The 56,080-nt window shown below is 71.4% G+C and carries 51 protein-coding genes and 1 pseudogene (1 of these 52 running past the window's edge); 16 read left to right on the plus strand and 36 right to left on the minus strand.

The features are described 5' to 3' along the window. Window positions 1-420 precede the first annotated feature (420 nt). From M503_RS0114990 to M503_RS17855, 4 genes and pseudogenes are all read left to right on the plus strand, one after another. Window positions 421-1,119 (plus strand): dienelactone hydrolase family protein, encoded by a 699-nt coding sequence (locus M503_RS0114990; RefSeq protein WP_028919598.1) that lies wholly within the window; start codon window positions 421-423, stop codon window positions 1,117-1,119. After that, entirely contained in the window at window positions 1,116-1,523 is a 408-nt protein-coding gene (locus M503_RS0114995; RefSeq protein ID WP_024869620.1) for an HIT family protein, read from the plus strand. The genes M503_RS0114990 and M503_RS0114995 overlap by 4 nt, the downstream gene beginning before the upstream one ends. Window positions 1,524-1,555: 32 nt before the next feature. After that, the gene (locus tag M503_RS17670) at window positions 1,556-1,720 is read left to right on the plus strand and encodes a LiaI-LiaF-like domain-containing protein (protein ID WP_024869619.1); all 165 of its coding nucleotides are present in this window, start codon (window positions 1,556-1,558) and stop codon (window positions 1,718-1,720) included. Between the two features lie 255 nt (window positions 1,721-1,975). Then, window positions 1,976-2,128 (plus strand): annotated as a pseudogene (locus M503_RS17855) (LiaI-LiaF-like domain-containing protein); the annotation flags it as partial. Between the two features lie 78 nt (window positions 2,129-2,206). Here M503_RS17855 and dcd read toward each other — a convergent pair. After that, window positions 2,207-2,782, minus strand: coding sequence for a dCTP deaminase (gene dcd, locus M503_RS0115005; protein ID WP_024869618.1), 576 nt, complete (start codon window positions 2,780-2,782; stop codon window positions 2,207-2,209). A gap of 437 nt (window positions 2,783-3,219) precedes the next feature. After that, on the minus strand, window positions 3,220-4,290 hold the full coding sequence (gene apbC, locus M503_RS0115010; RefSeq protein WP_428992217.1) for an iron-sulfur cluster carrier protein ApbC: 1,071 nt from the start codon (window positions 4,288-4,290) through the stop codon (window positions 3,220-3,222). Between the two features lie 162 nt (window positions 4,291-4,452). Here apbC and M503_RS16680 point away from each other — a divergent pair, with 162 nt between their 5' ends. The 8 genes from M503_RS16680 to rnfB all read left to right on the plus strand — a co-directional run bounded on the left by M503_RS16680 (window position 4,453) and on the right by rnfB (window position 16,052). Beyond that, complete coding sequence (locus M503_RS16680) at window positions 4,453-7,356, plus strand: TonB-dependent receptor domain-containing protein (RefSeq protein ID WP_081721082.1); 2,904 nt, start codon at window positions 4,453-4,455, stop codon at window positions 7,354-7,356. Between the two features lie 83 nt (window positions 7,357-7,439). Beyond that, the gene (locus M503_RS0115020) at window positions 7,440-9,431 is read left to right on the plus strand and encodes a S9 family peptidase (protein ID WP_028919596.1); all 1,992 of its coding nucleotides are present in this window, start codon (window positions 7,440-7,442) and stop codon (window positions 9,429-9,431) included. 141 nt (window positions 9,432-9,572) lie between these two features. Further along, window positions 9,573-10,355, plus strand: a complete 783-nt coding sequence (locus M503_RS16685; protein ID WP_051414672.1) for a sel1 repeat family protein — start codon at window positions 9,573-9,575, stop codon at window positions 10,353-10,355. A 120-nt stretch (window positions 10,356-10,475) separates the two neighbouring features. Then, window positions 10,476-10,928, plus strand: a complete 453-nt coding sequence (locus tag M503_RS0115030) for a DUF2147 domain-containing protein (RefSeq protein ID WP_028919595.1) — start codon at window positions 10,476-10,478, stop codon at window positions 10,926-10,928. Between the two features lie 137 nt (window positions 10,929-11,065). After that, window positions 11,066-13,171 (plus strand): methionine--tRNA ligase, encoded by a 2,106-nt coding sequence (gene metG / locus M503_RS0115035; protein WP_028919594.1) that lies wholly within the window; start codon window positions 11,066-11,068, stop codon window positions 13,169-13,171. 57 nt (window positions 13,172-13,228) lie between these two features. Next, on the plus strand, window positions 13,229-14,857 hold the full coding sequence (locus tag M503_RS16690) for a tetratricopeptide repeat-containing sulfotransferase family protein (protein WP_051414673.1): 1,629 nt from the start codon (window positions 13,229-13,231) through the stop codon (window positions 14,855-14,857). Window positions 14,858-14,907: 50 nt separating this feature from the next. Then, window positions 14,908-15,501, plus strand: coding sequence for an HAD family hydrolase (locus tag M503_RS0115045; RefSeq protein ID WP_028919593.1), 594 nt, complete (start codon window positions 14,908-14,910; stop codon window positions 15,499-15,501). A gap of 71 nt (window positions 15,502-15,572) precedes the next feature. Further along, window positions 15,573-16,052 carry an Rnf electron transport complex subunit RnfB gene (gene rnfB, locus M503_RS16695; protein ID WP_081721083.1) on the plus strand — a complete coding sequence of 160 codons (480 nt, stop codon included), beginning with the start codon at window positions 15,573-15,575 and terminating at the stop codon, window positions 16,050-16,052. On the opposite strand, the gene M503_RS0115055 is transcribed toward rnfB, so the two are convergent. The 6 genes from M503_RS0115055 to M503_RS0115080 form a co-directional block, all read right to left on the minus strand. Further along, window positions 16,013-16,915 carry a TraB/GumN family protein gene (locus M503_RS0115055; protein WP_051414674.1) on the minus strand — a complete coding sequence of 301 codons (903 nt, stop codon included), beginning with the start codon at window positions 16,913-16,915 and terminating at the stop codon, window positions 16,013-16,015. The genes rnfB and M503_RS0115055 overlap by 40 nt on opposite strands. A 41-nt stretch (window positions 16,916-16,956) precedes the next feature. Then, window positions 16,957-17,901, minus strand: coding sequence for a DUF1684 domain-containing protein (locus M503_RS0115060; RefSeq protein WP_037061587.1), 945 nt, complete (start codon window positions 17,899-17,901; stop codon window positions 16,957-16,959). After that, window positions 17,898-19,736 (minus strand): DNA mismatch repair endonuclease MutL, encoded by a 1,839-nt coding sequence (mutL, locus tag M503_RS0115065; RefSeq protein ID WP_028919591.1) that lies wholly within the window; start codon window positions 19,734-19,736, stop codon window positions 17,898-17,900. Before mutL ends, M503_RS0115060 begins: the two co-directional genes overlap by 4 nt. Before the next feature lie 94 nt (window positions 19,737-19,830). Further along, complete coding sequence (locus M503_RS0115070) at window positions 19,831-21,411, minus strand: N-acetylmuramoyl-L-alanine amidase (protein WP_231472393.1); 1,581 nt, start codon at window positions 21,409-21,411, stop codon at window positions 19,831-19,833. Window positions 21,412-21,537: 126 nt separating this feature from the next. Beyond that, entirely contained in the window at window positions 21,538-22,014 is a 477-nt protein-coding gene (gene tsaE / locus M503_RS0115075) for a tRNA (adenosine(37)-N6)-threonylcarbamoyltransferase complex ATPase subunit type 1 TsaE (protein WP_028919589.1), read from the minus strand. Continuing rightward, window positions 22,014-23,495 (minus strand): bifunctional ADP-dependent NAD(P)H-hydrate dehydratase/NAD(P)H-hydrate epimerase, encoded by a 1,482-nt coding sequence (locus M503_RS0115080; RefSeq protein ID WP_028919588.1) that lies wholly within the window; start codon window positions 23,493-23,495, stop codon window positions 22,014-22,016. The genes tsaE and M503_RS0115080 overlap by 1 nt, the downstream gene beginning before the upstream one ends. A gap of 69 nt (window positions 23,496-23,564) precedes the next feature. Between M503_RS0115080 and queG the strand changes: the two genes are divergently transcribed. Beyond that, window positions 23,565-24,644 (plus strand): tRNA epoxyqueuosine(34) reductase QueG, encoded by a 1,080-nt coding sequence (gene queG, locus M503_RS0115085; protein WP_028919587.1) that lies wholly within the window; start codon window positions 23,565-23,567, stop codon window positions 24,642-24,644. Window positions 24,645-25,649: 1,005 nt separating this feature from the next. Continuing rightward, window positions 25,650-27,011: an exodeoxyribonuclease VII large subunit gene (gene xseA / locus M503_RS0115090; protein WP_028920378.1), complete on the plus strand. Its 1,362-nt coding sequence runs from the start codon at window positions 25,650-25,652 to the stop codon at window positions 27,009-27,011. A 225-nt stretch (window positions 27,012-27,236) separates the two neighbouring features. On the opposite strand, the gene M503_RS0115095 is transcribed toward xseA, so the two are convergent. From M503_RS0115095 to rpoE, 11 genes are all read right to left on the minus strand, one after another. Beyond that, the gene (locus M503_RS0115095; protein WP_028920377.1) at window positions 27,237-28,139 is read right to left on the minus strand and encodes a carbon-nitrogen hydrolase family protein; all 903 of its coding nucleotides are present in this window, start codon (window positions 28,137-28,139) and stop codon (window positions 27,237-27,239) included. Next, window positions 28,136-28,744 carry a GNAT family N-acetyltransferase gene (locus M503_RS0115100; RefSeq protein WP_028920376.1) on the minus strand — a complete coding sequence of 203 codons (609 nt, stop codon included), beginning with the start codon at window positions 28,742-28,744 and terminating at the stop codon, window positions 28,136-28,138. Before M503_RS0115100 ends, M503_RS0115095 begins: the two co-directional genes overlap by 4 nt. A gap of 53 nt (window positions 28,745-28,797) precedes the next feature. Next, a complete protein-coding gene (recO, locus tag M503_RS0115105; RefSeq protein ID WP_024869599.1) occupies window positions 28,798-29,529 on the minus strand; it encodes a DNA repair protein RecO in 732 nt (243 codons plus the stop codon). A 73-nt stretch (window positions 29,530-29,602) separates the two neighbouring features. Beyond that, entirely contained in the window at window positions 29,603-30,523 is a 921-nt protein-coding gene (era, locus tag M503_RS0115110) for a GTPase Era (RefSeq protein ID WP_028920375.1), read from the minus strand. A gap of 12 nt (window positions 30,524-30,535) precedes the next feature. Continuing rightward, entirely contained in the window at window positions 30,536-31,204 is a 669-nt protein-coding gene (rnc, locus tag M503_RS0115115; RefSeq protein WP_037061608.1) for a ribonuclease III, read from the minus strand. A gap of 10 nt (window positions 31,205-31,214) precedes the next feature. Then, window positions 31,215-31,601, minus strand: a complete 387-nt coding sequence (locus M503_RS0115120) for a DUF4845 domain-containing protein (protein ID WP_024869596.1) — start codon at window positions 31,599-31,601, stop codon at window positions 31,215-31,217. Between the two features lie 55 nt (window positions 31,602-31,656). After that, window positions 31,657-32,457 (minus strand): signal peptidase I, encoded by an 801-nt coding sequence (lepB, locus tag M503_RS0115125; protein WP_028920373.1) that lies wholly within the window; start codon window positions 32,455-32,457, stop codon window positions 31,657-31,659. A gap of 85 nt (window positions 32,458-32,542) precedes the next feature. After that, entirely contained in the window at window positions 32,543-34,336 is a 1,794-nt protein-coding gene (gene lepA, locus M503_RS0115130) for a translation elongation factor 4 (protein ID WP_028920372.1), read from the minus strand. Window positions 34,337-34,469: 133 nt separating this feature from the next. Then, on the minus strand, window positions 34,470-35,990 hold the full coding sequence (locus M503_RS0115135) for a DegQ family serine endoprotease (RefSeq protein ID WP_028920371.1): 1,521 nt from the start codon (window positions 35,988-35,990) through the stop codon (window positions 34,470-34,472). Window positions 35,991-36,105: 115 nt separating this feature from the next. Continuing rightward, window positions 36,106-37,002: a sigma-E factor negative regulatory protein gene (locus M503_RS0115140; protein ID WP_028920370.1), complete on the minus strand. Its 897-nt coding sequence runs from the start codon at window positions 37,000-37,002 to the stop codon at window positions 36,106-36,108. After that, on the minus strand, window positions 36,999-37,628 hold the full coding sequence (gene rpoE / locus M503_RS0115145) for an RNA polymerase sigma factor RpoE (protein WP_028920369.1): 630 nt from the start codon (window positions 37,626-37,628) through the stop codon (window positions 36,999-37,001). The genes M503_RS0115140 and rpoE overlap by 4 nt, the downstream gene beginning before the upstream one ends. Before the next feature lie 274 nt (window positions 37,629-37,902). Between rpoE and M503_RS0115150 the strand changes: the two genes are divergently transcribed. Then, window positions 37,903-39,966 carry a 3-hydroxyacyl-CoA dehydrogenase NAD-binding domain-containing protein gene (locus M503_RS0115150; RefSeq protein WP_028920368.1) on the plus strand — a complete coding sequence of 688 codons (2,064 nt, stop codon included), beginning with the start codon at window positions 37,903-37,905 and terminating at the stop codon, window positions 39,964-39,966. 232 nt (window positions 39,967-40,198) lie between these two features. On the opposite strand, the gene M503_RS0115155 is transcribed toward M503_RS0115150, so the two are convergent. The 14 genes from M503_RS0115155 to M503_RS0115220 form a co-directional block, all read right to left on the minus strand. Beyond that, the gene (locus M503_RS0115155; protein WP_028920367.1) at window positions 40,199-40,558 is read right to left on the minus strand and encodes a hypothetical protein; all 360 of its coding nucleotides are present in this window, start codon (window positions 40,556-40,558) and stop codon (window positions 40,199-40,201) included. Continuing rightward, window positions 40,555-41,670, minus strand: coding sequence for a DUF4380 domain-containing protein (locus M503_RS0115160; RefSeq protein ID WP_081721084.1), 1,116 nt, complete (start codon window positions 41,668-41,670; stop codon window positions 40,555-40,557). Before M503_RS0115160 ends, M503_RS0115155 begins: the two co-directional genes overlap by 4 nt. 29 nt (window positions 41,671-41,699) lie before the next feature. Further along, window positions 41,700-42,053, minus strand: a complete 354-nt coding sequence (locus tag M503_RS0115165; RefSeq protein ID WP_024869587.1) for a PilZ domain-containing protein — start codon at window positions 42,051-42,053, stop codon at window positions 41,700-41,702. Next, on the minus strand, window positions 42,050-43,012 hold the full coding sequence (locus tag M503_RS0115170; protein WP_028920365.1) for a DNA polymerase III subunit delta': 963 nt from the start codon (window positions 43,010-43,012) through the stop codon (window positions 42,050-42,052). Before M503_RS0115170 ends, M503_RS0115165 begins: the two co-directional genes overlap by 4 nt. Further along, entirely contained in the window at window positions 43,009-43,680 is a 672-nt protein-coding gene (tmk, locus tag M503_RS0115175; RefSeq protein WP_028920364.1) for a dTMP kinase, read from the minus strand. Before tmk ends, M503_RS0115170 begins: the two co-directional genes overlap by 4 nt. Next, window positions 43,677-44,768 carry an endolytic transglycosylase MltG gene (mltG, locus tag M503_RS16700; RefSeq protein ID WP_081721085.1) on the minus strand — a complete coding sequence of 364 codons (1,092 nt, stop codon included), beginning with the start codon at window positions 44,766-44,768 and terminating at the stop codon, window positions 43,677-43,679. Before mltG ends, tmk begins: the two co-directional genes overlap by 4 nt. A 105-nt stretch (window positions 44,769-44,873) precedes the next feature. Continuing rightward, window positions 44,874-46,232, minus strand: a complete 1,359-nt coding sequence (locus M503_RS0115185) for an aminodeoxychorismate synthase component I (protein ID WP_028920363.1) — start codon at window positions 46,230-46,232, stop codon at window positions 44,874-44,876. A 117-nt stretch (window positions 46,233-46,349) separates the two neighbouring features. Continuing rightward, entirely contained in the window at window positions 46,350-47,588 is a 1,239-nt protein-coding gene (fabF, locus tag M503_RS0115190; RefSeq protein WP_081721086.1) for a beta-ketoacyl-ACP synthase II, read from the minus strand. A 140-nt stretch (window positions 47,589-47,728) separates the two neighbouring features. Then, a complete protein-coding gene (gene acpP / locus M503_RS0115195) occupies window positions 47,729-47,968 on the minus strand; it encodes an acyl carrier protein (protein ID WP_013535667.1) in 240 nt (79 codons plus the stop codon). 185 nt (window positions 47,969-48,153) lie between these two features. Continuing rightward, on the minus strand, window positions 48,154-48,906 hold the full coding sequence (fabG, locus tag M503_RS0115200) for a 3-oxoacyl-ACP reductase FabG (RefSeq protein ID WP_028920361.1): 753 nt from the start codon (window positions 48,904-48,906) through the stop codon (window positions 48,154-48,156). A 67-nt stretch (window positions 48,907-48,973) separates the two neighbouring features. Beyond that, on the minus strand, window positions 48,974-49,915 hold the full coding sequence (gene fabD, locus M503_RS0115205) for an ACP S-malonyltransferase (RefSeq protein WP_028920360.1): 942 nt from the start codon (window positions 49,913-49,915) through the stop codon (window positions 48,974-48,976). Between the two features lie 197 nt (window positions 49,916-50,112). Further along, entirely contained in the window at window positions 50,113-51,093 is a 981-nt protein-coding gene (locus tag M503_RS0115210) for a beta-ketoacyl-ACP synthase III (RefSeq protein WP_024869579.1), read from the minus strand. 84 nt (window positions 51,094-51,177) lie between these two features. After that, complete coding sequence (gene rpmF, locus M503_RS0115215; RefSeq protein ID WP_024869578.1) at window positions 51,178-51,372, minus strand: 50S ribosomal protein L32; 195 nt, start codon at window positions 51,370-51,372, stop codon at window positions 51,178-51,180. Window positions 51,373-51,480: 108 nt separating this feature from the next. Continuing rightward, window positions 51,481-52,002, minus strand: a complete 522-nt coding sequence (locus M503_RS0115220) for a YceD family protein (protein ID WP_028920359.1) — start codon at window positions 52,000-52,002, stop codon at window positions 51,481-51,483. A 121-nt stretch (window positions 52,003-52,123) separates the two neighbouring features. On the opposite strand from M503_RS0115220, the gene M503_RS0115225 reads away from it, so the two are divergent. Beyond that, a complete protein-coding gene (locus M503_RS0115225) occupies window positions 52,124-52,690 on the plus strand; it encodes a Maf family protein (protein ID WP_028920358.1) in 567 nt (188 codons plus the stop codon). A 20-nt stretch (window positions 52,691-52,710) separates the two neighbouring features. On the opposite strand, the gene M503_RS17925 is transcribed toward M503_RS0115225, so the two are convergent. The 3 genes in view from M503_RS17925 to M503_RS0115240 are tightly spaced (at most 29 nt apart) and all read right to left on the minus strand, a layout consistent with a single transcriptional unit that may run on beyond the window. After that, window positions 52,711-54,597: a glycosyltransferase 87 family protein gene (locus M503_RS17925; protein WP_028920357.1), complete on the minus strand. Its 1,887-nt coding sequence runs from the start codon at window positions 54,595-54,597 to the stop codon at window positions 52,711-52,713. After that, entirely contained in the window at window positions 54,594-55,688 is a 1,095-nt protein-coding gene (locus tag M503_RS16705; protein ID WP_081721087.1) for a glycosyltransferase family 2 protein, read from the minus strand. Before M503_RS16705 ends, M503_RS17925 begins: the two co-directional genes overlap by 4 nt. A 29-nt stretch (window positions 55,689-55,717) precedes the next feature. Next, a protein-coding gene (locus M503_RS0115240; protein WP_028920356.1) for a glycosyltransferase family 39 protein crosses the window boundary here: on the minus strand, window positions 55,718-56,080 show its 3' portion. The gene runs 1,500 nt beyond the window's last position; the window shows 363 of its 1,863 coding nt (coding positions 1,501-1,863); its start codon lies beyond the right edge, outside the window; the stop codon is at window positions 55,718-55,720.

Consider the following 56,080-nt stretch of genomic DNA (forward strand, 5'->3'; position numbering starts at 1 on the left):
GGCTTCGGACGGAGCCGCGGCAGCGCGGGGGGCGCCGGGAATGAACGCGGGCGCTGGCGACGTCCGGCGCGTCGCCACGCACCAGCGTCCTTGCCGCATCAGCCAGCGACCTGCTGGTGACACCCCGCGCTGCCGCGCCTTTCGGCGCTCCAGCGTCGTGGCTTCGTTCTCCCCTCTCCCCCCGGGAGAGGGACAGGGGTGAGGGTCGGGATGCCTCGCCACATTGGCACACCTGCCTTCTCCCTGACCCCGCTTCACGTCCCGGCCCGCGTCCATGGGGACGCGAGCGTCCGGCTGCCCGCGCACCAGTGGCGCGCAGGCATGCCGCTCGCTCCGGTCGGAGCGGGACCAGGCAGTCTGCGGGCTGTGAACGCGCAGCAGCCATAATGGAAGCCCCCCTTCTATCCACGGGAGCCAGCCATGGGCCAATGGACCACCCTCGACACGCCGGCCGGCACGATCGCGGCCTGGCAGGCCGACCCCCCTGGCCCGCCGAAAGCTGGCCTGGTCGTGATCCAGGAGATCTTCGGGGTGAACCCGCACATGCGTGCGGTGGCCGACGGCTATGCCGCGGAGGGCTACGCGGTGCTGGCGCCGGCGTTCTTCGACCCGGTCGAGCGCGACGTCGAACTGGGCTACGACGAAGCCGGCTTCGCCCGCGGCCGCGAACTGGTCACGCAGCTGGGCATCGAAGCGGCGATGCAGATCGTCGACGCCGCCGCGGCACGCCTGCGCAGGCACCTGGCCGCGTCGCAGCCGCCGCAGGCGGTGGGCACGGTCGGCTACTGCTGGGGCGGCACGGTGGCGATGCTCTCGGCGCTGCGCCTGGGCCTGCCTTCGGTGTCCTACTACGGCGCGCGCGACGTGCCGTTCCTCGAGGACCCCGCACTGGTCGCCAGCCCCAAGGCGCCGGTGATGTTCCACTTCGGCGAGCAGGATCCGTCGATCACCGCCGACGCCGTGCAGAAGCACCGCGAGGCCCTGCCCTCCATGCCCGTGCTCACCTATCCGGCTGGCCACGCCTTCAACCGCGACGTCGACCCGGAGGCCTACCACGCCCCCAGCGCGGAGCTGGCCCGCGAACGCAGCCTCGCCTTCCTCGCGGAGCACCTGCGATGAGCGGATTTGAACTCGATCCGCGTCTGGCCGCCGACAGCGTGTTCATCGCCGACGGCCCGCTGTCGCAGGTGCGGCTGATGGACGACACGCGCTTCCCGTGGCTGCTGCTGGTGCCGCGCGTGCCCGGCGCCGCGGAATGGATCGACCTGGATGGCAGCCAGCAGCGCCTGCTGCTGGCCGAACTCAACCAGGTTTCGCAGCTGCTGCGCGCCGAAGCGGGCGTGGAGAAGCTCAACATCGGCGCGCTCGGCAACATCGTCCGCCAGCTGCACGTGCACCTGGTCGGCCGCCATGCCGGCGATGCGGCATGGCCCGGCCCGGTGTGGGGCAGCGGCCAGATGCAGCGCTTCGAGCCGGACGCGCTGCAGGCGCGTGCGGCGGCGTGGCGTTCGCGGCTAGGATAAGCGCCCCCTTTCCCGACCGCCGACTCGCCACCATGGGCTCCAACGTCTTCGCCGCGCTCGTCCTGATCGTCCTGGGCCTCTTCTTCCTGGCCCGCAACCTGGGATGGATCGACAGCGGCCTGGGCGCCCTGCTCGCCACCTGGTGGCCCGCCATCCTCGTCGCCGTCGGCGTCGGCATGCTGCTCAAGCGCAGGTAGAGCGGGCTTGCCCCGCTACCCACGCGTGGCGGACCCACACCGGTGCAGAACAGCGCCCCCCGCTACCCACACGTGGCGGACCCACATCGGCGCAGAGCAGCGCCCCCCGCTACCCACGTGGCGGACCCACACCGGTGCAGAACAGCGGGCCTTCCCGCTACCCACGCGTGGCGGACCCACATCGGCGCAGAGCAGCGCCCCCCGCTACCCACGTGGCGGACCCACACCGGTGCAGAACAGCGGGCCCTCCCCGCTCTGGTCCTGATCGCCCTCGGCACGCTGTTCCTGCTCGACAACCTGGGCCTGGGCGTGGACGCCTTCCGCTGGCTGGCCACCTGGTGGCCGGCGCTGCCGATCGCCGCGGGCGTTGCCAGGCTGATGCCTCCGCGCAAGGCCTCCCGGACCTGCCGATCCGGCGGGCCCTCACCGGACGCAAAAGGAAAGGGCGCGGAAATCCGCGCCCTTTCTTCGACCAGCCGGCGACCGTCAGGTCCGCGGCAGGGTCACCCCGGTCTGGCCCTGGTACTTGCCACCGCGGTCCTTGTACGAGGTCTCGCAGACGTCGTCGGCGTCGGACTGGAAGAACAGCATCTGCGCCACGCCCTCGTTGGCGTAGATGCGCGCCGGCAGCGGCGTGGTGTTGGAGAACTCCAGGGTGACGTGCCCTTCCCACTCCGGCTCCAGCGGCGTCACGTTGACGATGATGCCGCAGCGCGCATAGGTGCTCTTGCCCAGGCACACCACCAGCACGTCGCGCGGGATGCGGAAGTACTCGACCGTGCGCGCCAGGGCGAAGGAATTCGGCGGGATGATGCACTCGTCGGCCTCGATGTCGACGAAGCTCTTCGGGTCGAAGTTCTTCGGGTCGACGATCGTCGAGTTGATGTTGGTGAACACCTTGAACTCGCGCGAGCAGCGCACGTCGTAGCCGTAACTGGACGTGCCGTAGCTGACGATGCGATGGCCATCGGCCGCGTGCTTGACCTGGCCCGGCTCGAACGGCTCGATCATCCCGTGCTGTTCGGCCATGCGGCGGATCCAGCGGTCGCTCTTGATGCTCATGCGGTATTCCCTGCGGGCCTGGCCCGTGAACGGCCGATTGTAGAGGGGGGCCGGGGGCGGTGCACAGGCGCGGGAGAGAACGGGCCGTCTGTCCAGGCCCCTCCCCCACCGGGGAAGGCGGCATGCATGCGCGCCGCTGGCGCGCATGCCGTCGAACGCCCGTCCCATGGACGCGGGCCGGGGCGCGGTGCGGGGCTCGGGGGTGAGGGCAGGAATTCCGCGCCGCCGCGGCTCCCTCCGAAGCCCGCCAGCGCAAGGCCACCAGAAGCGGGGAAGTCAGCAACCCATCGCCCCTGCGGACTGGACGCTCGCCGGGTGCCGCCCCTCTCCCCTGGCCCCTCTCCCGTGGGGAGAGGGGAACGAAGGGACGCGGTGAAGCAGCTGGCGCGTGGCGACGTGCCGGATGTCGCCAGCGCCCGGTTTCATTCCCGGCGCGATCAGGCCAGGGTCGACGCGATCGGGATCGAGGCGCGCGGGCGGCCGGCCAGCTGGGCGGCCATTGCCTGCGCGGCGCGCAGGTAGGCCTGGGCCGGCGCCGAATCCGGCGCCGCGGCGACCACCGGCGTGCCGACGTCGCCCTGCTCGCGGATCTGCAGGTCCAGCGGCAGCGAACCCAGCAGCGGCACGCCGTAGCGCTCGGCCATCGCCTGCGCCCCGCCCTGCCCGAACAGGTGCTCCACGTGCCCGCAGTTGCTGCACACATGCACCGCCATGTTCTCGACGATGCCCAGCACCGGCACGTTGACCTTCTCGAACATCTTCAGCGCCTTGCGCGCGTCGAGCGTGGCGATCTCCTGCGGCGTGGTCACGATCACCGCGCCGGCCACCGGGATCTTCTGCGCCAGGGTCAGCTGGATGTCGCCGGTGCCCGGCGGCAGGTCGATCAGCAGGTAGTCCAGGTCGCCCCAGCGCGTATCGGTGAACAGCTGGGTCAGCGCCGAGGTCGCCATCGGACCGCGCCAGATCATCGGCGTGTCGGTGTCGACCAGCAGGCCGATCGACATCGCCTCGACACCGAAGGCCCGCATCGGCTCGATCGACTTGTCGTCCGGGCTTTCCGGCCGGCCCGACAGGCCCAGCATCGCCGGCACGCTCGGCCCGTAGACGTCCGCGTCCAGCACGCCGACCCGCGCGCCCAGCCGCGCCAGCGCCAGGGCCAGGTTCACCGCGGTCGTGGACTTGCCCACCCCGCCCTTGCCCGAGCCCACCGCGATCACGTTGCGCACCCGCGGCAGCGGCGACAGGCCGGCCTGCACCGCATGCGCGGCAACCCGGTTGTGCACCTCGAACCTGGCCAGGGCGAGGCCATGGGCGGCGGCGGCGGCCTCGACCTCCGCCACCAGGGCCTGCGGCACCGGGCCCAGCGGCCAGCCGGCGGTCAGTTCGACCTGGCAGGCGCTGCCGGAAGGCCTGGCCTCCCAGCGCGCGCGGGGCGGCGCCAGGGCCAGTCCCGAGGCGGGATCCTGGAGCTTCTGGAGGGACTGGATGAAATCGGTAACGGGGGTCATGGCTCTGGCGGGGAGGTAGTCACAAGGTCATTGTGACAAACGGATACAAATGGAATTAAAACCGTGTTAATGTCCGTTCAGGCCCGTTGTTGGGGCCTCATTCAGGTTCGGCCTCGGGAGTGGTGGCCGATGTTAGATCAATGACTTAGGGGAACCTAAATAATGAAACACGCGCCTGCACCCGCACGGCACCGTCTCTCGGCCGCTCTCCTGACCGCGATCATGCTGCCGCTGGCCGGAGCCGCGTTCGCCCAGGACAGCCAGACCGAGGAGTCCGACACCTCCAACCAGCAGACCACCCAGGCCGCCACCAACCTAGACCGCGTCTCGGTTGTCGGTTCGCGCATCAAGCGCTCCGAGATCGAAGGTCCGGCTCCGGTCATGGTCATCACCCGTGCGGAGATCGACCGTGAAGGCTTCCAGACCGTCGGCGACATGCTGCAGACGCTGAGCCAGAACACCACCAGCTCGTTCACCGGCGACCTGGGCGTGACCGGCTTCACCCCGAATGCCCAGGTGGTCAACCTGCGCAACCTGGGCCCGGGCTACACCCTGACCCTGATCAACGGCCGTCGTCCGGCCCAGTACCCGCAGCCGTACAACCGCGACAACAACATCGTCAACGTCGCTGCGATCCCGAGCTCGATCGTCGAGCGCATCGAAGTCCTGACCGGCGGCGCCTCGGCGATCTACGGTTCGGACGCCGTCGCCGGCGTGGTGAACATCGTCCTGCGCGAGAACTACGACGGCAACTTCGTCCGCCTGACCACCGGCACCACTGCCGAGGGCGGTGGCGACTCGGTCAACCTCGAGTTCACCGGCGGCAAGACCGGCGACCGCTGGAGCGCCGTGTGGGCCTTCCAGTACTCCGACCGCGAGCCGGTGTTCGCCGACCAGCGCCACTTCATGTCCGACACCCGCCACGGCCCGCTGGGCAACCTGGCGGCCCCGTCGCTGTCGCACGTCGCCATCCGTGGCGCCAACAGGGGCGACGGCGCGGTCGGCACCAACGCGTTCTTCCCGGGCGCTGCCGCCTGTGAAGCGATGAACATGGTGGCCTACACCAGCGCGACCCGCGGCGACATCTGCGGCTCGTTCACCACCAGCGCCTCGCGCTCGATCTCGAACAAGCGCCAGTTCTACTCCACCTACGGCTACGGCACGTTCGACATCACCGACACCACCCGCCTGTTCGCCAGCGCGAACTACTACTCGACCAAGGCCAAGTCGAGCGGCGGCACCGAGTTCTGGGGCACCAGCGGCGACCGCTTCAACACCACCGCCTCGGGTGGCACCTCGGTGTACTACTACGACACCCAGGCGCAGAACTTCCTGCAGCTGCAGCGCATCTTCACCCCGGAAGAGCTGGGTGGCCCGGAAGCCGCCTCGACCCTGTACGACGAGTACAGCTACGACGTCGGCGCCGGCATCCAGGGCGTGTTCGCCGACCGCTTCGACTGGGAACTGAGCGCCAGCTACGGCCTGTACAACTACGAAGCCGACCGCCCGCGCCTGCTCGCCAAGGCCGTGCATGACTACTTCCTCGGCCCGCGCCTGGGTTACGTGAGCGGCTACGCTGCCCACACCCTGAACCTGGACCGCTGGAACAGCCCGATCACCCCGGAGATCTACCGCTCGTTCGCGACGCGCGTGGTCAACCGCGGCGAGAGCACCGTCTCCAACGTCAACTTCAACGTCAGCGGCGACCTCTTCGAGCTGCCCGCCGGCTCGGTCGGCTTCGCCGGCGTGCTGGAGTGGAACCGCCAGACCACCGACCTGATGAGCGACCCGCGCACCAACCAGCTGCGCCCGCTCGACGACCAGACGATCTACAACCTGACCAGCTCGGGCGAGACCCACGGCGAGCGTGACCGCTACGCCATCGGCGCCGAGGTCCGCGTGCCGATCCTGAACTCGCTCAGCGCGCAGATCGCGGCCCGCTGGGACAAGTACGACGACATCTCCGACGTCGACGCGGCCACCACCTACAACTTCGGCCTCGAGTGGCGTCCGGCCGACCGCCTGCTGGTCCGTGGTTCGTACGCCACCAGCTTCCGCGCCCCGGACATGCAGCTGATCTACGCGCAGGGCGCCGCCTCGTACTCGAGCATCCTCGACGAGTACGCCTGCCGCGCCGGCGTCGGCGTCGCCCAGGCCCAGGGCCCGCGTACCCGCACCCAGTGCAACGTCACCGGCGACCCGACCATCTACCAGTCGCAGACCCTCATCGCCGGCAACCCGGGCCTGAAGGAAGAGGAAGGCGAGTCCTGGACCGCCGGCTTCGTGTGGGACATCGTCGACGACATGTCGCTGTCGGTTGACTGGTACCGCATCCGCCTGAAGGACGCTGCCTCGCAGTTCGACGCCACCACCCTGCTGCAGCGCGAAGCCGCCTGCCGTCTGGGTTCGTACGCCGACGGTTCGCCGGCTCCGGACAGCGCGTTCTGCCAGAGCCTGTACGGCCTGATCACCCGTATCGACGCCCCCGGCACCCCGGACCACCTGCGCATCCAGCGGATCAACAACTCGTACATCAACACCGCGCTGCAGGACACCACCGGTATCGACGCCAGCTACAAGTACCGTCTGAATACCGACCGCCTGGGTTCGTTCAACTTCGACCTGTCGTACTCGCTGCAGCTGAGCAACAAGTTCAAGCAGGAAGCGGAAGACGACCTGGTCGACTACCGCGACCTGCCGCCGAGCCAGAACTACTGGTATCCGGAGCGTAGCCGCGCCCGCGGCAGCGTGAGCTGGATGTACGGCGACTGGACCACCACCGTGTTCGGCACCCGCTACGGCTCGGCCTGGTCCAACGCCGAAGTGGCGGGCCGCAACTCGGCCGGTGGCTACTACGGTCCGCGCCTGCAGCCGTACATGCTGTACAACCTGACCGTGGCCAAGAAGTTCGGCCCGAACGTCCAGGCCCAGCTGCAGGTCGTCAACGTGCTGGACAACCAGTACCGCGAGGACAACAGCTACACCGGCTATCCGTTCTTCAACGGCTGGCTGGGCGCCGACCCGCTGGGTCGCCGCTACTACGTGAGCATCGCGTACCGGTTCTAAGCCCCGGCGAAGGACCTGCAACAAGGGAAAAGCCCGGTGCAAGCCGGGCTTTTCTCTGTCACCCACCATCGAAAGGACTCCCGATGAAGAAGATGCATGCAGCCCTGCTGGCGCTGGCCCTCCTGCCCGGCGTGGCCGCCGCGGCCCAGCCGCTGCCGGTCGAGGAATTCGTCAAGCATCCGCTCTACAGCAACGCGAAGATCTCGCCCAACGGCGACTACCTGGCCATCACCGTCGACTACGGCGACCAGGACGTGCTGACCGTGATGCGCACCTCCGACCTGAAGATCCTCAAGGTCAACCAGCTCCCGGACAAGAAGAGCGTCGGTTCCTTCTACTGGGTCAGTCCGGAACGGCTGATGTTCAACGCCGTGCGCAAGATGGGCGGCTACGCCCAGCCGTTCTCCACCGGCGAATGGTTCGCCGTCAACGCCGACGGCAGCCTGCCCCGGCCGCTGATCTTCTACGGCACCCGCGACGCCACCCAGCGCAGCAAGGCCGTGGGCAGCGCCCGCTTCAGCCTGGTCGACACCCTCAAGAACGACGACGTGAACGTCGTCATGCGCGCGTCCACCCCGCGCTCCTCCGAAGGCGCCGGCACCGAGCTGGTCCTGCTGGACACCATCAGCGGCCGCCGCACCCCGCTGGCGCGCGCGCCCAAGGAAAACTGCGACATCGTCCTCGACGCGCAGAAGCAGCCGCGCTTCTCGGTGTGCTCGTCCAGCCGCGACGAGGACGGCGAGTACGACGAACGCACCGAGCTGTACCGCCGCGACGGCCGCGAGTGGACCCTGGTGAGCGCCTCCAAGACCGACGGCAAGCACCTGTGGGTCGAGCAGGTCACCGAGGACGGCACCGTCTATGCCATCCAGAGCGACAACAAGGCGCCGGCCGCGATCGGCACCCTCGACGTGCAGACCGGCGAGTTCCGCCAGCTGTTCCAGGACAAGGTCGCCGACATCTCCGGCTACCTGTGGTCGACCGACGACAAGACCCTGCTGGGCGTGGTGACCGAGGCCGGCGCGCCGCAGGTCCACCTGATCGACGAGACCCACCCGGACGCCGAGCTGTACGTCTCGCTGGCCAGCGCGTTCCCGGGCGAAATGGTCGACTTCTCCAGCCACACCCAGGACGGCCGCAGGATCATCGTCTCGGTCTACAGCGACAGCAATCCGGGCGAGCTGTACCTGTACGACCGCGACACCGGGCAGGCCCGTTTCCTGATGCAGCAGCGCCCGAAGCTGGACAAGGCCCACATGGCCACGGTCAAGCCGTTCAGCTTCAAGGCCCGCGACGGCATGCTCGTGCACGGCTACCTGACCATCCCCAACGGCTCGGACGGGAAGAACCTGCCGCTGATCGTCAACCCGCACGGCGGCCCGATCGGCCCGCGTGACAACTGGCGCTTCAACGCGGAGTCCCAGCTGCTCGCCTCGCGCGGCTACGCGGTGCTGAAGGTGAACTTCCGCGGCTCCAGCGGCTACGGCAAGGCCTTCCAGGACGCCGGCCACCGCCAGTGGGGCCAGGGCATCCAGAACGACATCCTCGACGCCACCCACTGGGCCATCGACAACGGCTATGCCGACAGGGAGCGCATCTGCATCTACGGCGGCAGCTTCGGCGGCTACTCCGCGCTGATGGCGCCGATCCGCGAACCGGGCCTGTTCCAGTGCGCTTTCGGCTACGTCGGCGTGTATGACGTCGACCTGCTGTTCAAGAAGGGCGACATCCCGCAGCGCGAGTCCGGCCTGCGCTACCTGCGCCGCACCCACGGCACCGACACGAAGGAGTGGGCGGACAACTCGCCGGCCCGCCGTGCCGCGGAAGTGAAGATCCCGGTCTACCTGGCCGCCGGTGCGCGCGACGAGCGCGCCGTCCCGGAGCAGACCGAGGTGATGAACAAGGCCCTGGTCGCCGCGGGCAACCCGCCGGAGGGCATGATCATCCAGTCCGGCGAAATGCACGGCTTCTACGACGTGACGAACCGCGTGAACCTGTACACGAAGATGCTCGAGTTCTTCGGCCGCCACATCGGCGGCAAGGCCACCGTCGGCACCCCGTCCCGCGCCGACTGACGCAAGGTACGGATGGCCCGGCCACGCCGGGCCATCCGTGACCCTCGTCGTAATGACCAACGGCCGTTCCGCCGCCCTTCGCGCGCCCGGACAATGCCGCCATCGGCGCCCCGCGGGCGCCCACTCCAGGAGAACACACCGATGGACCGTTCCTACGTCCGGAACGCCGGCTGGCTGCTGCTGGCCGCGCTCTGCGCCCCTGTCGCGATCGCGGCGCCCCAGCAGGCCAAGGATCCGGCCATGGCCGACGAGGTCATGTCGACCGATGCCTTCCTGTCCGGCCATCCCGACCTGCGCTTCCGCAACCTCGCCCAGGAAGCGCTGAAGCAGGACAAGCCCGAGGAAGCCTTCGCCTACTTCAAGCGCGCCGCCTGGTACGCCGACAAGCCCTCGCAGGCGATGGTCGCCGAGATGCTGTGGGACGGCCGCGGCGTCGAACAGGACCGGCCGCTGGCCTATGCCTGGATGGACCTGGCCGCCGAACGCGGCTACGAGGGCTTCCTGGTGCTGCGCGAGCGCTACTGGCATGCGCTGGACGAAGCCACCCAGAAGCGCGCCATCGAGGTCGGCCAGGACGTGTATGCCCGCTACGGCGACGCGGCGGCCGAACCGCGCCTGGCCACCGCGCTGCGCCGCGAGCGCCGCCGCGGCACCGGCAGCCTGACCGGCTTCGCCGGCAACGTGAAGGTCTACGTCACCGGCCCCGGCGACGTGCCGATGCAGATCGACGGCACCCACTTCTACAACGACCGCTACTGGGATCCGGTGCAGTACCGGCAGTGGCAGGACGAGGTGTGGATGAAGCCGCGCACTGGCAAGGTCGAGGTCGGCGGAGTGGAGACGGTCGAGGCCAGCCGCGTGCCGCCGACCGCGCCGCAAACCGACGCGCCGGAGCCGGAAGTGCCGGCCCGCGAGACCCCGTAAACCCCGGGTTCATGCCACGCCCGCGTGAACCGTACGCGGGCGTAGGCAGGGCGCCTCCCCTGCGCTAGAGTGGGGCCACGGTCGGCCGCGATGGCCGGGTTTCCACGTCCTGGAGGGGATATGCGCAGTACCGGTTCCAAGAAGCTTTCCGTCATTGCCCTGCTGCTGCCGGCGCTGTTCGCGGCCGGTTCGGCCCTGGCCGCCGATCCGGTGGTCGGCCGCTGGAAGACCATCGACGGCGACACCGGCAAGCCGAAGTCGATCGTCGAGATCACCCAGGCGCCCAACGGCGTCGTCACCGGCCGCATCGTCGAGCTGCTCAACCCGAGCAAGCCCAACCCGGTGTGCGACAAGTGCAAGGACGACCGCAAGGACAAGCCGATCACCGGCATGGAGATCATCCGCGGCATGAAGGCCGAGGGTGGCGGCAAGTACGCCGGCGGCACCATCCTCAAGCCCGACGAGGGCAAGGTCTACAAGTCGAAGATGGAGCTGATCGAAGGCGGCCAGAAGCTCGAGGTCTCCGGCTGCATCGCCTTCATCTGCAAGTCGCAGACCTGGCTGCGGCAGTAAGACAGCCGCGCCATCCCGCGTGACCCGGCGACCCGGCCCCGGCCGGGTCGCTGTTTTTCCGGCCCTGCGAAGCCACCGGAGCCGGCCGGGGCCCGCTCGCGTGCGATAATCGCCGGTCCCCCAGCACCCGGCCTCCCATGTCCCGTTCCGCGCTCGTCACCAACGCCCTGCCCTATGCCAACGGCCCGCTGCACCTGGGCCACCTGGTCGGCTACATCCAGGCCGACATCTGGGTGCGGGCCAGGCGCATGCGCGGCGACACGGTGCACTACGTCTGCGCCGACGACACCCACGGCACGCCGATCATGCTTGCCGCGGAGAAGGCCGGGGTCACCCCGGAAGCCTTCATCGCCGCGATCAAGGCCAGCCACGAGCGCGACTTCCGCGAGTTCGGCGTCCACTTCGACTGGTACCACTCGACCCACTCGGACGAGAACCGCGCCCTGACCGAGCGCTTCTACGCGGCGCTGGACGCGCGCGGCAGCATCGAGCGCCGCTCGATCGAGCAGCTCTACGACCCGGTCAAGCAGATGTTCCTGCCGGACCGCTACGTCAAGGGCACCTGCCCGAACTGCAAGTCGCCGGACCAGTACGGCGACAACTGCGAGGTCTGCGGCGCCACCTACGGCCCGACCGACCTGATCGACCCGCATTCGGCGGTGTCCGGGGCCACGCCGGAACTGCGCGCGTCCGAACACTTCTTCTTCAAGCTCGGCCAGTACACCGAGGGCCTGCGCGAGTGGCTCAAGGGCGACGTCGCCCTGCCCGGCGTCAAGGCCAAGCTGGCCGAATGGATCGAGGGCGAAGGCGGCCTGCGCGACTGGGACATCTCCCGCGACGCCCCCTACTTCGGCTTCGAGATCCCCGGCCACCCGGGCAAGTACTTCTACGTCTGGCTGGACGCGCCGATCGGCTATTTCTCCAGCCTGCTGGCGCTGGCCCGCAGCGGCGGCAAGGCCGGCTTCGACGAAGCGGCGATGGAACAGCTGCTCCAGCCCGGCGACCACGCCGAGCTGCACCACTTCATCGGCAAGGACATCGTCAACTTCCACGGCCTGTTCTGGCCGGCGGTGCTGGAAGGCAACGGCCTGCGCCGGCCCGACCGCCTGCACGTCAACGGCTACCTGACCGTCGACGGCGCCAAGATGTCCAAGTCGCGCGGCACCTTCATCATGGCCCGCACCTACCTGGACGTGGGCCTGGACCCGGACGCGCTGCGCTACTACTTCGCCTGCAAGACCTCCGGCGGCGTGGACGACCTGGACCTCAACCTGTCCGACTTCGTCGCCCGCGTGAACAGCGACCTGGTCGGCAAGTTCGTCAATATCGCCAGCCGCTGCGCGAAGCTGCTGGACGTGCATTTCGGCAACGCGCTGCGCGCGGCCGGCGACGACGCCGGGCTGAGCGAAGGCTGGGCGCAGGACGCGGCCCGGCTGCTGGACCAGGTGCACGCCCTGCTCGCCACCGCGCCGGAGCTGTACGCGCAGGACAACTACGCGGCGGTTACCCGCAACGCCATGGCCGCCGCCGACCTGGCCAACGAATACATCGCCCGCACCGCGCCGTGGGCGCTGGCCAAGGACCCGGCGCGCCGCGCCGACCTGCACCTGGTGCTGGGCACCGCGCTGCAGGCCTTCGCCGACATCGCCGGCGTGCTCAAGCCGATCGTGCCGGCCACCATCGCCCGCGCGGAAAACTGGCTGGGCACGGAGCTGGCGGTGGACCGCCGCATCGACCTGGCCGGGCGCACGCTGTCCGCCTACGCCCCGCTGTTCACCCGTATCGACCCCAAGCTCATCGACGCCATGACCGAAGCCTCCAGGGACACCCTCGCCCCCACTCCCGCCGCCGCCCAGCGCGAGAAGAAGCCCGAGGCGAAGAAGGAGGCCGCGCCGGCCGCGGATGCCCCGCAGTACATCGGCATCGAGGATTTCGCGAAGCTGGACCTGCGCATCGGCAAGGTGCTGGAGTGCGGCTTCGTCGAAGGCTCGGACAAGCTGCTGCGCTTCCTGCTGGACGCCGGCGAGCTGGGCCAGCGCCAGATCTTCTCCGGCATCCGCGCCAGCTACGGCGAGCCGGAGAAGCTGGTCGGCCGCAACGTGGTGTTCATCGCCAACCTCGCCCCGCGCAAGATGCGCTTCGGCGTCAGCGAAGGGATGATCCTGTCGGCCGGTTTCGACGGCGGCGCCCTGGCGCTGCTGGATGCCGACGCCGGCGCGCAGCCGGGCATGCCGGTGCGCTGACCCCGCGACGAACGGAAGTGGGTGCCGCAAACGCAGGCGGCCACATACACTAGGTCGATGCCGACCGCACCCGCCGCCGTCCCCAACGCCCCCAGTCCCCTCCAGCGCCAGCTCGCCCACGGCTTCGGGCTGCTCAGGCAGCACCGTTACGCCGAGGCCGTCCAGCTGGCCCGGCAGCTGCTGCAGCTGCACCCGGACGACGTCAACGTCCTGCTGCTGGGGACGGACGCGATGCTGGCCACGGGCAATCCCAGGCAGTCGCTGGCGCTGGCAGACCGCGCCCTGGCGCGCAGCGGCGGCGACCCGTCGGTCAGGCTGAGGAAGGCCCGGGTGCTGGCCGCGATGCGGCGCCGGCGCGAACTGCGCGACATCGTCGCGGAGGTGCGCGCGATGGCCGGCGGCAACGGCGAACTGCTGTGGCACGCCGGCTCGCTCTGCTTCCGCAACGACCTGGTGGCCGAGGCGATCGCCTGCCTGGCCGAAGCGGCCAGGCTCCTCGACCATCCGCCCGCACTGCTCTACGAACTGGCGTTCTCCCGCTTCTACGGCGGCGATTTCGCCGCCGCCGAAGCCGACCTGGACCGCCTGCTGGCACGCGATCCGGGCTGCGGATCGGCGCTCTACCTCCGCGCCTGCGTGCGCCAGCAGACGCCGGAGCGCAACAACGTCGCCGACCTCCGCCAGCGGCTCCAGGGCAGCACTTCGGCCCGGCCCAACGACCGCGCCGCCGCGCTGTACGCGCTGGCCAAGGAACTGGAGGACCTGGGCCAGGACGCGGCGTCGTTTCAGGCGCTGGAGGAAGGTGCGCGCCTGATGCGCGGCACCTTCGAGTTCGACGTCGCCGCCGAGTGCGCCGGCATGGCCGAGATGGCCGAGGCTTACGACGCGGCCTTCATGGCCGCGCCCACGCCCGGCCACCAGGAGGCCGGCCCGGTCTTCGTGGTCGGCATGCCGCGCAGCGGCACGACCCTGGTCGAACGGCTGCTGGTGCAGTCCGGGCAGGTGGTTTCGGCGGGCGAACCGCAGGACTTCGGCCACCTGCTGCTGTACAACAGCGCCCGCATGCGCGGCGCCGACACCACCCGGACCCTGGCCCAGGCCAGCACAGGCCTGGACCTGGCCGCGATCGGCCGCGAGTACATGCGCGGCCTGCGCGAGATCGTTCCCGGCAGCACGCTGTTCATCGACAAGATGCCGGCGAACTTCATGTTCTGCGGCGCGATCCTCAAGGCCCTGCCGGAGGCCAGGATCATCCACCTGGTGCGCGACCCGCTGGACAGCTGCTACGCGATGTACAAGACGCTGTTCTTCAACATGTACCCGTTCTCCTACGACCAGGCCGAACTGGCCGGGTACTTCGTCGGCTATCGCCGGCTGATGGCCCACTGGCACCAGGTCGCGCCGGGGCGGATCCTGGACGTGCACTACGAGGAACTCGTCACCGATACCGAGGCCCAGGCGCTCCGGCTGTACGAATGGTGCGGCCTGCCCTGGACCGAACGTGCGCTGGAAACACCTGGCGCGGACAAGGTGTTCGTCACCGCCTCCGCCGCGCAGGTGCGCGAGCCGGTGCACCGGCGTTCGGTCGGCCGCGCGCTGCGCCACCGCGAAGGCCTGGCGGTGCTGGCCGAGCGCCTGGCCGCCGCGCCGGAGCTCGGCTGGTCGCTGCCGGCCATGGCGGACTGAACAGCCTTGCGCCTGCGCGCACGACGACTGCGCTGAAGGACGACCGCGGCATGGACCTGGCCCTGGTCGACTTCGACCACACCGTCACCACCTGCGACACCTACGGGCGGTTCCTGCGCAGCATCGCCACGCCGCAGCAGCGCGCCTCGGCGCGCTGGAGCATCGGGCCCTGGGTAGCCGGCTACCGCATCGGCCTGGTGTCCGCCGCCGCGCTGCGCGGGCGCGTCACCCGCCTGGCCTTCGGCGGCCGCGACGCGGCGGAGATCGAAGCCATCGCCCGCCGCTATGCCGAAGATGAACTGCCCGCGCTGGTGCGGCCGGAAATGCTCGCCCGCCTGGCCTGGCACCGCGACCGTGGCGACACCGTGGTGCTGGTGTCCGGTTCGCTCGATGCCTACCTGCTCCCCTGGTGCGAACGCCATGGCGTGACCGACCTGGTGTGCAACCGGTTGGAAGCCGTCGGCGGCCGCCTCACCGGCCGCTACCTCGGCGGCGACCGCGGCGCGCACAAGGCCGCCGACATCCGCGCGCGCTACGACCTGTCCCGCTACACGCGCATCCACGCCTACGGCGACAGCCGCGAGGACCTGCCGATGCTGGCCCTCGCCCACGAGCGCTGGTACCGCGGCAGGCGCGTCGCCTGAGCCCCGCGGAACGCGCAGGCAGGCGATAATGCCTGCCTGCGGCCACGCCGCGGCACGTCGCACTTCCACGCATGATCCCGTCCCCCGCCCCCGCCGACCTGGTCGAACGCCTCGACCGCCTGCTGCCGCAGACCCAGTGCGGCCAGTGCGGCTACGCCGGCTGCCGGCCCTACGCCGAGGCGATGGCGCGCGGCGAAGCCGGGCCGGGCCACTGCCCGCCCGGCGGCGACGAGGGCGCGCGCGCGCTGGCCCTGCTGCTGGGCGTGCCGCCCGTGCCCTACGACCGCAGCCGCGGCGAGTGCAAGCCGCCGCAGGTGGCGGTGATCGTCGAGCCGGACTGCATCGGCTGCACCAAGTGCATCCAGGCCTGCCCGGTCGACGCGATCGTCGGCGCGGCCAAGCTCATGCACGTGGTGGTCGATCCGCTGTGCACCGGCTGCGAGCTGTGCGTGCCGGCCTGCCCGGTCGACTGCATCGTGATGGAACAGGCGCCGCCGGCCGCAGTCGCCGCTCAGTCGGCGCAGGCCGTGCAGATCCGCTCGACCCGGTAACCCTTCGCGCGCAGCTTTTCGACCACGCCGTCCTCGCCGAGCAGGTGCAGCGCGCCGACCACGGCCAGGGTGTCCTCGCCTTCGCCCAGCGCCAGCCGCGCCTCCAGCTGCGGCACCCAGGCGTCGTTGCGCTCGATGTTGATGCGCCGGTACAGCGCCGGGTACTGCCGCCTCATCTCCACGGCCATTTCCTGCCACAGGCGCTGCGCATCGCCGGCGCGCCAGGCCTTGTACAGCTCGCGCGACTGCGACGGCTTCCCGGCCTCGTCCAGCGCCTCGGCGAGCAGCTGCTTCTGTTCCTCCAGCGCCATGCCGGCCAGCACCGCCAGCTGCTGTTCGGCCCGTTCCAGGCCCGCTGCCGGCTTGCCGGCGCGCGCGGCCGCCCCCATCAGGTGGCGGTCCAGGCCCAGCTCCGGATCCAGTCCGCTGCGCCCCATCTCGACCATGCCGATGCTCAGGCCGATGAACCAGGGCTCGAAACGCGCCAGCCCTTCCAGCGACATCTGGTTGGCGCGCGCGTAGCGTTCCAGCCGCGCCCACAGCTCCGGACCGAGGTCCTCGCGCAGCGAGCCGGGCCCGCTGCGCGTGCCGGCCTGCGCCAGCCGCGCGGCCAGCTCCGGCGAACCGGCCTCGCCCGGCGCCAGTTCGAACAGCAGCGATTCGGCGTCGGCGAAGGCCGCGTCCACCTCCGGCGACAGCGGATAGTCCTCCGCCGACAGCAGGTGGAAGGAGCCGAGCAGGTACACCGCGTTGTCGGCGTCGGAGACCTTCCACAGCAGCGGCACCGGCGGTCCGGCATGCGCCGGGGCCGCTCCGGCCAGGAGCAGCAGCAGGGCCACGCACCAGCCGGCGGCACGGTTCATCGCATCAGCACTCCAGTGTGGCCGGCGCCGACGCGGAACGGTCAGTGCACCGGCGAGACATAGTTCTTCTCGCCCGCGGTCACCAGCAGGTCCAGCCGGTTCTCCGGTGGCGGCAGCGGGCAGGTCGCGAACAGGGTGAAGGCACACGGCGGGTTGTAGGCGCGGTTGAAGTCCAGCACCACCTTGCCGTCGGGACCGGGCCAGGCCGCCTCGAGGAAGCGCCCGGCCGGATAGCTGCCGTGGCCGCTGGTGCGGTCGGCGAGCACGAAGAACAGCTCGCTGCCCGGCTCGCCCAGCGCCTCAAGGCGGAAGCTGCGGCCGTCGCGCTCGAACTCCACCACGCCGGGATTGGGCGAATCGCTGAGCGTGCCGACGATGTCGCCGATCGGCAGGGTCTTGCCCGGCGGATGCGGGATGAACCGGCCCTCGATGCGCCACGACGGATCGGCCGGCCAGTACTCCAGGCCGGCGAACTGCAGCCGGGTCGGCGCGTCGGCGTGCCTGACCCGCAGCGCGTCGCGGTCGCCACGGCGCAGCAGGGTCACCAGGCCCCTGCCCTCGTCGAAACCGATGACGCTGGGCTGCGGATCCTGGTCGTTGCGCAGCACCACCTTGCCCTTCAGCGGCTCGCCGTCGAGGGTCAGTTCCACGCCCTTCTCAGGGGTGAAGGTCCAGGTGCCGCTGCGGTCGCGCTGCAGCAGGCCCATCTTTTCCGGGCCGAAGGCCATGCGCACGCCGTTGCCGATGCGCTCGCCGCTGCCGATGTAGTGCGCCTTCAGTTCCAGCCAGTGCAGGCCGACCAGGCTGGTCCAGCCGTCCGGCCGCAGCAGGTCGTCGAGGCGCTGGTTGCGCCAGGCCTGCTCCTCGGCCAGGAAGGCCGGGTCGACGATCGTCTTCGTCCTGTCGTCACCGCCGCTGCCACTGCAGGCGCCCAGCAGCACGCCCGCCAGCAGCGCCGTCCCCACGGCGCGGCCGAACCGCCTCATCTTCCCCTCAGGAACCATCGATCGATCTCCCCCAGCGTGAAGCGCGCCCAGGTCGGGCGCCCGTGGTTGCATTGCCCCGAGCGCTCGGTCGCTTCCATGTCGCGCAGCAGGGCGTTCATCTCCGGAACCGTCAGGCGCCGGTTGGCGCGCACCGCGCCATGGCAGGCCATGGTCGAGAGCAGTTCGTCGCGCGCGGCGGCGACGCGGCGGGTGGCGCCGTGCTCGCGCAGGTCGGCCAGCACGTCGCGCAGCAGCGCTTCCGGATCGGCGTGCGCCAGCAGCGCCGGCACGCTGCGCACGGCCAGCGTCTGCGGGCCGCTGCGGGTCACATCGAAGCCCAGCTCGGCCAGGGTCTGCGCCTCGCGTTCGGCGACGTCGGCATCGCGCTCGCCCACCGCCAGCGCCAGCGGCACCAGCAGCGGCTGCGCACGCAGGCCGATGCCGTCGTGGGCCTGCTTCAGGCGCTCGTAGCCGATCCGCTCGTGCGCGGCGTGCATGTCGACCACGACCAGGCCTTCTGCGTTCTCGGCGAGGATGTAGATGCCGTGCAGCTGGGCGATGGCGTAGCCCAGCGGCGGCACTTCGCCGTCGGTCTCCGGCAGGCCACGCTCGAAGGCCGGCGTGGGCGTGCCCGGCATCGCCATGGATGCAGGTTCCGGCGACGACGCCGGTTGCGCGTACAGCGCGGCGTAGGCGGCGGGCGCCTCGTCCAGGCGCAGGCCCAGTGGCTGCGGGCGCGGCGTCCACGGCTGGAACGGCCGCGATTCGCTGCCGTCCATGCCCGCCGTCTGGCCTGCCACCTGCATCGCCGGTACGGCCGCGGCACCGGCCACTTCGGCGCCGGCGCGGGTCTGCGCCAGCGCTTCCTGCAGGGTGCGGAACACGAAATCGTGGACCAGGCGCGCGTCGCGGAAGCGCACCTCGTGCTTGGCCGGGTGCACGTTGACGTCGACCCGGATCGGATCCAGCTCCAGGAACAGCACGTAGGCCGGCTGGCGGCCGTGGTAGAGCACGTCCTGGTAGGCCAGCTTCACCGCATGGGCGACGCTGCGGTCGCGCACCGAGCGGCCGTTGACGTAGAGGTACTGCTGGTCGGCGCTGGCGCGCGAATAGTGCGGCTGGCCGATCCAGCCGTGCAGGCGCATGCCGGCGCCGCTGTGGTCGATGCGCAGTGCGCTGCGCGCGAAGTCGTCGCCGAGGGTCTCGCCCAGGCGCGCGGCCGCGTCCAGGTCGCCGGCGCGGTAGCGGCGCGAAGGCTTGCCGTTGTGGCTGACGCGCAGCTCCACGTCCGGGCGCGCCAGCGCCAGCGAACGCAGCCATTCCTCGATGTGGCCCAGCTCGGTGCGCTCGGCGCGCAGGAACTTGCGCCGCGCGGGCACGTTGTAGAACAGGTCGCGCACTTCCACCGTGGTGCCCGGCGCGTGCGCCTTGGGCTCCACCTCGCCGACGCGGCCACCGTCGACGTGCAGCGCCGCGCCGTGTTCGTCGTCGCGCCGGCGCGAGGCCAGCATGAAGCGGCTGACCGAGGCGATCGACGGCAGCGCTTCGCCGCGGAAGCCGAGCGTGGCCACCGCCTCGAGGTCGTCGAGCGAGGCGATCTTGCTGGTGGCGTGGCGACTGACCGCCAGCGGCAGTTCCTCCGGCGCGATGCCGCCGCCGTCGTCGCGGATGCGGATCAGGCGGATGCCGCCCTCTTCCAGGTCGATGTCGACGCGGCGCGCGCCGGCGTCGAGCGCGTTCTCGACCAGTTCCTTGACCACCGAAGCCGGCCGTTCGACGACTTCGCCGGCGGCGATCTGGTTGATGAGGGTGTCCGGAAGCTGTCGGATCGGCACTGGATCGCGGCGTCATGCGCCGGCTGGAGGGAGTGCGTCGATGATAGCCGCCGTGGCGGCAAATGGGGCCGCGAGCTGCGTCGCGGCCGGGGCCTCAGGGCGTGCCGCCCCCGGCCATCGCCACCGTCGCCGCTTCGGCGCGCGCGGCGAACAGCGTGCCCGGCGGCGGCTGGCGGCTGAAGTAGGTGTTGAGCCCGTCGACCACCGCGCTGGCGACCTTGCGCTGGTAGGCCGGGTCGGTCAGGCGCTTCTCTTCTTCCGGATTGGAGATGAAGGCAGTCTCGACCAGCATCGCCGGCATGTCGGAGGTGCGCAGCACCGCGAAGTTGGCGCGCTCGATGTTCGGCTTGTGGTTGTTGCCGACGCGCTTGAGGCCGCCCAGCACGTGGTTGGCGGCGTCCTCGGAGGCGCGCATGTGCCCGCTCTGGGCCAGGTCCAGCAGCACGCTGGCCAGCACGTTCTCGGTCTGCTGCAGGCGCACGCCGCCGACCAGGTCGGCCGCGTTCTCCTTGTCCGCCAGCCAGCGCGCGCGCTGCGAGGAGGCGCCCTTGGTCGAGAGCACGTACACCGACGAACCGCGCGCGCTGCGGTTCTCGGCCGCGTCGGCGTGCAGCGAGACGAAGATGTCGGCCTTGGCCGCGCGCGCGCGCTGGGCGCGCATCGGCAGCGGGATGAACACGTCCGAATCACGGACCAGGTAGGCCTTCAGCCCGGGCGTGGCGTTGACCTGGCGGGCCAGCTCGCGGGCCATGGCCAGGGTGACGTCCTTCTCGCGCTTGCCGGTCGGGCCGATCGCGCCCGGGTCCTGGCCGCCGTGGCCGGCATCGATGGCCACGATCAGCGGGCGCATGCCCTTGCCCAGCGCGGCCGGCCTGGCCGGTTCCGGGGCGGTGGTGGCCGCCGGCGCGGTCGCGGCCGGCTGGCTGCTGGCGACGGCGGACGCCGTAGCGGTCGCCGGCGGCGGCGCGGTCGCTGCCGGGCTGGTGGCGGTCGGGATGGCGGTCGCCGGCGGGCCGGCGTCGGCCACGACCGGGGGGCCGGCGCGGCCTTCGAGGATTTCGCGCGGCGACGGACCGCCGGTGGCGGCCGCGGTGGTCGCGGTCGTGCTGGCCGGGAGGGTCGCCGGCGGGTTGGCGGCCGGCGGGTTCGCCGGCGCGGCCTGCATCCGGGCCGCCTGCGCGGCCTGGCCGGCCAGCAGCGCGGTGGCGCGCGCGGCCTCTTCCGGGTCAACGGCGGGGGCCTGGGTCGTCACCGGGGCGGTGGCCACGGGCGCCGCGGCCGCCGGCCTGGTCGCAGCGACAGCCGCCGGGGCCGGGCCATCGCCCGGCCACTCGATCAGCAGGCGCGCGCCGTCGGCCGCCGGCTCCATCCGCGCGGGCAGCGCCGCCACCGGCTGGGCCAGTTCGAAGACGATGCGGAAAGTGCCCGGCACCGGCTGGCCGGTGCGGACCGCGGTGACCACGCCCGCCGGGGCCGGCAGCTTCAGCCCGCGCGCGGCCTGCGAATCGGGCAGGTCCACCACCAGGCGGTGCGGATCGCTCAGCGAGAGGGTCTTGTACTTTCCGGCGCCCTGCAGGTCGATCTCGGCACTGGTGCCGGTGGCGCCCTGCTCAAGCTGCAGCGAACGGACCTGGCCGGCCCAGGCCGGCGCGACGAACGCAAGCGCGGCGAGCATCAAGCCCACCCCGAGGCATCCTGTCCGGGCAATCCGCTGGCGCATGGCGGGGATTCAAGCACCGCCGCGCGGGGATTGCAAGCACTTTTTCCTTAATAATCCGAGGCCTGGGATACCTTTCTAGGGTCACCCGGCAACAAGGGGCCGCAAACCGCCGGTTTCGGCCAGTGCGGCGAGCCACTCCCGGCCGGTTTCGGACCCGGCCAGCAGCCCGGCCCGGCGCCCCATGCCCTCCTGGGCCAGTTCGATCCGCAGGTCCGCCGGCGGCAGCGCCCCGGCGCCCCGTTCCGGCCACTCGACCAGCCACAGCGTGGCCTCGTCCCCGTCCAGGCCGAGGAAATCCAGCTCGCCGGCGTGGCCGATGCGGTACAGGTCCAGGTGCCAGGCCTCGCCGCCCGGGACCGGGTAGCGCTCGACCAGGGTGTAGGTCGGGCTGCGGATCGGCCCCTGCACGCCCAGTGCGCGCAGCAGCGCGCGGGCCAGCGTGGACTTGCCGGCGCCGAGGTCGCCGTGCAGGTGCACCACCGCGCGCGGCGGCCGGGTGGCGGCCAGCGCGCGGCCCAGCGCTTCGGTGCTTTCGCTGTCGGGCAGGACGAGGTGCATCAGGTTTCCCCGGGATTGGACAGGCGGCGCAGCCACGACAGCAGGTCCGAAGGCAGCAGGCCGCGCTGGCCGCCTTCGGCGGCGGCCGCGTCGCCGGCCAGCGAATGCAGCAGCGCGCCGGCACAGGCCGCTTCGAACGCAGGCAGGCCCTGCGCGCGCATGGCCGCGATCGTGCCGGTCAGCAGATCACCCATGCCGCCGGTGGCCATGCCCGGATTGCCGGCGTCGAGCACGGCGGGAATGCGGCCCGGCGCGGCGATGATCGTGCCTGCGCCTTTCAGCACCACGGTGCAGCCGTAGCGTTCGGCCAGCGCCGCGGCCGCGGCGAAACGGTCGCGCTGGATGCCCTCGTTATCGCCATCGAGCAGGCGCGCGGCCTCGCCCGGATGCGGCGTCAGGATCGCGTCCGCGGGCGGCTGCAGGCCGGTTGCGGCCAGCAGGTTCAGTGCGTCGGCATCGAGGACCAGCGGCCTGTTGCCGGCCATCGCGGCACGGAACAGCGATTCGCCCCAGGACTGCTGGCCCAGGCCCGGGCCGCAGGCGACTGCGCCTGCGTTCGCGAGCAGCGCAGGGAGATCGCCCGCGTCATGCACCGCGCGCACCATCACTTCCGGGCGCCGCGCGAGTACCGCCGCCACATGCGCTTCGCGCGTCGCAACGCTGGCCAGGCCCGCGCCGGCACGCAGCGCGGCTTCGGCGCACAGCAGCACCGCGCCACCGCCACCGAGTTCGCCGCCGACGCAGAGCACGCGACCGGATTCGCCCTTGTGGGTATCGCGACGCCGCGGCGGCAGCCAGTGACGCAACGCTTCGGCGCGCAGCAGCGTGGCGCTCGGCGGCGCGCTTTCGGCGTACTCCGTCGCATCCACGTCCAGCGTATCGAGCAGCAGCTCGCCGGCATGGTCGAGCGCGACGCCGGTGCGCAGGCCGGCGTGCTCGACGATGAACTGCAAAGTGCATTCGGCGTGCAGCGCGATGCCCGGCGCGCAGCCGCGAGCGGCGTCGATGCCGCTGGGCACGTCCAGCGCGAACAGCGGCGCCTCGGCCTGGTCCAGCGCTTCGACCAGCGCGGCGTATTCGGGCCGCGGCGCGCGCTCCAGGCCGATGCCGAACAGCGCATCGACCAGCAGGTCCGCATCGCCCAGCGACGACGGGAACAGCTCGACGTGGCCGCCGGCGGCCAGGTAATCGGTACAGGCGCGCTGTGCCAGTCCGCTGCGCGGGCCGCCCTCGGCCGGGTGCACCACGCGCACCTGGCGGCCGGACTGCAATGCCAGCCGCGCCAGCACGTAACCGTCGCCACCGTTGTTGCCGCTGCCGCAGGCGACCACGATCCGCTGCGCGCGCGGCCAGCGCTGCAGCAGCACGCGCCACGCGGCCTGGCCGGCGCGCTGCATCAGCACGTAGCCGTCGCCACCGAGCGCGGCGGTGGCGAGGCGGTCGATCTCGCGCGCGGCGGCGGCGGAATGGAGGAAGGTCATGGATGGATTCTACCGCCGCCCCGGCCGCCGTTCGGCGGGCGTGTAGCGGCCGCTCCCTATAATCCGCGCATGTCCCTGCCCGCCTCCCCTGCCGCCCACGCCGATCCGGTGGCCCTCGCCCGCCGCGTGCGCGAACTGGCGCGCGAGCTCGGCTTCCAGCGCTGCGGCATTTCCGGCGTGGAACTGGGCGAGGACGAGGCCTACCTGCGCGACTGGCTGCAGCAGGGCCTGTACGGGACCATGGAATGGATGGCACGCCACGGCGACCGTCGCAGCCGCCCGCAGGAACTGGTGCCCGGCACGCTGCGGGTGATCTCGGTCGGCCTGGACTACGGCCGCAACGACGGCGACGAGGCCTGGCAGACTCTCGCCGACGGCACCCGCGCCTACGTCGCCCGCTATGCGCTGGGCCGCGACTACCACAAGCTGATGCGCAACCGCCTGCAGAAGCTGGCCGACCGCATCCAGGCGGAGATCGGTCCGTTCGGCCACCGCGTGTTCGTCGACTCGGCGCCGGTGCTCGAGCGCGCGCTCGCGCGCAACGCGGGCCTGGGCTGGATCGGCAAGCACACCTGCCTGATCGATCGCGACGGCGGTTCGTGGTTCTTCCTCGGCGAGATCTACGTCGACCTGCCGCTGCCCATCGATGAAGCGGCCAGCGCGCACTGCGGCACCTGCACGCGCTGCATCGAGGTCTGCCCCACCGGCGCGATCGTCGCGCCGTACCGCCTCGACGCGCGGCGCTGCATCTCCTATCTCACCATCGAGCACGAGGGACCGATCCCGGAGGAACTGCGCCCGGCGATCGCCAACCGCATCTTCGGGTGCGACGACTGCCAGCTGGTCTGCCCCTGGAACAAGTTCGCCCGTCGCACCGACGAGCCGGATTTCCGCGCGCGCAACGACCTGGACGTGGCCACCTTGCCGCAACTGTTCGCCTGGGACGAGGACGAGTTCCTGCGCCGCACCGAAGGCAGCCCGATCCGCCGCAGCGGCCACGAGCGCTGGCTGCGCAACATCGCCGTCGCACTTGGCAATGCGCCGTCCACGCCGGAAGTGCTCGCCGCGCTGGAATCGCGCCGCGAGCATCCGTCGGAGCTGGTGCGGGAGCATGTGGCATGGGCGCTGGAGCGGCATCGCGGGACTTGATGCTGCTGGACTGGCCCGCGTTGGCGTGGCGGGAACATCCACAGCAAGGACCAGAGCAACGGCAACAGCAACAGCAGCGGCAACGGCAAACGCAACGGCAAACGCTGGCTTCGGACGGGGCCGCCGCACCCCGGGTATCCGGGTCACCGCTCAGAAGGACGTCCATGTCCTTATTCGCGGCCGTGGCACATCCATGTGCCACTTGCCCCGGATACCCGGGGTACGGCGTCCTCGAAGAACGTCCGGCTCGTAGCTTCGATTGGCGTCGCGAGAAGGCGATCGCCTAGCCCGGACAAGGCCGCAGGTCGCATCCGGGTGAACCGCCCGCCACTCCAATCGAGTGATTCCTGCAAGGATGTCCATGTCCTTGTTCGCGCCGTGGCACATCCATGTGCCACTTGCCCCGGATACCCGGGGTACGGCGTCCTCGAAGAGCGTCCGGCTCGTAGCTTCGATTGGCGTCGCGAGAAGGCGATCGCGTAGCCCGGACAAGGCCGCAGGCCGCATCCGGGTGAAGCGCCCGCCACTCCAGTCGAGTGATTCCTGCCACGCCCCCGGATGCGCTTCGCTTATCCGGGCTGCGCGCTCTTGAGCCCCTCCTCCACCTGGGTGAGGCGCGGAGCAGGGGTTGGGGAGAGGGTTGGTATTGCGACGCCACTGGCTACCCGACCCTCACCCCTGCCCCTCTCCCGGAGGGAGAGGGGAGAAAAGAACGAAGCCACGACCCGAACGCGCCGAAAGACGCGGTAGCGCGGGGGTATGGCGCAAGCAGGCCATGGATGGCCTGCGTTCGCGCGTTGGAGCCATGGACGGCGGAATCGCGCGATGCGCCATACCCCCGCGCTGCCGCGGCTCCGTCCGGAGCTAGCCACACCAACCCATCACCAGCAGTGCGCTGTCGATGCGGTGTGGCGGCTGGCGCGTGGTGATGCGTAAACACCGCCAGCGCCCTCGTTCATTCCCGGCGCCACCGCGCTATCCTGTCCCGCCAAGCCCCACCCGCCGATGTCCGAGCAGAATCCCATCCTGACGCCCAGCCAGCTCAACACCCTGGCGCGCGACCTGCTGGAGAGCGCGTTCCCGCTGGTGTGGGTCGAGGGCGAACTGGGCAACGTCACCCGCCCGGGGTCCGGGCACCTGTACTTCACCCTCAAGGACGCGCGCGCCCAGGTGCGCTGCGCCATGTTCCGGCCCAAGAGCCAGTGGCTGAAGTTCGTCCCCCGCGAAGGCCTCAAAGTGCTCGGCCGCGGCCGCCTCACCCTGTACGAAGCGCGCGGCGATTACCAGCTGGTGTTCGACCACCTCGAGGAAGCCGGCGAAGGCGCCCTGCGCCGCGCCTTCGAAGGGCTGCGCGCCAGGCTCGCCGCCGAAGGCCTGTTCGACGAAGGCCGCAAGCGCCCGCTGCCGCAGTGGGTGCGCCGCCTGGCCGTGATCACCTCGCCCACCGGCGCCGCCGTGCGCGACGTGCTGAGCGTGCTTGGCCGCCGCCTGCCGCTGCTGGACGTGGAGATCCTGCCCAGCCTCGTGCAGGGCGACACCGCCGCCGCGCAGATCACCGACCTGCTGCAGCGTGCCGGCGCCAGCGGCCGTTACGACGCCATCCTGCTGGCGCGTGGCGGCGGCTCGCTGGAAGACCTGTGGGCGTTCAACGACGAACGCCTGGTGCGTGCGATCGCCGCCTCGCCGGTGCCGGTGGTCTCGGCGGTCGGCCACGAGACCGACTTCACCCTCGCCGACTTCGCCGCCGACGTGCGCGCGCCGACGCCTTCTGTGGCCGCCGAACTGCTGGTGCCGGACGGGCGCGACTTGGCGCAGCGCCTGCGCATGTTGCGGTCGCGGCTGCGCGCGCTGCAGCGCCAGCGCCTGGTCCAGGCCATGCAGCGCGCCGACCGCGCCGCGTTGCGCCTGCAGGCGCAATCGCCGCAGGCGCGCCTGCACCTGCTGCGCCAGCGCCACGCCGAACTGCAGCGGCGCCTCGATGCGCTGTGGCAGCGCCAGCTGCAGGCGCGCGTGTCGCGCCTGCGCCACGCCAGCGCGGTCTTGCGCGCGCACCATCCCGCGCGCCGCCTGGCGCAGCTGCAGGCGCGCCTGCAGCGGCTCGAGTCGCGGCCGCAGGCGTTCATCGCCCGCGTCCTGCAGCGCGACACGCTGCGCCTGCGCGGACTGGCCCGCTCGCTGGAAGCCTGCAGTCCACTGGCCACGGTCGCGCGCGGTTACTCGATCCTCACCCGCGCCGACGACGGACGACTGGTCCAGTCGGTGCAGCAGGTCGCGCCGGGCGACCGGCTGCAGGCGCGGCTGCGCGATGGCGGGTTGGCGTTGACGGTCCAGGCCGTGCAGCCGGGTGAGGACAGCGGGAACCGCTAGACGCGCGCGCGCCACCACGGGCCTGGCGACGTCACCTGGCTCGCCTGCCCCCGCTCTCCCCAACCCCGCTCCGCGCCCCGGCCCGCCTCCATTGACGCGGGCGTTCGGCGGCATGCACGCCAGTGGTGCGCAAGCATGCCGCCTCACACCGGTGGGATCGGGATTACCGACCCGTAGCCCGGACAAGCGGAACGCATCCGGGGATGGAGTGCGCAACTGGCGGTGCTACCCCGTCGGCGTCTCCGGTTCGAAACCGGCCACACGCGCGCGGACCAGCGCCGGCGCCTGCTGTGCGGTCCAATCGCGGTCGTTGGCGACCTGCGCCTTGCCCCGGGTGCCCTCGAGCAGTTCGAAGTCGAGGTCGGCCACGGCCCAGGTTTCGTCGCCCTGCGTGCTGGCGAGCACGCCATCGGGCGGGAAGCCGACGTCCATCGGCGCGAACAGCGCCGCCTCGCCGGTGTTCTCGTCCAGCGCCGGGCTCCACGGCGCCGCCCCGGCGGTGACCGACTGCACCACGAACATCCGGTTCTCCAGCGCGCGGGCCAGGCAGCCGACGCGCACGCGCGTCGCGCCCGCGGCGGTATCCGTGCAGCTGGGCACCAGCAGCAGGCGCGCGCCGGCCTCGTACTGCGCGCGCACCGGCAGCGGGAACTCGCTGTCGTAGCAGATGGAAACGCCGGCGCGCACGCCGGCGATATCCAGCACCTTGAGTGCGTCGCCGCCGTCGATCTCGCCGGTGGCCTTCTCGAAACCGGTCAGCTGCAGCTTGTCCTGCCAGGCATGGCGGCCGTCGGGCGCGAACACGTCGCAGCGGTTGCGGTAGCGGTCGTCGGCCTGCGCCAGCAGGAAACTGCCGGCGGCCACGTACATCCCGGTCTCGCGGGCCAGCTGCGCGAACAGCGCCAGCCACTGCGCGCGCAGCGACTGGATCGCGGCCAGCGAGGCCTGCAGGTCCGCGTGGATTTCCGGCGGAAACGTCGCCGCCAGTTCCAGCGACAGGTATTCGGGCAGCACCGCGACCTGGGCGCCATGCGCGGCGGCTTCGCCCAGCAGGCGGCGCTGCTTTTCGGCGAAGTCGGCGAACGAGGCCGGCTTGCCCACCGGGTACTTGCAGGCGGCGGCCTTCATGGCGCGGCCGCCCAGTCGCGCAGCCAGAACGTCAGCGGATGCAGGGTTTCCTCCTCGTTGTCGAGTTCCTTCCACGGCAGCATGCAGGTCATGCCCGGCAGGCGCGCATAGCCGCGGCCATGCCAGAACGTGTCGTTGGGCCGGTAGCCCTGCGGCCTGCGCGGATCGTCGGGCGCGCGGTCCACCGCGCAGAACGCAGTCCAGCGGAAGCCGCCCAGTCCGCGCGCGTGCGCCTCGCGCTCGTCGAAGAAGGCGTGGCCGATGCCGCGGCCGCGGTACTCCGGCAGCAGCACCGATTCGCCGAAGTAGAACACCTCGCCCACCGGCAGGCCGGCCTGCTCCAACGGCTTGCGGAACGCTTCCTGGTCGTCGGCCAGCGGCAGGCCGGTGGAGGCGCCGACCACGCGGTCGCCATCCAGCGCCAGCACCAGCACGCTGCCGGGCGATTCGAGGTAGGCGGCCAGGTATTCGCGCTCGTAGGCGTCGTCGCCGGCGTAGAGGTAGGGCCATTCGCGGAATACCGCGATGCGCAGGCGGGCGACGTCGTCCAGCCAGGGCGCGATCCCGGCACCGCTCAGGCGGCGGATTTCATGGGTCTTGGACATGCGCGGATTCTAGCGGGCGCAATGCGGGCCGACGCAGGAATGCGCAGCGGTGTTCAGCGCGAAGAAGCGATACGTCCCAGCGAAGCCGCCATCTCCCACGACTTCAGCCCGCGCGAGCCGAGGTGGTGCGCCAGCACCGCGCGCAGCGGCAGGCGCAGGCTGGCCAGGTCGGCGGGCCCGGGGCGTTCGTCGGCGGCCAGCGCCAGCAGCGCACTACCGGTGGCGGCGGCGCTGCGCTCGGACTGGCCGCGGTCGCTGAGCAGGCGGCGCGGGCCGTGTTCCGGATCGAGGCGGTAGCGCGCCGCCGGATCGATCGGTTCGCCGTCGCCGTCGACGTAAAGCTCGAAGCCCAGGCCCAGCGCGCCGAGCAGGTCGCGCTCGAAGCGGCGCAGGGTCCACGCCAGCGACGCATCGCCGGCCAGGCGCGCACGGGTGCGCGCGTAGGCCGCGTCCAGCTCCGGCAACGGATCCTGGCGCGGCGCCAGGCGCAGCACCAGTTCGTTGACGTAGAAGGCGGCAAGGATCGCGTCGCCAGACAGCTGCGGCGCCGCATCCAGCGCCTCGGCGCTGCGCAGCTGCGCCAGCTCGCCGGCCATCACCGCGTCGAAGCGGATGTGCTGCAGCGGCTGCAGCGCCGCGCGCAGCACCTGCCGCTTCGGCGACTGCACGCCGCGCGCGACCAGGCCGATGCGGCCATGGCCGGCGCTGAGCACCTCCACCAGCAGGCTGGTCTCGCGCCAGGGACGCGCATGCAGGACGAAACCGGTCTCGCCGTCCAGGCGCATGTCAGGACCGTCGCAGGATGGGAAGCGGAAGCGGGCCGACCTTCGCCGTCACCTGTTCCTCCGCGGAAGCGGTTCAGTCGCCGTAGCCGAAGGCCTTGAGCGCCGCCTCGTCGTCGGACCAGCCTTCGCGCACGCGCACCCAGGTCTCCAGGAACACCTTGCGCCCGAACAGCCGCTCCATCTGCTGGCGCGACTTGCTGCCGATCTCGCGCAGGCGCGCGCCGCCCTTGCCAATCACGATCGGCTTCTGGCCCTCGCGCTCGACCCACACCACCGCGCCGATGCGCAGCAGCTCGCCGTCCTCGGCGAAGCGTTCGATCTCCACCGTGGTCGCGTACGGCAGCTCGTCGCCGAGCTGGCGCATCAGCTGCTCGCGGACCAGCTCGCCGGCGAGGAAGCGCTGGCTGCGGTCGGTGATCTCGTCCTCCTCGAATACCGGCGGCGCTTCCGGCAGCAGCCTGAGCAGGTCGCGCACCAGCGCGTCCAGGCCCTTGCGCTTGAGCGCCGACAGCGGATGGATCGCGGCGAACTCGCGGCCTTCGCTGACCTGGGCCAGGAACGGCAGCAGCGCGCTCTTGTCCTTGAGCCGGTCGACCTTGTTCACCGCCAGCACCACCGGGATGCCGGCGTCGCGCAGGACGTTGAACACCAGGGTGTCCTCCTCGTCCCAGCGCCCCGCCTCGACCACCATCAGGCCGACGTCCACGTCCTCCAGCGCGCCGCGCGCGGCGCGGTTCATCACCCGGCTCATCGCCGAGGCCTTGAACCGGCCCTCGCTGCGGTGCAGGCCGGGGGTATCGACCAGCAGCAGCTGGCCGCCCGGCACGGTGGCGATGCCCAGCAGGCGGTGGCGGGTGGTCTGCGGCCGGTTGGAGACGATGCTGACCTTGGCGCCGACCAGGGCATTGACCAGGGTCGACTTGCCGACGTTGGGCCGGCCGATCACCGCGACGCTGCCGCAGCGGTGGGAATCTTCGGTGTGTTCGGAATTCACGTATGGGACCGCTTATGGATGCCGGGGCGAAGGCTCCAGCCTTTCCAGCACCGCCGCCGCGGCGGCCTGTTCGGCCAGCCGGCGGGACGTGCCCTGCCCCTCGGCGCTGACCGGGGGCTCGCTCAGGGTACACCGGGCAAGGAACACCTTGGCGTGTTCCTCCCCGCTCTCGGAAACCAGCTCGTAGGCCGGCAGGGGCCGCTGCCGCGCCTGCAGCCATTCCTGCAGGCGGGTCTTGGCGTCTTTTTCGGGCTTGCCGGCCGGCAGCGCGGCCAGGGCCTGCTCGAACCAGGGCAGGACCACCTCGCGGCAGGCGTCCCAGCCGGCGTCCAGGTAGATGGCGGCGACCACCGCCTCCAGCGCGTCGGCCAGGATCGAATCGCGGCGGAAGCCGCCGGACTTCAGCTCGCCCGGGCCCAGGGTCAGGCGCGAGCCCAGGTCCAGCTGGCGGGCGATGGCGGCCAGCGAGGCCTCGCGGACCAGTTCGGCGCGGGCGCGGGTGAGCACGCCTTCGTCGGCCTGCGGCCAGCGCCGGTACAGCGCCTCGGCGGCGAGCAGGTTGACCACGCCGTCGCCGAGGAATTCCAGCCGCTCGTTGTGCGGCGTGCCGGCGCTGCGGTGGGTCAGCGCCTGGGCCAGCAGCGACGGATCGGCGAACGGGTGGCCGATCCTGTCGCGCATCACGGTACGGTCACTCGCCACCACCGCGCCGGGTGAGTTCCTGGGTGCGGTCGAACTTGCCGACCACGTCCAGGTTGCCGACCAGCGAACGCCGGACCTCGTAGTTCACGCGCATCTTCCAGCCGCCGTTGGTGCGCTCGAACTTCACGTTCTGCGGCTTCACGTTCTCGGAGTAGTTGATGTACAGGCGGCGGAAGAACAGGTCCTGGACCCGGGCCGGGTCCATGTCGGCCACGCCCGGCTCGTTGGCCAGGCCCTTCATCGCCGAGGTGACCGCGTAGTACTCCTGGTACATGGGGAACAGCTTCATGCCCACGTAGGCGGCGAAGCCGACCACGGCCAGCACGACCAGGAACCCCACCAGGCTCAGACCGCTTTGCTTGCGCTTGTTTGCCATTTCCCCGTACCTCGATGCTGGGCCGGCGCATACCCTACGCTGGCTGCGTCGCCCGTTACTTGATCTTCGTCCCGATCCGCGAAGGATCGAAACTCCCCTTGCAGAACCAGCCCTCGCAGTTCAGCCAGATCAGGAACGCACGGCCGCGGAGGTTTTCCTCGGGCAGGAAGTGCGTCTGGGTCCAGAACCGGCTGTCCTCGCTATTATCACGATTGTCGCCCATGACGAAATAGTGGCCGTCGGGGACGGTCCATTCGCCCTGGCCGGCGGGGTTGGCGCGGCCCAGCCATTCCAGCACCTCGTGCTCGCGGCCCGGCAGCTTCTCCAGCAGCAGGGTCGCCCCGTTCATCTCCGCGCCGCGGCCCTGGCCGATGAACTCGCCCAGCTCCACGTATTCCACCGCCTCGCCGTTCACGTACAGGGTGTCGCCGTGGAAGCCGATGCGGTCGCCCGGCAGGCCGATGATGCGCTTGATCCAGTTCTGGTCCGGGGCGTGCGGCGGCTTGAACACCACCACGTCGCCGCGCTCCGGCTCGCCCAGGTCGACGAACTTGGCGTTGGTCACCGGCAGGCGCAGGCCGTAGGCGAACTTGTTGACCAGGATGAAGTCGCCGATCAGCAGGTTCGGCATCATCGAGCTGGACGGGATCTTGTAAGGCTCGGCGACGAAGCTGCGCAGCACCAGCACCGCGGCCAGCACCGGGAAGAACGCGCGCGAATAGTCGACGACCACCGGCTCCTCGGCCAGCAGGCCGTCGCGGGCGGCGCGGCGCTTGGCCAGGAACAGCCTGTCGAGCAGCCAGATCAGGCCGGTGGCGAAAGTCAGCACGACCAGGCCGAGCTCAAACCATTTCATTCGATGTCCTTAGCGGGTCGGAACCGGAACGGGGAACGTGGGGAGGGCGACGCGGCGCCCGGCGGCGCTAGCGTCGCCCGGGACGTCACTTGCTGTCCACCTGCAGCACCGCCAGGAAGGCCTCCTGCGGGATCTCGACGCGGCCGACCTGCTTCATCCGCTTCTTGCCCTCCTTCTGCTTCTCGAGGAGCTTCTTCTTGCGGGTGATGTCGCCGCCGTAGCACTTGGCCAGCACGTTCTTGCGCAGCGCCTTGACCGTGGAACGGGCGATGATCTGCGAGCCGATCGCGGCCTGGATGGCCACGTCGAACTGCTGGCGCGGGATCAGGTCCTTCATCTTCTCGCACAGCTCGCGGCCGCGGCGGTCGGCGTGGCTGCGGTGGACGATGATCGACAGCGCGTCGACGCGGTCGCCGTTGATCAGCGTGTCCACGCGCACGAACGGGCCGGCGTCGAAGCGCAGGAAGTGGTAGTCCAGCGAGGCATAGCCGCGGCTGACCGACTTGAGCTTGTCGAAGAAGTCCAGCACCACCTCGGCCATCGGCAGCTCGTAGCTGATCTGCACCTGGCTGGCCATGTAGGTGATGCCCAGCTGCACGCCGCGCTTGTCCTCGCACAGCTTGATGATGTTGCCGATGTATTCCTCGGGGGTGAGGATGTTGGCGCGGATGATCGGCTCGCGGACTTCCTGGATCAGGTTGGCCTGCGGCAGCTTGGCCGGGTTGTCCAGCGGCATCACCGTGCCGTCGGTCTTCAGCACCTCGTACACCACCGTCGGCGCGGTGGTGATGAGGTCGAGGTCGTACTCGCGCTCCAGGCGCTCCTGCACGATCTCCATGTGCAGCATGCCGAGGAAGCCGCAGCGGAAGCCGAAGCCCATCGCCTCCGAGCTTTCCGGCTCGAAGCGCAGCGCCGCGTCGTTCAGGCGCAGCTTCTCCAGCGCCTCGCGCAGGTCCGGGTAGTCCTCGGCGTTGACCGGGAACAGGCCGGCGAACACGCGGGGCTGCATTTCCTGGAAGCCCGGCAGCGGCGCCGCCGCCGGCGCGCTGGCCAGGGTCAGGGTGTCGCCCACCGGGGCGCCGTGCACGTCCTTGATCGAAGCGGTGATCCAGCCCACCTCGCCGGCCTTCAGCGCCGGCAGTTCCTTGCGCTTGGGGGTGAACACGCCGACCTTGTCCACCTCGTGGGTGCGGCCGGTGGACATCACCAGGATCTTGCTCTTCGGGGTGATCTCGCCCTGCATCACGCGCACCAGCGAGACCACGCCCAGGTAGTTGTCGAACCAGGAGTCGATGATCAGCGCCTGCAGCCGGTCGGTGTCGCGCGGCTTCGGCGGCGGGATGCGGTGGACGATCGCCTCCAGCACCTGGTCGACGTTGAGGCCGGTCTTGGCGCTGACCGCGACCGCGTCGGAGGCGTCGATGCCGATCACCGCCTCGATCTCGGCCTTGGCGCGCTCGATGTCGGCGGTGGGCAGGTCGATCTTGTTGAGCACCGGCACCACTTCCAGGCCCTGCTCCACCGCGGTGTAGCAGTTGGCCACGGACTGGGCCTCGACGCCCTGGGCGGCGTCCACCACCAGCAGCGCGCCCTCGCAGGCGGCCAGCGAGCGGCTGACCTCGTAGGAGAAGTCGACGTGCCCGGGGGTGTCGATGAAGTTCAGGAAGTAGGTGTTCCCGTCCTTGGCCTTGTACGGCAGGGACACCGACTGCGCCTTGATGGTGATGCCGCGCTCGCGCTCGATCGGGTTCGAGTCGAGCACCTGCGCTTCCATCTCGCGCGCTTCGAGGCCGCCACACAGCTGGATGATGCGGTCGGCGAGGGTCGACTTGCCATGGTCGACGTGGGCAATGATGGAGAAGTTGCGGATGAACCGCATCGGATCGGAAGACATGTGGGGGCGGCGGTCTCGTGCCGTCGTCGGGTAACGGCGGATTATCGCACGCCGGAAGCGGCTCCCGCCCCTGCCCCCGGTAACGGCGCGGCGCCCCGGGGGCGCCGCGCCTGGCAGTTCAGTCTTCCGCGCCCACGGTGATGGCGACGAACTGGTTCACCCCGGCCGCGCCACGGATCAGCAGCATCACCGTGTCGCCCTTGCGCAGGTCGCGCAGGGCGCGTTCCAGCGCGGCCACGCTGCCGACCGGGGTGCGGCCGACCTGCAGGATCGCCATGCCCGGCTCGACCCCGGCCTCGCGGGCCTCGGCGCCGTCCACGCCGGTGATCAGCACGCCCTCGCCGGCCTCCAGGCCCAGCTGGCGGCGGCTGCGCGCATCCATCTCGGTCACGCTCAGGCCCAGCAGGTCCGCTTTGGACGCCGGCGCCGGGGCGCCGCCCTGCCCGTCATCCAGGGTCGCCGAGGCCTGCTGCCCGTCGATCGGCAGCTCGCCCAGGACCACGTCCAGGGTCCGCGACTTGCCGTCGCGGATGATCCCGACCCTGGCCCTGGTGCCCGGCGGCAGCATGCCCACCAGCGGCGGCAGGTCGGCGCTGGTCGCCACTTCCTGGCCGTTGACCGAGACGATCACGTCGCCGATCTCGATGCCGGCCTTCTCCGCGGCGCTGCCCGGCTCGACCCGGTTGACCAGCGCGCCCTTGTTCAGGCCCAGGGCCTTGGCCTTGGCCGAGTCGATCCGCTCGATGGTCACGCCGAGCATGCCGCGGCTGACCTTGCCGGTCTTCTTGATCTGGTCGACCGCGCTCATCGCCAGGTCGATCGGGATGGCGAAGCTCACCCCCATGTAGCCGCCGGAGTTGCTCAGGATCTGCGAGTTGATCCCGACCACCTCGCCGGAGGTGTTGAGCAGCGGACCGCCGGAGTTGCCGCGGTTGATCGCCACGTCGGTCTGGATGAACGGCACGTACTGCTGGCCGGCGCCGGTAGTGCGGCCGACCGCGCTGACGATGCCGGCGGTGACCGACTGGTCCAGGCCCAGCGGCGAGCCGATCGCCACCACCCACTGGCCGGGCTTGAGCGCCGCGGACTTGCCCTGGCGCAGCACCGGCAGGCCCTTGCCGTCGACCTTGAGCAGGGCCACGTCGTAGGTCGGGTCGCTGCCGACCACCTTGGCGGTGAACTCGCGGCGGTCGGACAGGCGCACGGTGACTTCCTCGGCGCCGTCGACCACGTGGTGGTTGGTCAGGATGTAGCCGTCGTCGGAAATGACGAAACCCGAACCCACCGAGCGGGCCGACGGTCCACCCGGACCCGGCTGGCCGGGCGCACCCGGGAAGTCCGGGCCGAAGAAGCGGCGGAAGATCTCCGGGATCTGGTCCTCGGGAATGCCGCCCGCCGAGCGTGCGGAACGGCGCGCGCCGACCTTGGCCTCGATGTTGACCACCGCCGGGCTGACCTGCTCGACCAGCCGGGTGAAGTCCGGCAGGCCGCTGACCAGCGGGGTCGCCGGCGCGGTCACCGCGGCCGGGGCAGCGGTTGCGACGGGCGCATCGGCGGTATCGGGCGCGCGGGCGCAGGCGGCCAGCGGCGCGGTCAGGACCAGGGCGGCGAGAAGACTGGGACGGACTCGTGGGTTCATCAAATGCTTGCCTTCAGAGCGATGGGGAGAGCGGCCACGCGCGCGTGGCCGTGCAGGTGCACCTTGGGACGGAACGGGAGGCGGCGCCGGGCGATGGCCCGGGCCGCCGGCGGGATCAGCGTTGCAGGTCCTGCGGCGGCGGCTCCGGCAGGCTGGCCTCCTCCGCCGACTCGCTGGCCTGCGGTGCGGCCAGGCTCGGCTCGAACGGATAGAACGGGCTGCCGCCACCGGCCTGGCCGAAGCTGGCGGTGTAGGCGCTGCCGGTGCGCGGCAGCGCCGCGCGCGGCCACGGCCGGGCCTCCAGCGGCACCGCCGAGGCGAACGGATCGGCCGGCAGGGCCGGCAACGTGGTGGCGATCGCCGGGGCCTCGGCAACCGCATCGGCCAGCGGCGCGGTTATGGGTTCGGGCACGGACACGGGAGTGGTGGCCGAAGCCGTAGCGGCGCGACGCGGGCGGGGCGCGGACGCCACCTGGCGCGACGCCGGGCGCGAGGCGGCCGGCCGGGCCGCTGCGGGCGCTTCCACGGCCCGGGCGATGGTGGCAGCCGGCGCGGCGGCGGTCTCGGGAAGCACCGCTTCGGTCGACGGCAGCACCGCCACGGCCGGGGCGGGCCCGAAATCCGGGCCGGTCTGGGCCGGGCGGCCGACGAACATCGCCACCGCGGCGACCGAGGCGGCCAGCGCGGCGCCCCCGCCCCAGCGGGTCCAGAGCTGGCGGCGGCGCTGCGGCGCAGTCGGCGCGGCCACTTCGGCGGTCAGCGGCGCGGCAGCCACCGCCGCGGCGATGCGCTCGGCCAGGTCGGAACCGGCGCTGCGCCGGACCTGCCCGCGCAGCACGTCGCCGCACAGCTGCCAGCGCTCGAAGCGGCCGGACAGCTCGGTGTCGTGCTCCAGCCGGCGCAGCAGGAAGCGCGCCTCGTCCGGGGCCAGTTCGCCGTCGACCAGTGCCGACAGCTGCTGCCGGTAATGGAGTTCGAACTTGTCGTCGGTGTTGCGGGGATCGTGGCTCATGGACGGTTTCGTTCGCGTGTGGCGCTTTGGACATCAAGCAGGGGCCGAAGTTCGGCGTCGATGGCTTCGCGCGCCCGGAAGATGCGCGAGCGCACCGTCCCGATCGGGCAATCCATCTTCCGCGCGATCTCCTCGTAGCTCAGGCCATCGACCTCGCGCAGGGTGATGGCGGTCCGCAGTTCCTCCGGCAGCGCATCCACCGCCTTCATCACCGTGCGCTCCAGTTCCTCGCGCATGGCTTCGCGCTCGGGGGTGTCGGTGTCGCGCAGGCGGCTGCCGACGTCGTACTGCTCGGCATCGCTGGCATCGATGTCGTCCGTGGGCGGACGGCGGTTGTGGGCGACCAGGTGGTTCTTGGCGGTATTCACTGCGATGCGGTGCAACCAGGTATAGAACTGGGCGTCGCCGCGGAAATTCCCCAGCGCGCGGTAGGCGCGCATGAAGGTCTCCTGGGCCACGTCCTGGCATTCGCTCCAGTCCGCGACGTAGCGCCCGATCAGCCCGGTGATCCGGTGCTGGTACTTGCGCACCAGCAGGTCGAATGCCGCGCTGTCGCCACGCTGCACGCGGCGGACCAGCTCGAGGTCCAGCTCCTGGGTTGGATCCTTTGGCGTTCCTTCGGCCATGCCGGGCCAGACTCCTGTCGACCCGGCATTCCGGGCCTTGTGACCGCCGTCGGCGGGAAAAGTTCAACGGCTGGCGGCAACCGTCGTCCCGATGGGGGCCGGCTACGCCGCATCGCAGCCGCTGCGCGACGACATGCAAGGCCTTAACCGCGCGCCCAGTATCGTCCGCCGGCCGCCGTCCGCGAAGCCCGCGGTTCCGGGGTGGGGATTTGACGCCGCGGAAACAACCTCGGGATGATAGCGGCCCCTCCATACACAACCGGATGGTCAAGCCATGCTTCCAGGCTTCGACGGATTGCGATTCAGCCATTGGCAAGCGACCCAGCGCGATGACGGCGTGGTGGTGCTGGCCCTGGACCGGCAGGATGCGGCGGTCAACGCCCTGTCCCAGGACGTGCTGGTCGAGCTGGGCGACATCGTCGAACGGCTGGCCATGGACCCGCCGAAGGGCGTGGTGTTCCGCTCGGCCAAGCCTTCGGGCTTCATCGCCGGCGCCGACCTCAAGGAATTCCAGGAGTTCGACCGCAAGGGCACGGTCAATGACGCGATCCGTCGCGGCCAGGCCGTGTTCCAGAAGGTCGCCGAGCTGCCCTGCCCGACCGCCGCGGCGATCCACGGCTTCTGCATGGGCGGCGGCACCGAGCTGGCGCTGGCCTGCGACTACCGCGTCGCCAGCAGCGACAGCTCCACCCGCATCGGCCTGCCGGAAACCCAGCTGGGCATCTTCCCGGGCTGGGGCGGCAGCGCGCGCCTGCCGCGCCTGGTCGGCGCGCCGGCGGCGATGGACATGATGCTGACCGGACGCACGCTGTCGGCGTCGGCCGCGCGCGGCATCGGCCTGGTCGACAAGGTGGTCGAACCGGCGCTGCTGGAGGACGCGGCCGCGGCGCTGGCGCTGAAGGGCCTGCAACGTCCGTTCGGCCAGCGCTTCAAGGGCTGGGCCACGAACACCTGGCTGGCGCGGAAGATCCTCGCCCCGCAGATGGCCAAGCAGGTCGCGCGCAAGGCGCGCAAGGAGCACTACCCGGCCCCGTACGCGCTGATCTCGACCTGGGAACGCAGCGGCGGCGCGGGCATCCAGGCGCGCCTGGACGCCGAGCGCCGCGCGGTGGTCAAGCTGGCCGCCAGCCCGACCGCGCGCAACCTGATCCGCATCTTCTTCCTCACCGAGCGCCTGAAGGGCCTGGGCGGCAAGGACCACGGCATCTCCCACGTGCACGTGGTCGGCGCCGGCGTGATGGGCGGCGACATCGCCGCGTGGTCGGCCTACAAGGGCTTCAACGTGACCCTGCAGGACCGCGAGCAGCGCTTCATCGACGGCGCGCTGGGTCGCGCCAGCGAGCTGTTCGCCAAGCGGGTCAAGGACGAGAGCAAGCGCCCGGCGGTGGCCGCGCGCCTGCAGGGCGACCTGGCCGGCGACGGCGTGGCCACGGCCGACCTGGTGATCGAGGCGATCATCGAGAACCCGGAGGCCAAGCGCGCCCTGTACGAATCGATCGAGCCGCGCCTGAAACCCGACGCGCTGCTGACCACCAATACCTCCTCGATCCCGCTGGACGAGCTGCGCGAGCACATCGACCGCCCGGCGCAGTTCGCCGGCCTGCACTACTTCAACCCGGTGGCGCTGATGCCTCTGGTGGAGATCGTCCAGCACGACCGCCTCGACGAGGCCACGGTCAAGCGCCTGGCCGCGTTCTGCAAGGCGCTGGACAAGTTCCCGGTGCCGGTCGCCGGCACCCCGGGCTTCCTGGTCAACCGCGTGCTGTTCCCGTACATGCTCGAGGCCGCGCACGCCTACGCCGAGGGCATCCCCGGCGCGGTGATCGACAAGGCCGCGGTGAAGTTCGGCATGCCGATGGGCCCGATCGAGCTGATCGACACCGTCGGCCTGGACGTGGCCCAGGGTGTGGGAGCGGAGCTGTCGCCGTTCCTCGGCCTGCAGCTGCCGGCGGCGCTGTCCACGGTCGAGCCGGGCAAGCGCGGCAAGAAGGACGGCCAGGGCCTGTACAAGTGGGAGAACGGCAAGCCGGTCAAGCCGGCAGTGCCGCAGGGCTACACCGCCCCTTCGGACCTGGAGGACCGCCTGGTCCTGCCGCTGCTCAACGAGGCGGTGGCCTGCCTGCACGACGGCGTGGTCGCCGATGCCGACCTGCTCGATGCCGGCGTGATCTTCGGCACCGGCTTCGCGCCGTTCCGCGGCGGCCCGATCCAGCACATCCGCGCCGCCGGCGTGGACGGCCTGCTGGAGAAGCTGCGCACCCTGCAGGGCCGCTACGGCGACCGCTTCGCCCCGCGTCCGGGCTGGTACAACCCGCTGCTGCGGCAGCCGCCGGAGTAAGCGCCACGCAGGCGCATGGTCGCGACGGCGCGGCAGGCCGGCCGGACCAAGGACAATGGCCGGCGCAATGCGCCGGCCATTTCGTTTGCGGCGAACCGGCGCCCACGCTGGAAACGCGAAGGCAGCAGGCAGCCATCGCCGGCCAGGCCGCCGTGTCGCACACGTCGTCATGCGGCACGTGTCCGCCGGCCGCTGCCCTGTAGAGCGGGGCCTGCCCCGCTGCCCCGCCGCCTCACACCGGAGCCGACCGGCTCCCCAGCCATGCCCACGCCAGCCAACCGGCCGACAGCAGCTGCACCGCCAGCGCACCGGCAACCAGCCACGCCCAGCGCCCCGGCCGCAGCCGCCACCACGCCAGCACCCCGGCCAGCAGCACCACCGGCGACACGCAGGCCCAGGCGAACCAGAGGATGCCGATGGCGACGCAGCCAAAGCCCTCGCAGTACAGCCCGTAGGCATGGATCGCCATGCCGCACAGCGCCAGCACTGCGACCGCGTAGGTGCCGGCCAGCGCCCGCCATGGCCAGCGCGCACGCGGCTTCGCCGTCGCCGGCGTGCCGTCCTGCGCTTCGATCGCCGCCGGCACGCTCATTCGATGCCTGCCTCGTCCAGCATCCGCCGAAGGAACGCCACCTGCGCGTCGCGCCGGTCGGGGCCGTCATAGCGCCGCACCACCCACCATTCGCGCGCGCTGGTGGACTCGCCCGGCGCGAGGGTGACGTAGGGCGCGTGCACTTCCAGCTCCATCAGGCTCGGATAGGTCGCATCGGGCCGCCAGTCCAGGTACAGCTCGACCTGGCCCTGGTCAGGATGGATGCGCTCGACCGGCTGCCGCTCGAAATGGATCACGAAGGCCTGGCCGGCGTGGAAGCCGGCGAGCCAGCCCGCCTCGGGCTGGATGAAGACCTTGCCGCGCCGTCCCACCAGCCCCTCGCCCGGCGGCAGCAGTTCCAGCGAGAACAGGCCGTCCTCGTGGCGGGTGACCAGGCTGTCGTAGCCGTCTTCGGTGTCCGAGCGCACGCGCACGCCGCTGCCGTCGGCGGCCACCGGGACGTACACCCGCGTCTGCGGCGGCACCCGCGAGTTGAACCAGATGTCGCGCGCGACCGGTTCCCTGCGGATGTTGCGCATCTCCACCGACAGCCCGGCGGTGCCCGGGCGGTCCGGCGGCAGCTCGAAGCCGTAGCCCAGCTGCACGCCGCTGACCGGACTGGCCGTGCCTTCCAGCAGCAGCCGGTCCGCGCCCTGCTCCTGCACCTTCGCTGGCGCGTACGCCAGCCACGGATCCGGCGGCCACTCCGCCGCGGCCTTGCGCCGCGCCGGGTTGACCGTCTGGAACTTCCACCAGCCCGCCTGCGGCCCGACCCAGACCTCGTGGCCCATGTAAGGGATGTTTTCTCCGTCGGCGCCCACGCGCGGATCCGGCCGGCTGTCGACGGCCCCGCCGACCAGCAGCAGGTTCGGCGCGCCGGGCAGACCGATGTGCAGCACGCGTCCGCCCAGCCGCGGCGAGACCTCCAGCACCAGCGACGGGTTCTCCAGGCGCACGCGCGCCGGCGCAGGCGCGTCGGCCGCCAACGCGGCGCCGGCCATGGCCAGCGCGACTCCCGCCAGCAGACACGCGGTCAGTTTCAGCAGCCGCCCTCCCGTACCGCCGGCGCTGCCGGCCAGGAGGAACGCAGCAACAGCTGTCCAGCGACGCATCCGAGGCACTCCTCCCCGGCGGGGCCGGGTTACATGGTCTGGGTCGGCTTGTCGGCGTTGAGGGTACCGGCCAGCAGGGTCTCGATGCGGTTCTTCACCATCTCGCCCTCGTTGCCTTCCGGGAACTGCACGCCGATGCCGGCGGTGCGGTTGCCCTGGGCGCCGGCCGGGGTGACCCACACCACCTTGCCGGCGATCGGCAGGCGATCGCTGGAATCGGGCAGGGTCAGCAGCAGGAACACCTCGTCGCCGAGGAAGTAGCGCTTGGGCGTGGGCACGAAGATGCCGCCGTGCCGGATGTACGGCATGTACGCGCTGTACAGGGCAGCCTTGTCCTTCACCGCCAGCGACAGGATGCCCTGGCGTCCGCTTACAGCACTCATCGGTTTTCCCCCTTGCCTGCCTGGGCCCGCGCACCGTCGCGCCAGGCCAGCAGAAGATCGGCGACCACCAGGTCGGCGCGCACCGTGCTGCGCAGCAGTTCGCGCGCACGGTTGGCATCGTCGAACCAGGACGCCAGCTTGTGCAATCGGTCCGGATCGGTCAAGCCGAGCGCGGCGGCGCGATCGCGCGCGTGCTCGGCGGCATGGGCCAGGCGTTCGGCGGCGCGCTCGTCGCCGGCCCAGCGCACGGCCGCCTCCAGCGGGTCGGCGCGGCCGGACGCGATGGCGTCCAGGTCGGCACCGACCTCGCGGCGCAGGCCCAGGCCGTCGCCACGCAGCCATTCGTCGGCCAGGCCGGGATGGCCGCGGGCGGCGTCCAGGGCCTCGGCCGCTTCCGCCGCGGCGTGGCCCCGGCACGCCAGCCAGGCCAGCGATTCCTCGCGCGGCGGCAGGCGGAACTCCAGCCGCTGGCAGCGGCTGCGGATGGTCGCCGGCAGGCGCCCGGGACGGCTGCTGACCAGCCACAGGTAGCGGCCCGGGGCCGGCTCCTCCAGGGTCTTCAGCAGCGCGTTGCAGGCGGCGGTGTTGAGCGCGTCGGCCGGATCGATGATCGCGACCTGGGCGCTGCCGTACTGCGAGGTAAGCGCCAGCTGCTGGCCGAGTTCGCGGATCTGCTCGATCACGATCTCGGTGCGCATCCGGGTGCCTTCGCGGTTGGGGATCAGCCCGACCAGGTGCAGGTCCGGATGGGTGCCGGCGGCGATCAGCGGGCGGTTGCGCGCCTCGGCGGCCGGGTCGCCGCCGGAGAGCACGAAGGCGGCCAGCCGTTCGGCGACCGCGCGCTTGCCCAGCCCGGCCGGGCCGCACAGCAGCAGCGCGTGGCCGAGCCGGCCGGCGGCCAGCGAGGCCATCGCCTGGTCGTGGATGCGCTGCTGCCAGGGCGCCAGCGCCGCACTCATCGGCCCTGCTCCGCGAGGAAGGCTTCGACCGCCGCGGCGACGGCCGCACCCACCTCCGCAGGCGAGCGTGAGGCGTCGATCACGCGGAAGCGTTCCGGCTCGGCTTCGGCGCGGCGGCGGAAACCGGCGCGCACGCGTTCGAAGAATTCGTCCTGCTCGCTCTCGATCCGGTCCGGCCACAGGTCGCGGCCGCTGGTGCGGGCGCGGCCCTCGCGCACGTCCAGGTCCAGCAGCAGGGTCAGGCCCGGACGCAGGCCGACCGCGCGGCGCTCCAGCTCGGCGATCCAGTCCGGGTCGAGGCCGCGGCCGTCGCCCTGGTAGGCGTAGCTGGAATCGGTGAAGCGGTCACTGACCACGAAGGCTCCGCGCTCCAGCGCCGGCAGCACCACCTGGCGCACGTGCTGGGCGCGGGCGGCGAACACCAGCAGCAGTTCGGTCTCCGCCGCCAGCGGTTCGGCCTCGACCTCGCCGCGCAGGGCTTCGCGGTTGTCGAGCATCAGCGCGCGGATCTGCTCGGCCAGCGGCGTGCCGCCGGGCTCGCGGGTCAGGACCACGTCGTGGCCGTGGCGCTGCAAGGCCTCGCGCAGCGACGCCAGCGCGGTGCTCTTGCCCGCGCCCTCGCCTCCCTCGAGGCTGATGAAGCGCGGGTGGGTGGGAATGGTGCTCATCGACGCGTGTCCTTGCCGTCGCCCGTCTCCGGCTTGGCCTCGCCGACGGCGTCGCCGGCCGCGGGCGCGGTCGTGGCCGTGCCCGAGCGGCAGCGCCGGCGCTGGTGGCAGTCCACCGCGGCGCTGTGCTCGGCATAGGTGGCCGAGAACACGTGGCTGCCGTCGTTGCGCGAGACGAAGTACAGGGCGTCGCCCGGGGCCGGGTTCACCGCCGCCTGCAGTGCGGCGCGGCCGGGCATGGCGATCGGCGTGGGCGGCAGGCCCGGGCGGGTGTAGGTGTTGTAGGGGGTGTCGGTGGTGAGGTCGCGCTTGCGGATGTTGCCGTCGTAGGCGCTGCCCAGGCCGTAGATCACGGTCGGGTCGGTCTGCAGCAGCATGCCCTTCTGCAGGCGCCGCGCGAACACGCCGGCGATCTGCGGGCGCTCGTGCGCCTGCCCGGTTTCCTTCTCCACGATCGAGGCCAGGATCAGCGCCTCGTCGGGCGACTTCAGCGGCACGTCCGGCGCGCGCGCTTCCCAGGCTGCGGCCAGGGCCTGCGCCATCGCGTCGTGGGCGCGGCGCAGGATGTCCAGGTCGCTGTCGCCGCGCTGGTACAGGTAGGTCTCCGGCAGGAAGCGACCTTCCGGATGCTGGCCGGGGTGGCCGAGCGCGGCCATCACCGCCGCGTCGTCCATGCCGGTGGTCTCGTGCAGCAGCGGCTGGGCGGCGGCCAGCGCGGCGCGCAGCTGGCGGAAGTTCCAGCCTTCGACGATGGTCACCCGGTACTGGATCACCCGGCCGTCGCGCATGCGCTGCAGCAGCTGGCGCGGAGTCAGTTCCGGCGACAGCGCGTACTCGCCGACGCGGAGCCGGCCGGCCGCGTCCATCTGCCGCGCCAGCAGGCGCCATTCCAGGTCGTGGCCGGCATCGACGCCGGCCTCGCGCAGGCGGCCGAGCACGCGAACGAAGCCGTCGCCGCGTTCGATGCGCACGCTGTCGGCGGTCTGGCCGCTGGCCACGGGGGCGTCGGCGAACGCCTGGTAACGGGTCCAGCCCCAGCCGGCCAGCAGCGCCGCCAGCAGCAGCCCCAGGGCCACGATTCCCAGCATCCAGCGCAGCGCGCTCCTACATCCGCCAGCCACGTCCACCTCTTCGCTCGACCGGCGCCCAGCATACCGCGCGAGGCTGAAGGCCTGCCGTGTCCCGCACCCCGCTCATGCCGCCGGATCGAGCGCGCGCAGCAGGCCGCGCGCCTTGGCCCGGGTCTCGTCCAGTTCGCGGGCCGGCACCGAGTCGGCGACGATCCCGGCGCCGGTGCGGAACACCATGTCGGCGCCCTGCACTTCGGCGCTGCGGATCAGGATGTTGAGGTCCAGGTCGCCGTCGCGGTTGAGCCAGCCCATCGCGCCGGTATAGGCGCCGCGCGGCACGCCTTCCAGCTCGGCGATGATCTGCATGCAGCGCACCTTCGGGCAGCCGGTGATGGTGCCGCCCGGGTACACCGCGGCGATCACCTGCCCCGGCGTGGCGTCCTCTTCCAGGATGCCGCGCACGTTGCTGACGATGTGGTGGACGTGGGCGTAGCTCTCCACCGTCATCAGCTCGTCGACCTGGACGCTGCCGGCGGTGCAGACGCGCCCCAGGTCGTTCCGCTCCAGGTCGATCAGCATCACGTGCTCGGCGCGTTCCTTGGGATGGCCGACCAGTTCGCGGATCCGCGCCGCGTCGTCGTCGCCTTCGAAGCGCGGGCGGGTGCCGGCGATCGGCCGCGTTTCGGCCACGCGCCCGCGCACCGAGACCAGGCGTTCGGGCGATGAGCTCGCGACCGCCCAGCCGTCGCCGGCGAACAGCCCGGCGAACGGCGCCGGATTGGCCTGGCGCAGGCGCGCGTACAGCGCCGCCGGATCCAGCGGCGCGTCGAAGCGTGCCTGCCAGGCGCGCGACAGGTTCACCTGGAACACGTCGCCGGCGCGCAGGTAGTCGAGGATGCGTTCGACGCCGTCGATGAAGCGCTGCGGTTCGTCCTCGGTGACGCTCGCCGGCGGCATCCACTGCGGCAGCGGCGGCAGCGCGACCGAGGCGCGCAGGTCGTCCAGGAGCGTATCCAGCAGCGGCGCGTGTCCGTCCTCGGCGAGGGCCACGCATTCGCCGCTGGCGCGGTCGCGCAGCACCGCCGCCGGGCAGCGCAGCGCCAGCGCCTGCGGGCGGCCGTCGCCCGCACGCTGCGGCAGGCGCAGCACCGGTTCGACCTGCCCGGCCAGCTCGTAGTCCAGCAGCAGCGCCCAGCCGCCGCGGAACGGCCAGCGCGGCTCTTCCGGCTCGACGCGCGCCTGCCGCCACTGCGCGTCCAGCGCCTCGAGGAAACTGCCCGCCTGCGCTTCGCCGCGCAGGTCGCGGGTCAGCCCGTCGACGTCCAGACGCAGGCCTTCGCCGCTGGTCGCCAGCAGCAGGTCCCAGCGCCCCTGCACCGTGCCCGCGGCCACCGATTCCAGCAGCAGCGGATAGCGCGCCGGCGCCAGCCGGTGCAGCGCCAGCAGGTCGGTATCGGCGGGGAGCGGATGGGAGCGGAGCATGCGTCCTGGCGGGATGGAATGGACGGGGCCGGTGCGTCCGCCCCGCTTGCCGCGGGCGGAGCCACCGGCCCCTGGTCGTCCTGTCGAAGGCCGCGGCGCGCGCGGCCGATCAGGGCGTCAGATCCGCTTGAACACCAGCGTGCCGTTGGTGCCGCCGAAACCGAAGCCGTTGGAGACGGCCACGTCGACCTTGGCCTCGCGCGCCACGTTCGGCACGTAGTCCAGGTCGCAGCCCTCGCCCGGGTTCTCCAGGTTGATGGTCGGCGGGACGATGCCGTGGTGGATCGCCAGCACCGAGAAGATCGCCTCCACGCCGCCGGCGGCGCCGAGCAGGTGGCCGGTCATCGACTTGGTCGAGCTGACCATCATCTTGTAGGCGTGGTCGCCGAAGGCGCGCTTGATCGCCAGGGTCTCGGCCAGGTCGCCCAGCGGCGTCGAGGTGCCGTGCGCATTGAGGTAGCCGACCGCAGACGGATCGAGCTTGGCGTCGCGCAGCGCGGCCAGCATGCAGCGCGCGGCGCCGTCGCCGTCCTCGCTGGGCGCGGTCATGTGGTTGGCGTCGGCGCTGGCGCCGAAGCCGACCAGCTCGGCATAGATGCGCGCGCCGCGCGCCCTGGCGTGCTCGTATTCCTCGAGCACGAGGATGCCGGCGCCGTCGCCGAGAACGAAGCCGTCGCGCTCGGCGTCCCACGGACGCGAGGCGCGCGCGGGGTCGTCGTTGCGGGTGGACATCGCCTTCATCGAGCAGAAGCCGCCCATCGAGGTCGGCGAGGAACCGCGCTCGGCGCCGCCGGCGACCATGACGTCGGCATCGCCGTACTGGATCATGCGCATCGCGGTGCCGATGGAGTGGTTGGCGGTGGCGCAGGCCGACACCGCCGAGAAATTGGGGCCCTTGAGGCCGCGGATGATGCTCAGCTGGCCCGGCAGCATGTTGATGATGGTGCTGGGCACGTAGAACGGCGAGATCTTGCGCGGACCGCCCTCCAGGTACTTGGCGGTCTGCTCCTCGATGCCGAGGATGCCGCCGATGCCCGAACCGATGATCGTGCCAATGCGCTCGGCGTTGCCCTCGTCGATCTCCAGCCCGGAATCGTCCAGGGCCATGAACGAGGCGGCCAGGCCGTAGTGGATGAACGCCTCCATCTTCTTCGCGTCCTTGGGCGGCACGAAGGCGGTGGGGTCGAAATCGCGGATCTCGCCGGCGATGCGCGTGGTGAAGGCCGACGCGTCGAAATGGGTGACCGGGCCGATGCCGGAGCGGCCGTTGATGATGCCGTCCCAGCTGCTGGCCAGGTCGTTGCCAAGCGGCGAGACCATGCCCATGCCGGTGATGACGACGCGACGGTGACTCATAGACGGCTCCTGGTATACGGCGGATCAGGTATGGCAGGCGCGCCCGGCACGACCGGGCCGGACGCGCACGGGGCCGCACGCGGCGGCCCCGGACGGTTTTTTGCCACGGGCCGCCAGGCGGCCCGGAGGCACGGCTCGCGTCAGCTCTTGACGTGGGCCTTGATGTAGTCGATCGCCTGCTGGACGGAAGTGATCTTCTCGGCTTCCTCGTCCGGGATCTCGCACTCGAACTCTTCCTCGAGGGCCATCACCAGCTCGACGGTGTCGAGCGAGTCGGCGCCCAGATCGTCGACGAACGATGCGCTGTTGGTCACTTCCTCTTCCTTGACGCCGAGCTGTTCGACGACGATTTTCTTGACGCGCTCTTCGATGGTGCTCATGGGTTTGCTGCTCCGGATGGAGTGGTTGTTGTTCGGACCGCCGCGGCACGCGCCGGTACGGGAGGATCACTTTCCACAGGGCGGATAGTGTAGTCAAAAGCCGCGGGCCTGGCACTGGCCGGGAACCGCAACCGGATCAAAAGCTTACGGGGCTTTTGAGATCCTTCTTCTGGCGAGCGCCAGGCTCAGGCCATGTACATGCCGCCATTCACATGGAGGGTTTCGCCGGTGATGTAGGCCGCATCGGGTCCGGCCAGGAACGCCACCGCGCGGGCGATGTCGGCCGGTTCGCCGAACCGGCCCAGCGCGATCTGGCCGAGCATCGCGTTCTTCGCGTCCTCCGGCAGCTCGCGGGTCATGTCGGTGTCGATGAAGCCGGGCGCCACCACGTTGACGGTGACGTTGCGGCTGCCGATCTCCTTGGCCAGCGACTTGCTGAAGGCGATGATGCCGGCCTTGGCCGCGGCGTAGTTGGCCTGGCCGGCGTTGCCGGTGGCGCCGATCACCGAGGCGATGTTGATGATGCGGCCCTTGCGCGCCTTCATCATCCCGCGCACCACCGCCTTGGAGGTGCGGAACACGCTGGTCAGGTTGGTGTCGATGATCGCCTGCCAGTCCTCGTCCTTCATCCGCATCAGCAGGTTGTCGCGGGTGATGCCGGCGTTGTTGACCAGGATCGAGACCGCGCCGGATTCCCTGGCGATCCCGTCGATCAGCGCCTCGACCGCGGCGGCGTCGGTGACGTCCAGCCTGCGGCCGTGGCCGCCCTGCCCCGCCAGGCGCGCGCCGATGGCTTCGGCGCCGGCGTCGCTGGTGGCGGTGCCGATCACGGTGGCGCCGCGCGCCGCCAGTTCGTCGGCGATCGCCGCGCCGATGCCGCGGCTGGCGCCGGTGACCAGGGCGATCTCGCCGCTCAGGGGCAGGCTGCTTGCAGTCATGGTGGGTCTCTTCTTCTCGCGTTCGTGGAGGGCGTGGCGCGCCGGCCGGCGCGCCGCCGCAAAGGTATCAGCGCCAGTCGTCCAGCGCCGCACCGAAATCGCCGGCGGTGCCGAGCGCGCGCGCGTCGATCGACTTGTCGATGCGCTTGACCAGGCCGGCCAGCACCTTGCCCGGGCCGCATTCGGCCACGCGGGTCGCGCCGCGCGCGGCCAGCGCCTGCACGCAGCCGGTCCACTGCACCGGCAGGTAGAGCTGGCGCACCAGCGCGTCGCGGATCGCTTCGACGCTGTCGTGCACCTGCGCGTCCACGTTCTGCACCACCGGCAGCGACGGCACCTGCCAGCGCAGGCCGGCCATCGCCTCGGCCAGGCGGTTGGCCGCCTCGCGCATCAGCGGCGTGTGCGAAGGCACGCTCACCGCCAGCTTCACCGCCTTGCGCACGCCGCGCTCGGCCAGCAGCGCCAGCGCGCGGTCGACCGCCGCGGCGTCGCCGCCGATGACGATCTGGCCGGGGGAATTGAAATTGGCCGGCACCACCACCTGGCTGCCGGACGCCTCGGTGCAGACTTCCTGCACCAGCGCGTCGTCGGCGCCAAGCACGGCGGCCATCGCGCCGGTGCCGGCGGGCGCGGCGTCCTGCATCAGCTGGCCACGCAGGCGCACCAGATGCGCGCCGTCGGCCAGCGACAGCGCGCCGGCGGCGACCAGCGCGGTGTATTCGCCCAGGCTGTGCCCGGCGAGCATCGACGGCTGCGCACCGCCCTGCGCGTTCCACGCGCGCCACACGCCGATCCCTGCGGCCAGCAGCGCCGGCTGGGTGTATTCGGTGCGGTTGAGCATTTCCTCGGGGCCGCCCTGGGAGAGGCTCCACAGGTCGATGCCGGCGCCTTCGGAGGCTTCGGCGAAGGCTTCGCGCACCTGCGGGTGCAGTTCGGCCAGTTCGGCCAGCATCCCTACGGACTGGGAGCCCTGGCCGGGGAAAACAAAGGCGAGCGTCGGGTCGGTCACGCGCTGTCGCAGATCAGGAACGAATGCCGATGATACGGGCGAAAGTGGTGCTTCGTCTGTACTGCTGCGTATGCCTGATGCCTTGCGCGGCGTGGACTGCGCCCGGTAGACAGGCACGACGACACCGCGCGGCCCTGGAGGCTGCGCGGTGTTCGTGGAATACGCGGATTGCAGCAGCGGCCCGCAGGCCGCGCGGCTCAGTAGCGCAGCAGCGCCGAGCCCCAGGTGAAGCCGCCGCCGAACGCTTCCAGCAGCAGCAGCTGGCCGCGCTGCACGCGACCGGACCGCACCGCTTCGTCCAGCGCCAGCGGCACCGAACCGGCGGAGGTGTTGCCGTGGCGGTCGACGGTGACGACGACGCGGTCCATCGGCATCTCCAGGCGCCTGGCCGTGGCTTCGATGATGCGCAGGTTGGCCTGGTGCGGGATCAGCCAGTCGAGGTCGTGCTTGTCCAGGCCGTTGGCGGCCAGGGTCTCGTCGACCACGCCGTCCAGCGCCTTGACCGCGTGCTTGAACACCTCGTTGCCGGCCATGTGGATGCGCACGCCGGCATTGGTCTCGTCCGGCTTGAAGCCGGCCGAGACGCCGGCCGGGCAGCACAGCAGGTCGCGCTTGCTGCCGTCGGCATGCAGGTGCGTGGAAAGGATGCCGGTCTCGGTATCGGCCTTGAGCACCACCGCGCCGGCGCCGTCGCCGAACAGCACGCAGGTCGTGCGGTCGCTCCAGTCGACGATGCGGGTCAGGGTCTCGGCACCGATCACCAGCGCGGTCTTCGCCGCGCCGGTGCGGATGAACTTGTCGGCCACGCTCAGCGCGAACACGAAGCCCGAGCAGGCCGCGTTGACGTCGAACGCCGCGCAGCCGGCGATGCCCAGCTTCTGCTGGATCAGGCAGGCGGTCGACGGGAACACCACGTCCGGCGTGGTCGTGCCGACCACGATCAGGTCGATCGCGGAGGCATCGACGCCGGCGGCTTCCAGCGCGCGCAGCGCGGCCTGGTGGCCCAGGTCGCTGGTGGTCTCGCCTTCGGCGGCGACGCGCCGTTCGGCGATGCCTGTGCGGGTACGGATCCATTCGTCGCTGGTGTCGACCACCTTGGCCAGGTCGTCGTTGGTCACCACCTTCGCCGGCAGGTAGCTGCCGGTTCCGGCGATGCGCGAATAGATCCGCTCGCTCATGCGCATTCCCGCTTGCGGCCCCTTGCGGGAGCCTGGATGTGTTTCACCGCGAACGGGCGCGCACGGGGCGCGCCCGCCAGGGCATCAGTCTTCCTCGACCACCGAGGTCTTGGTGGCGATGACCTTCTTGCCGCGGTAGTAGCCGTCGGCGGTGACGTGGTGGCGCAGGTGGGTCTCGCCCGTGGTCGGGTCGGTCGCCAGCTGCTTGGCCGTCAGCGCGTCATGGGAACGGCGCTGGCCGCGGCGGGACGGAGTGACTCGGGATTTCTGCACAGCCATGGGATTGCTCCAAACTCGTTGTAGTGCGTGTCTTGTTGGACCTCGAAGCCACCCGCCGGTGCCGTTCCAGGGCGCCTTCGGCGGCGGCGCGACCGTGTGTCCTGCTTGTTACTTCTTCTTCAGGGCCGCCAGCGCCGCGAACGGGCTGGCCGCCTGCAACTCTTCCTCGCCCGCCGACCAGGTCTGCTCGACCGGTTCGCTGCCCGGGGCCATCGGCACCACCGGCAGGGCGAGCACCAGCTCGTCCTCCACCAGCTCGGTCGGCCGCAACAGGCCGTCCTCCGGCACCAGCAGCGCCTCGTAGCCTGGCGGCAACGCGGCATCCTCGGCCTCGTCGCGGATCAGGCCGAGCCGCTGCACGGTCTTCACCGGGAACACGAACCGCTCCAGGCTGCGCTGGCAGACCAGCGGCAGCCCGGCGTCGAGCGTCAGTTCGACGTAGGGCACCTGCAGCGCATCGTGCCCGAACTCCAGCGCGAAGCGGCATTCGCCGTCCGTGTCGGCCAGGCTGTCGCCCAGCCGGGGCATCGCCGACAGCGGCATCCGCCCTTCGAACTGCCGCCTCGCGGCGACCATCCTCCAGGCATCCAGCGTTTCGGGGACCTGCACGACGGATGCACCTGCGGACATAAGCCGCTGAATGTTAAGGACCGGACCGGGCCATGTCAAACCCGGCCCGGGCGTGGAAACGGGCGATTGCCGGCGGCCGCGGCGCGGCCGACACTGGCCGGCCCACCCGCCGTACCCGCATATGTTGATCCTTGCGTCCACTTCCCGCTACCGCCGCGAGCTGCTGCAGCGCCTGCGGCTGCCTTTCGAGTGCGTCGGCCCGGGCGTCGACGAGACCCCGCTGCGCGCCGAAAGCCCGCCCCAGCTGGTCCGCCGGCTGGCCCAGGCCAAGGCCGACGCGGTGGCTGAACGGTTCCCGGACGCCTGGGTGATCGGCTCGGACCAGGCCGCCGAACTGGACGGCCAGGTGCTGGGCAAGCCCGGCGGCCGCGCGGCGGCGATCGCCCAGCTGGCGCAGATGGGCGGGCGCACGGTGCGCTTCCATACCGCCGTATGCCTGCGCCGCGGCGCCCACGAACTGGCCGCGGTCGACCTGACCCAGGTGCACTTCCGCACCTTGGCCGCCGACGAGATCGAACGCTACGTCGATGCCGAGCAGCCGTTCGACTGCGCCGGCAGCTTCAAGTGCGAGGGTCTGGGCATCAGCCTGTTCGAGGCGATCGAGAACCGCGACCCGACCGCCCTGGTCGGCCTGCCGCTGATCGCCCTGTCCGGCCTGCTGCGCGAAGCCGGCTACGCCCTGCCCTGAGGCCGGCGCGGGCGCAGCCTTCAGCCGCCGGCGTCCAGCAGTCCCACCCGGCACAAGCGGTACGGGAACGCCGACGCGCCGATCCAGCTGCGGTGCACGGTGCAGGCGTCGGCGTGCAGGCGCAGTCCGTAGCGCTGCTCGAGCATGGCCGCGGCGGCCGCGATGCGTTCGCGGTCCAGCTGCTCGCGCGCGTCCTGCATGGCCTGTCCGTCCAGCGGCCGCGCCTGGCCGCGCTCGACCGCCACGAAGCGGCAACGGCCGCTCGGCGAATCGGCCGGCTCCACCAGGCCACGACTGCTGCTGCGCCCGGCGATCCAGCGCATCGCCAGGCAGTCGCCGCGGTCCAGGCCCAGGCGCGCGGCCCAGCGGTTGTGCCGTTCGTTGCGCTCCAGCCGTTCCAGCAGCTTTCCGCCGCCGGAGGCGTCCGCCTCCGCCGGCAGCATCACCCGCGAATCCGGATGCGCGGCGACCAGCGCGCGCACCTGCTCGACGTAGGCCGCAGCTTCCGGGAAGTTGGTGCCCACGCCCACGTACACCGGCCCATCCGGCAGGAACGGGATGCGCCAGGACTGCGGCTCGTCGCCGCCCATCAGGACCAGGCCGGGTGGCGGCCCGGCCGGCGCCTCGACACGGAATGCCTCGCGGGTCCAGCGCGCGTGGCCCCAGTCGTTCCAGCCCGCCAGCGCCACGAGGGCACACAGCAGCACCGCGGCGCCGGCCACGCTCGACCCGGCCCGTCCCGGCAACAGCCCGCGCAGCAGCAGCCACAGCACCAGCGGCGCCAGCAGTTCCAGGACCACCAGGTAGCGGTGGATGCTGAACATCCACAGCCACAGCACGAAGCCGACCACGAAGAACACGCCAAGCATGCGCAGCACCGACGCATCGGCCGCTTCCGGCCGTGCGCCGCCACGCGTGCGGCGGCGCAGCCAGGCGAGGGCGGCCAGCGGCGCGACCACGTACAGCAGCGCCCAGGCCACCTGGAGCAGCGACAGCTCGCTGACCAGGCGCGGGTTGAGGGTGAACAGCAGCGGCCGCAGCAGCGCCTCGCCCAGGCCCTGCGGACGCCAGCGCAGGTCGGCCGTCGCCCCCGGCGAAGCCAGCGGCGCCTGGAACCAGACGTTGTACTGCGGGAACAGCGGGTTGCCGTAGACCTGCCACACCGCGTGCAGCCACGGCCCGGCCAGCACCGCGAAGACCAGCAGCGCCACACCGGCCAGCAACACGCCCGTACGCAGCCGCGCCGGCCACGGCAGCGGCGCGGCCAGCACCGCCAGGCCCAGCGCCACCGCATAGATCGCATTGGTCAGCTTCAGCGCCACCGCCGCGCCGAGCAGTACGCCAGCCAGAACGGTTCGACCGTTGCGCCAAACCCCGGCCACCGGCAGGCATAGCGCCAGCGCGCCCAGCACCAGCGGCGCGGTGGTGTTGTCGCCCATGGTCGTGCCGAGTTCGGACAGGAACGCGGCACTGGCCAGGCCGGCCAGTCCCAGCAACGGCGCCAGCCAGTCGCGGCGCGGATCGCCGGCCAGCGCGCGCCACGCGATCCACGCCACCGGCAGGAACGCCAGGCCATGCACCAGCCCCAGCAGCGCGCCCGCTACCGGCGCCGGCGCATGCTGCACCAGCAGGAAGTACGGCACGTCCAGCAGCGGCACGAAGTAGGTCTGCAGCTGCGCCGGCGCCAGGTCCATGCCCAGCCGCCCCTGCAGCCAGGCCCAGCCGTTGTGCACGTGGTAGTTGCGCAGGTCCCAGTTGGCGTCCTGTCCGCGCAGCAGCGAAACCGCCGCGACCAGCAGCGCCACCGCGGCCGCGGCACCCACCACGCCGGCACGCGAGCCGAATCCGAACACGCGCGCAGCCGCCGCCTGCAGCGCGCGCCACCGCGCGTCTCCTGGCAGGCTCATTCGGCAGTGCCCTCGCCCACCTGCGGCGCCGCGCCTGCGGGCGCGACGCCCGGCGTCCCTGCGACGGCCACACCGGCCGGTGGTATGCCGGCGACCGGCAGGCGCGGCGGCATTTCCGCCACGCCCAGGCGGACGCGCGTGGCCGGGATCGCCAGGTAGGCCAGGCGCTTGGCCTCGATGCGCCCGCGCGTGACAGTGTCCAGCACCAGGCCACAGCCGAACAGTATCGCCGACAGCTGGACCAGGGCCGCGCACAGGATCGCGGTCGGGAAACGCGGCACCAGGCCGGTCTCCAGGTAGGTGACAAAGAGGGGCGCGGCCAGCAGCACCGACAGCAGCAACGTCGCCGCGGCGCAGGCGGAGAAGAACAGCAGCGGACGCTCGGCCATCACCAGCCGGCCGATCGTGCCGAGGATGCGCGCACCATCGCGCCAGGTGTTGAGCTTGCTGGTCGACCCCTGTGGACGCGCGCCATAGGTGGTCGGTATCTCGGCAACGGGCATGCGCAGCTGCAGCGCGTGCACCGCCAGCTCGGTCTCGATCTCGAAACCGGAAGCGTGCGCCGGGAAGGACTTCACGTAGCGCCGCGAGAACACCCGGTAGCCGGAAAGCATGTCGTCGAAGCTGTCACCGAACATCATGGCGACGCAGCGGGTCAGCAGGCGGTTGCCGAAGCGGTGCCCGGCCCGGTATGCGGCCGGGTCCTGGTCGACGCGCGCGCCCACCACCATGTCCAGGCCGTCCTCGACCAGGCGCTTCACCAGCGCCGGCGCCGCGGCCGCGTCATAGGTCGCGTCGCCATCCACCATCACGTAGACATCCGCCTCGACGTCGGCGAAGGCGCGACGGATCACGTTGCCCTTGCCGCGCAGCGCCACCGCATGCACCTCGGCACCGCTGGCGCGGGCGATCCCGGCGGTGGCATCGACCGAGCGGTTGTCGAAGACGTGGCAGTGCGCCGAAGGCAGGCTGCGGCGGAACCCCTCGACGACCGCGGCCACGGTCGCGGCCTCGTTGTGGCATGGCACCAGCAACGCGATGCGCAGGGCCTGGGCGGCCTCACCGTTGCAACCTACCCCTGGACCTGGCATTGAACGTCCCCTGGCGAACCGGCGGCATTCTACCTGTCGGCATCATCGGCGGTGATACGGACCTGCTGCCGCGGCCATTCCTCGACGCTGCCGTCGCTGCCGTGCAGGCGCAGGCCCAGCCAGCGCGTACCGGCCTGGCTGGCCGGCAGGTCGACCTGGGCGCGGAAGCCCACCCGCGGCTGGTTCGGGTCCGTCGACCCCGGGAAATGCCCGGAAACGTCGAACGGCTGGCCGTACTCCGCCTCGGCCACCACCGCCTCGTCCAGCAGCACCTCGACGCGGGCCAGTCCGACGCCTTCCTTGAACGCCCAGCCGCCAACCTCGAAGCGCGGGGGCACCCGTGCGCCCGGCTCCGGGGCATCGATCCAGGCCAGCGCCGGGGCCACGCAGCC

It is taken from the genome of Pseudoxanthomonas suwonensis J47 (genome assembly GCF_000513955.1).
Taxonomy (GTDB): Bacteria; Pseudomonadota; Gammaproteobacteria; order Xanthomonadales; family Xanthomonadaceae; genus Pseudoxanthomonas; species Pseudoxanthomonas suwonensis_C.

Bases quoted from the DNA above. Each gene is read 5' to 3' on its own strand.
- M503_RS0114990 (WP_028919598.1), top strand. From the start codon at position 421: ATGGGCCAATGGACCACCCTCGACACGCCGGCCGGCACGATCGCGGCC.
- M503_RS0114995 (WP_024869620.1), top strand. From the start codon at position 1,116: ATGAGCGGATTTGAACTCGATCCGCGTCTGGCCGCCGACAGCGTGTTC.
- M503_RS17670 (WP_024869619.1), top strand. From the start codon at position 1,556: ATGGGCTCCAACGTCTTCGCCGCGCTCGTCCTGATCGTCCTGGGCCTC.
- dcd (WP_024869618.1), bottom strand. From the start codon at position 2,782: ATGAGCATCAAGAGCGACCGCTGGATCCGCCGCATGGCCGAACAGCAC.
- apbC (WP_428992217.1), bottom strand. From the start codon at position 4,290: ATGACCCCCGTTACCGATTTCATCCAGTCCCTCCAGAAGCTCCAGGAT.
- M503_RS16680 (WP_081721082.1), top strand. From the start codon at position 4,453: ATGAAACACGCGCCTGCACCCGCACGGCACCGTCTCTCGGCCGCTCTC.
- M503_RS0115020 (WP_028919596.1), top strand. From the start codon at position 7,440: ATGAAGAAGATGCATGCAGCCCTGCTGGCGCTGGCCCTCCTGCCCGGC.
- M503_RS16685 (WP_051414672.1), top strand. From the start codon at position 9,573: ATGGACCGTTCCTACGTCCGGAACGCCGGCTGGCTGCTGCTGGCCGCG.
- M503_RS0115030 (WP_028919595.1), top strand. From the start codon at position 10,476: ATGCGCAGTACCGGTTCCAAGAAGCTTTCCGTCATTGCCCTGCTGCTG.
- metG (WP_028919594.1), top strand. From the start codon at position 11,066: ATGTCCCGTTCCGCGCTCGTCACCAACGCCCTGCCCTATGCCAACGGC.
- M503_RS16690 (WP_051414673.1), top strand. From the start codon at position 13,229: ATGCCGACCGCACCCGCCGCCGTCCCCAACGCCCCCAGTCCCCTCCAG.
- M503_RS0115045 (WP_028919593.1), top strand. From the start codon at position 14,908: ATGGACCTGGCCCTGGTCGACTTCGACCACACCGTCACCACCTGCGAC.
- rnfB (WP_081721083.1), top strand. From the start codon at position 15,573: ATGATCCCGTCCCCCGCCCCCGCCGACCTGGTCGAACGCCTCGACCGC.
- M503_RS0115055 (WP_051414674.1), bottom strand. From the start codon at position 16,915: ATGAACCGTGCCGCCGGCTGGTGCGTGGCCCTGCTGCTGCTCCTGGCC.
- M503_RS0115060 (WP_037061587.1), bottom strand. From the start codon at position 17,901: ATGAGGCGGTTCGGCCGCGCCGTGGGGACGGCGCTGCTGGCGGGCGTG.
- M503_RS0115070 (WP_231472393.1), bottom strand. From the start codon at position 21,411: ATGCTCGCCGCGCTTGCGTTCGTCGCGCCGGCCTGGGCCGGCCAGGTC.
- tsaE (WP_028919589.1), bottom strand. From the start codon at position 22,014: ATGCACCTCGTCCTGCCCGACAGCGAAAGCACCGAAGCGCTGGGCCGC.
- M503_RS0115080 (WP_028919588.1), bottom strand. From the start codon at position 23,495: ATGACCTTCCTCCATTCCGCCGCCGCCGCGCGCGAGATCGACCGCCTC.
- queG (WP_028919587.1), top strand. From the start codon at position 23,565: ATGTCCCTGCCCGCCTCCCCTGCCGCCCACGCCGATCCGGTGGCCCTC.
- xseA (WP_028920378.1), top strand. From the start codon at position 25,650: ATGTCCGAGCAGAATCCCATCCTGACGCCCAGCCAGCTCAACACCCTG.
- M503_RS0115095 (WP_028920377.1), bottom strand. From the start codon at position 28,139: ATGAAGGCCGCCGCCTGCAAGTACCCGGTGGGCAAGCCGGCCTCGTTC.
- M503_RS0115100 (WP_028920376.1), bottom strand. From the start codon at position 28,744: ATGTCCAAGACCCATGAAATCCGCCGCCTGAGCGGTGCCGGGATCGCG.
- recO (WP_024869599.1), bottom strand. From the start codon at position 29,529: ATGCGCCTGGACGGCGAGACCGGTTTCGTCCTGCATGCGCGTCCCTGG.
- rnc (WP_037061608.1), bottom strand. From the start codon at position 31,204: ATGCGCGACAGGATCGGCCACCCGTTCGCCGATCCGTCGCTGCTGGCC.
- M503_RS0115120 (WP_024869596.1), bottom strand. From the start codon at position 31,601: ATGGCAAACAAGCGCAAGCAAAGCGGTCTGAGCCTGGTGGGGTTCCTG.
- lepB (WP_028920373.1), bottom strand. From the start codon at position 32,457: ATGAAATGGTTTGAGCTCGGCCTGGTCGTGCTGACTTTCGCCACCGGC.
- lepA (WP_028920372.1), bottom strand. From the start codon at position 34,336: ATGCGGTTCATCCGCAACTTCTCCATCATTGCCCACGTCGACCATGGC.
- M503_RS0115135 (WP_028920371.1), bottom strand. From the start codon at position 35,990: ATGAACCCACGAGTCCGTCCCAGTCTTCTCGCCGCCCTGGTCCTGACC.
- M503_RS0115140 (WP_028920370.1), bottom strand. From the start codon at position 37,002: ATGAGCCACGATCCCCGCAACACCGACGACAAGTTCGAACTCCATTAC.
- rpoE (WP_028920369.1), bottom strand. From the start codon at position 37,628: ATGGCCGAAGGAACGCCAAAGGATCCAACCCAGGAGCTGGACCTCGAG.
- M503_RS0115150 (WP_028920368.1), top strand. From the start codon at position 37,903: ATGCTTCCAGGCTTCGACGGATTGCGATTCAGCCATTGGCAAGCGACC.
- M503_RS0115155 (WP_028920367.1), bottom strand. From the start codon at position 40,558: ATGAGCGTGCCGGCGGCGATCGAAGCGCAGGACGGCACGCCGGCGACG.
- M503_RS0115160 (WP_081721084.1), bottom strand. From the start codon at position 41,670: ATGCGTCGCTGGACAGCTGTTGCTGCGTTCCTCCTGGCCGGCAGCGCC.
- M503_RS0115165 (WP_024869587.1), bottom strand. From the start codon at position 42,053: ATGAGTGCTGTAAGCGGACGCCAGGGCATCCTGTCGCTGGCGGTGAAG.
- M503_RS0115170 (WP_028920365.1), bottom strand. From the start codon at position 43,012: ATGAGTGCGGCGCTGGCGCCCTGGCAGCAGCGCATCCACGACCAGGCG.
- tmk (WP_028920364.1), bottom strand. From the start codon at position 43,680: ATGAGCACCATTCCCACCCACCCGCGCTTCATCAGCCTCGAGGGAGGC.
- mltG (WP_081721085.1), bottom strand. From the start codon at position 44,768: ATGCTGGGAATCGTGGCCCTGGGGCTGCTGCTGGCGGCGCTGCTGGCC.
- M503_RS0115185 (WP_028920363.1), bottom strand. From the start codon at position 46,232: ATGCTCCGCTCCCATCCGCTCCCCGCCGATACCGACCTGCTGGCGCTG.
- fabF (WP_081721086.1), bottom strand. From the start codon at position 47,588: ATGAGTCACCGTCGCGTCGTCATCACCGGCATGGGCATGGTCTCGCCG.
- acpP (WP_013535667.1), bottom strand. From the start codon at position 47,968: ATGAGCACCATCGAAGAGCGCGTCAAGAAAATCGTCGTCGAACAGCTC.
- fabG (WP_028920361.1), bottom strand. From the start codon at position 48,906: ATGACTGCAAGCAGCCTGCCCCTGAGCGGCGAGATCGCCCTGGTCACC.
- M503_RS0115210 (WP_024869579.1), bottom strand. From the start codon at position 51,093: ATGAGCGAGCGGATCTATTCGCGCATCGCCGGAACCGGCAGCTACCTG.
- rpmF (WP_024869578.1), bottom strand. From the start codon at position 51,372: ATGGCTGTGCAGAAATCCCGAGTCACTCCGTCCCGCCGCGGCCAGCGC.
- M503_RS0115220 (WP_028920359.1), bottom strand. From the start codon at position 52,002: ATGTCCGCAGGTGCATCCGTCGTGCAGGTCCCCGAAACGCTGGATGCC.
- M503_RS0115225 (WP_028920358.1), top strand. From the start codon at position 52,124: ATGTTGATCCTTGCGTCCACTTCCCGCTACCGCCGCGAGCTGCTGCAG.
- M503_RS17925 (WP_028920357.1), bottom strand. From the start codon at position 54,597: ATGAGCCTGCCAGGAGACGCGCGGTGGCGCGCGCTGCAGGCGGCGGCT.
- M503_RS16705 (WP_081721087.1), bottom strand. From the start codon at position 55,688: ATGCCAGGTCCAGGGGTAGGTTGCAACGGTGAGGCCGCCCAGGCCCTG.